Origin of the sequence: Paenibacillus vietnamensis (genome assembly GCF_020169515.1) — a bacterium.
GTDB classification, from domain to species: Bacteria; Bacillota; Bacilli; order Paenibacillales; family Paenibacillaceae; genus Pristimantibacillus; species Pristimantibacillus vietnamensis.
This window is the reverse complement of the sequence record NZ_JAHMHW010000010.1, coordinates 57672-115342: the sequence shown is the minus strand read 5'-3', so window position 1 is coordinate 115342 and position 57671 is coordinate 57672. Positions and strand designations below refer to the sequence as shown.

At 45.4% G+C, this 57671-nt stretch carries 37 protein-coding genes (2 of these 37 cut by a window edge); 31 read left to right on the top strand and 6 right to left on the bottom strand.

Going from position 1 to position 57671, the window contains the following annotated elements:
- The 29 genes from KP806_RS18465 to KP806_RS18325 form a co-directional block, all read left to right on the top strand.
- Positions 1–496, top strand: the 3' portion of a protein-coding gene (locus tag KP806_RS18465; protein WP_224725206.1) for a DUF1788 domain-containing protein. It extends 83 nt beyond the left edge of the window; only the last 496 of its 579 coding nucleotides appear in the window; the start codon falls outside the window, past its left edge; the stop codon is at positions 494–496.
- Between the two features lie 12 nt (positions 497–508).
- A complete protein-coding gene (gene brxC, locus KP806_RS18460) occupies positions 509–4123 on the top strand; it encodes a BREX system P-loop protein BrxC (RefSeq protein ID WP_224725205.1) in 3615 nt (1204 codons plus the stop codon).
- 14 nt (positions 4124–4137) lie between these two features.
- Positions 4138–7728, top strand: coding sequence for a BREX-1 system adenine-specific DNA-methyltransferase PglX (gene pglX / locus KP806_RS18455; protein WP_224725204.1), 3591 nt, complete (start codon positions 4138–4140; stop codon positions 7726–7728).
- Between the two features lie 24 nt (positions 7729–7752).
- Positions 7753–10275, top strand: coding sequence for a BREX-1 system phosphatase PglZ type A (gene pglZ / locus KP806_RS18450; protein ID WP_224725203.1), 2523 nt, complete (start codon positions 7753–7755; stop codon positions 10273–10275).
- Between the two features lie 12 nt (positions 10276–10287).
- The gene (gene brxL / locus KP806_RS18445; protein WP_224725202.1) at positions 10288–12345 is read left to right on the top strand and encodes a protease Lon-related BREX system protein BrxL; all 2058 of its coding nucleotides are present in this window, start codon (positions 10288–10290) and stop codon (positions 12343–12345) included.
- 81 nt (positions 12346–12426) lie between these two features.
- A complete protein-coding gene (locus KP806_RS18440) occupies positions 12427–13770 on the top strand; it encodes an AAA family ATPase (RefSeq protein WP_224725201.1) in 1344 nt (447 codons plus the stop codon).
- A complete protein-coding gene (locus KP806_RS18435; protein ID WP_224725200.1) occupies positions 13751–14248 on the top strand; it encodes a hypothetical protein in 498 nt (165 codons plus the stop codon). Before KP806_RS18440 ends, KP806_RS18435 begins: the two co-directional genes overlap by 20 nt.
- A gap of 449 nt (positions 14249–14697) precedes the next feature.
- Complete coding sequence (locus tag KP806_RS18430) at positions 14698–17166, top strand: DEAD/DEAH box helicase (RefSeq protein ID WP_224725199.1); 2469 nt, start codon at positions 14698–14700, stop codon at positions 17164–17166.
- A gap of 3 nt (positions 17167–17169) precedes the next feature.
- On the top strand, positions 17170–19923 hold the full coding sequence (locus tag KP806_RS18425) for a DEAD/DEAH box helicase (RefSeq protein ID WP_224725198.1): 2754 nt from the start codon (positions 17170–17172) through the stop codon (positions 19921–19923).
- Between the two features lie 48 nt (positions 19924–19971).
- On the top strand, positions 19972–21021 hold the full coding sequence (locus KP806_RS18420) for a restriction endonuclease-related protein (RefSeq protein WP_224725197.1): 1050 nt from the start codon (positions 19972–19974) through the stop codon (positions 21019–21021).
- Entirely contained in the window at positions 21021–24104 is a 3084-nt protein-coding gene (locus KP806_RS18415; RefSeq protein ID WP_224725196.1) for a pPIWI_RE_Z domain-containing protein, read from the top strand. The genes KP806_RS18420 and KP806_RS18415 overlap by 1 nt, the downstream gene beginning before the upstream one ends.
- Positions 24097–26568, top strand: coding sequence for a pPIWI_RE module domain-containing protein (locus KP806_RS18410; RefSeq protein ID WP_224725195.1), 2472 nt, complete (start codon positions 24097–24099; stop codon positions 26566–26568). The genes KP806_RS18415 and KP806_RS18410 overlap by 8 nt, the downstream gene beginning before the upstream one ends.
- Positions 26569–26909: 341 nt before the next feature.
- On the top strand, positions 26910–28778 hold the full coding sequence (locus KP806_RS18405; RefSeq protein WP_224725194.1) for a hypothetical protein: 1869 nt from the start codon (positions 26910–26912) through the stop codon (positions 28776–28778).
- Positions 28779–28795: 17 nt separating this feature from the next.
- Positions 28796–29575 (top strand): OmpA family protein, encoded by a 780-nt coding sequence (locus tag KP806_RS18400; RefSeq protein ID WP_224725193.1) that lies wholly within the window; start codon positions 28796–28798, stop codon positions 29573–29575.
- The gene (locus KP806_RS18395) at positions 29565–30821 is read left to right on the top strand and encodes an EH signature domain-containing protein (protein ID WP_224725192.1); all 1257 of its coding nucleotides are present in this window, start codon (positions 29565–29567) and stop codon (positions 30819–30821) included. Before KP806_RS18400 ends, KP806_RS18395 begins: the two co-directional genes overlap by 11 nt.
- A gap of 8 nt (positions 30822–30829) precedes the next feature.
- A complete protein-coding gene (locus KP806_RS18390) occupies positions 30830–33577 on the top strand; it encodes a DEAD/DEAH box helicase (protein WP_224725191.1) in 2748 nt (915 codons plus the stop codon).
- Between the two features lie 21 nt (positions 33578–33598).
- On the top strand, positions 33599–34582 hold the full coding sequence (locus KP806_RS18385) for a restriction endonuclease (RefSeq protein ID WP_224725190.1): 984 nt from the start codon (positions 33599–33601) through the stop codon (positions 34580–34582).
- Between the two features lie 191 nt (positions 34583–34773).
- Positions 34774–35454, top strand: coding sequence for a hypothetical protein (locus KP806_RS18380; RefSeq protein WP_224725189.1), 681 nt, complete (start codon positions 34774–34776; stop codon positions 35452–35454).
- 343 nt (positions 35455–35797) lie between these two features.
- On the top strand, positions 35798–36784 hold the full coding sequence (locus KP806_RS18375; RefSeq protein WP_224725188.1) for a hypothetical protein: 987 nt from the start codon (positions 35798–35800) through the stop codon (positions 36782–36784).
- 451 nt (positions 36785–37235) lie between these two features.
- Positions 37236–37433 (top strand): hypothetical protein, encoded by a 198-nt coding sequence (locus KP806_RS18370; RefSeq protein ID WP_224725187.1) that lies wholly within the window; start codon positions 37236–37238, stop codon positions 37431–37433.
- Between the two features lie 129 nt (positions 37434–37562).
- Complete coding sequence (locus tag KP806_RS18365; protein WP_224725186.1) at positions 37563–37958, top strand: DUF1259 domain-containing protein; 396 nt, start codon at positions 37563–37565, stop codon at positions 37956–37958.
- A gap of 143 nt (positions 37959–38101) precedes the next feature.
- A complete protein-coding gene (locus KP806_RS18360) occupies positions 38102–39034 on the top strand; it encodes an ADP-ribosylglycohydrolase family protein (RefSeq protein ID WP_224725185.1) in 933 nt (310 codons plus the stop codon).
- 316 nt (positions 39035–39350) lie between these two features.
- A complete protein-coding gene (locus tag KP806_RS18355) occupies positions 39351–41246 on the top strand; it encodes a PAS domain-containing hybrid sensor histidine kinase/response regulator (RefSeq protein WP_224725184.1) in 1896 nt (631 codons plus the stop codon).
- 36 nt (positions 41247–41282) lie between these two features.
- Positions 41283–41846, top strand: a complete 564-nt coding sequence (locus tag KP806_RS18350; RefSeq protein WP_224725183.1) for a GNAT family N-acetyltransferase — start codon at positions 41283–41285, stop codon at positions 41844–41846.
- Positions 41847–42122: 276 nt separating this feature from the next.
- Positions 42123–43868, top strand: a complete 1746-nt coding sequence (locus KP806_RS18345) for a sensor histidine kinase (protein WP_224725182.1) — start codon at positions 42123–42125, stop codon at positions 43866–43868.
- Positions 43865–44980 (top strand): response regulator transcription factor, encoded by a 1116-nt coding sequence (locus tag KP806_RS18340; RefSeq protein WP_224725181.1) that lies wholly within the window; start codon positions 43865–43867, stop codon positions 44978–44980. The genes KP806_RS18345 and KP806_RS18340 overlap by 4 nt, the downstream gene beginning before the upstream one ends.
- 159 nt (positions 44981–45139) lie before the next feature.
- Complete coding sequence (locus tag KP806_RS18335; RefSeq protein ID WP_224725180.1) at positions 45140–46861, top strand: extracellular solute-binding protein; 1722 nt, start codon at positions 45140–45142, stop codon at positions 46859–46861.
- Positions 46862–46937: 76 nt separating this feature from the next.
- The gene (locus KP806_RS18330; protein ID WP_224725179.1) at positions 46938–47828 is read left to right on the top strand and encodes an ABC transporter permease; all 891 of its coding nucleotides are present in this window, start codon (positions 46938–46940) and stop codon (positions 47826–47828) included.
- Between the two features lie 36 nt (positions 47829–47864).
- Positions 47865–48749: a carbohydrate ABC transporter permease gene (locus tag KP806_RS18325; RefSeq protein ID WP_224725178.1), complete on the top strand. Its 885-nt coding sequence runs from the start codon at positions 47865–47867 to the stop codon at positions 48747–48749.
- 105 nt (positions 48750–48854) lie between these two features.
- On the opposite strand, the gene KP806_RS18320 is transcribed toward KP806_RS18325, so the two are convergent.
- A complete protein-coding gene (locus tag KP806_RS18320; RefSeq protein WP_224725177.1) occupies positions 48855–49151 on the bottom strand; it encodes a YjzC family protein in 297 nt (98 codons plus the stop codon).
- A gap of 216 nt (positions 49152–49367) precedes the next feature.
- On the opposite strand from KP806_RS18320, the gene KP806_RS18315 reads away from it, so the two are divergent.
- Together KP806_RS18315 and KP806_RS18310 are read left to right on the top strand one after the other, a co-directional pair.
- Positions 49368–49556: a hypothetical protein gene (locus KP806_RS18315; RefSeq protein WP_224725176.1), complete on the top strand. Its 189-nt coding sequence runs from the start codon at positions 49368–49370 to the stop codon at positions 49554–49556.
- Between the two features lie 274 nt (positions 49557–49830).
- The gene (locus KP806_RS18310; RefSeq protein WP_224725175.1) at positions 49831–51084 is read left to right on the top strand and encodes an ATP-binding protein; all 1254 of its coding nucleotides are present in this window, start codon (positions 49831–49833) and stop codon (positions 51082–51084) included.
- Between the two features lie 577 nt (positions 51085–51661).
- Here the strand turns inward: KP806_RS18310 and KP806_RS18305 are convergent.
- The 5 genes from KP806_RS18305 to KP806_RS18285 all read right to left on the bottom strand — a co-directional run.
- A complete protein-coding gene (locus KP806_RS18305) occupies positions 51662–52546 on the bottom strand; it encodes an ABC transporter permease (RefSeq protein ID WP_224725174.1) in 885 nt (294 codons plus the stop codon).
- Positions 52543–53511, bottom strand: a complete 969-nt coding sequence (locus KP806_RS18300) for an ABC transporter ATP-binding protein (RefSeq protein ID WP_224725173.1) — start codon at positions 53509–53511, stop codon at positions 52543–52545. The genes KP806_RS18305 and KP806_RS18300 overlap by 4 nt, the downstream gene beginning before the upstream one ends.
- The gene (locus KP806_RS18295) at positions 53508–54599 is read right to left on the bottom strand and encodes a hypothetical protein (protein WP_224725172.1); all 1092 of its coding nucleotides are present in this window, start codon (positions 54597–54599) and stop codon (positions 53508–53510) included. The genes KP806_RS18300 and KP806_RS18295 overlap by 4 nt, the downstream gene beginning before the upstream one ends.
- A gap of 40 nt (positions 54600–54639) precedes the next feature.
- On the bottom strand, positions 54640–55158 hold the full coding sequence (locus KP806_RS18290; RefSeq protein WP_224725171.1) for a sigma-70 family RNA polymerase sigma factor: 519 nt from the start codon (positions 55156–55158) through the stop codon (positions 54640–54642).
- Between the two features lie 639 nt (positions 55159–55797).
- Positions 55798–57671, bottom strand: the end of a protein-coding gene (locus KP806_RS18285; protein ID WP_224725170.1) for a glycerophosphodiester phosphodiesterase family protein. The gene runs 2299 nt beyond the window's last position; the window shows 1874 of its 4173 coding nt (coding positions 2300–4173); the start codon falls outside the window, past its right edge; its stop codon occupies positions 55798–55800.

Here is a 57671-nt window from a genome sequence, read left to right as displayed (position 1 = left end):
TGAAGTTGGTTATTATGTATTTGATTATCCAGCGGAGAAAGAACTTATTGTTAGAGAACGAATCGAATACATGAAAGCAAAGAATTTGAAGTCGACAGATGGCTTTGAACTAATAGTTTTTGATCTTTATAATATCATAATTGATATCCTTGAGCAGGAAGGTTTTATGGAGCAGTGCTTCAGATTCGAGAAGAAAAAGGGCATGGAACGGATTGTAAAGTCAGTCGGAAATCTCTTGCAAATTAACGATGATACAAGTCTAATTGTTCAATATATTCAGGAGCGGACACCACAAGATGCCGTAGTGCTGTTGACTGGAATAGGAAAATGCTACCCGCTGCTTAGGTCGCATAAGGTATTGAACAATCTGCATCAAGCGATTGACCGCGTGCCGGTAGTAATGTTCTTTCCAGGTAAGTATGACGGACAGGAACTGATTCTGTTTTCTGAAATTAAAGACGATAACTATTACAGAGCATTTAAGCTCGTTGATTAAGGAGCGCGCATAATGAACATCAAGGAAATATTTTCTAGGCCCATTGACCGAGATATTAAAGGCGTAATTAAAGTAGGGCAAGGTGATGAAGTAAATATCAAGCAAGAACTTGAAGAGTATGTTGTGACAAAAGAGCTGCAAAAGCACTTTGCCGACTTCTTCTCCAGTTACAAGAAAGGGATCAACGACCATACCGATAAAATGGGTGTTTGGATTTCAGGTTTCTTTGGCAGTGGTAAATCTCACTTCCTAAAAATTCTTTCCTACCTGCTGGACAACAAAGAAGTGCACGGTAAGAGAGCGCTTGACTATTTCATAGAAGATAACAAAATCGTCGATCCAATGGTACTCGCTGACATGAAACTGGTCGCAAGTGTGCCGACTGATGTTGTTCTTTTCAATATCGATTCAAAAAGTGAAATGACAGGCAAGCATTCCAAGGATGCCATTGTCTCTGTCTTTTTAAAAGTGTTTAACGAAATGCAGGGATTTTGTGGTTCCATTCCCTTCCTTGCCGATCTGGAAAGACGGTTTGTTGAAGTAAATCGTTATGTCGAGTTTAAAAACTTATTTGAAGAGAACTTCGGTAAGTCATGGGAGTCCTCCAGACACAAATTTGATTTTATTCAAGATAGCATTGTAGAAGTACTGGATGAAATGGGCTTTATGAGCGAGGCTGCTGCACGTAACTGGTGTGAACGAGCGACTGAACCTTACACTATTAGCATTGAAAATTTCGCGCGGCTGGTGAAAGAATACCTTGACCGTAAGGGGAGCAATCACCACGTCGTATTCTTGGTGGATGAAATTGGCCAATACATAGGTGACGACTCGAAGCTGATGCTTAATTTGCAAACGGTAACCGAGGATTTAGGTACAGCTTGTCATGGTAAGGTATGGATTGTCGTGACCAGCCAGCAAGACATTGATTCCATTACTAAGACGAAGGGGAATGACTTCTCCAAGATACAAGGGCGTTTCGATACACGCCTGTCTCTATCCTCAGCAAATGTGGATGAGGTCATTAAACAGAGAATTCTGGACAAAAATACAACAGCTGAGCAGACACTTAGATTACTCTATGAGCAGAAAGCCACCATTATCAAAAACTTGATAGTGTTCAATGATGGTGTAGAAAAGAAATTATATGCTGATGAGCGGGACTTTGCCGCCGTGTATCCCTTTGTGCCCTATCAATTCAACTTGCTAGGAAGTGTCCTGACTTCCATCAGAACACACGGCGCATCAGGGAAGCACTTGTCTGAGGGCGAGCGATCCATGATTTCACTGTTTAAGGAATCTGCAGTCAAGCTGATGGAACAGACCGCTGGAACATTAATTCCTTTTAATGTATTCTATGATGCATTACACCAGTTCCTGGATCACAGTCATAAGGGAGTAATCAGCCGCGCGATAGATAACAGTTATATAAACCCGGATAAGCTAGAGGACTGTTTTGCCGTAAACGTCTTGAAAACCCTTTTCATGATTAAATATGTGAAAGAGATTACAGCAAACATTGATAATATTACTAGTCTGATGATTTCTGATATCGACACCGACAGAATTGAATTGAAAAAGCAGGTAGAAGAAGTCCTGAAAATTCTTGCTCGTCAGATGCTGATTCAGAAGAACGGAGATATCTATGTGTTCCTAACGGATGAAGAGCAGGAAATTAATCGTGAAATTGATAATCAGAATGTGGAGATGGCAGAGGTCGTCGGCAAGGTTTCGGAGCTAATCTTTGAAGATATATTTAGTGATAAAAAATATCGTTACACGTCGTTTAACGGCAGATATAGTTTTGCTTTTAATCAATTTGTGGATGAACGACCTTATAAATCGAACCAGAATCATGATATCGGCATAAGAGTGCTTACTCCAAATTCCGATTATGGTACCGATGAAACGACGCTTCGTATGCTATCTGGTCAGGGACGAGAAATTCTTGTCGTACTGCCGAATGATTCAGCCTTCTTGGATGAAATCAGAAGTGCACTGCAAATCGAGAAGTATCTACGCCTTACGACGTCCAGTACGCTGACTAAGTTTGAACAGATTAAAGATGCCAAGCGTGTGGAGATGCGTGAAAGAAATGGTAACGCTAAGATTTTCCTGATTGACTCCTTGAAAAATGCAGATATCTATGTGAATGGCGATAAAGCACAGATCGGCTCTAAAGAGGTGACGGCTAGAATCAATGACGCGCTAGGACGCCTTGTATCCACTGTATATCATAAACTTCCATATATTGATGCTGCTATGGGCGAGGCTAATATTCGGGCCATGTTTAAGACTTCTAACCAGCTTACCCTTTCTTTAGAAGGCGGCACTGAATCGAATATTCATGCGTTAAATGATATGCTCAGCTATATTACCGGAAATACCTCTATGCACATGAAGACTTCGATGAAGAGTCTTATGGATCGCTTCATGAAGGCTCCCTATGGATTCGTGGAAGATGATGTTGAATGGCTAGTAGCCAAATTGTTCAAGAACGGTGATATTTCATTCACCCTAAACGGAACAAGCGTTACTTTGCTTAATAAATCAGATGAAGAAATCATCAACTATATTACCAAGAGAGAATTCGTAGAGAAGCTACTGACCGAACGGCGTGAGAAGGCCAATGACAATCAGAAAAAGGCAGTCCGCGAAGTTATGAAGGAATTGTTCGGCATTTCCAGCGTTAATGAAGATGACGATGCGATGATGCGTAGCTTCCAGAGCTACAGCAAGAACATTCTGAATGAGTTAGAAAAGTTTGAAATCATGTACCAGAGCAAGTCGCTTCCAGGCAAGAAGGTTGTAGCCTCCGGTAAAAATTTGCTTCGTGCACTTATTCAGATTCAGTCCCCGGTAGAATTCTTCAAGAAGATTCATGCTGATCGGGATGATTATTTTGATTTTGCTGAAGATTATGAACCTGTTAAGTTGTTTTTTACCGGAGAACAGAAGACTGTCTTTGAAAAAGCTCTAAAACTGATGGGTATTTATGAAGATAGTAAAACCTTTATCGTCGATGAACAAGTAGAAAGTATCGTAAATGAAATTAAGTCGATACTGAGAAAAGAAACGCCATACGGAGATATTCCTAAGTTACCTGAACGATTGGATCAATTTACAGAGTTGTATACAAAGCTCTTGGAAGAGATGGTAACCCCAGTGATTGATGTCATATCGGATGCCCGTAAAAGAGTATTCGATGTTCTGGATACCAAGGGGTACAAGGAACAGTTCACCGACCGCGTCCTTCAGCTATTTGCGGAAATATTGGAAAAGGCGAGGACATGTAACAATGTAGCCACTTTACAAAATATTAAAGTGGAAGCAGATGCTCTGAAAGTGAGGCTGCTTAATGATATCTCCAAGAAGGATGAGCAGATTGCCAGCGATAAAGTGAAGGAGGAAAGCGAGAAATACAATAAGGATGAAGTTGAGAGTCAACCTATTCCCGAGCCTCAACCAAAGATCAAGAAAAAGAAGAACATTAGCATAAAGACCGTCAATCTTGCTGCTTCCTGGCAGATTGAGTCGGCGCAGGACGTTGACAAGTATATGGCCGCTCTAAGGGAACGGATACTGAAAGAGTTGGATGAAGACACCATCATCAATATTGAGTTCTAGAGGAGACGCTGCAGATGAATAAGATAGCTATTAAAAACTTTGCCGTGTGGGCGAGAAACAAGCTCATTGCAGAGATCGTATACAAAGCAGGGCTATTGGGCATTACAGACAAGGGAATAAAAGCTCCTTTGCCGCAGTCAACAAAGAATGTTCAATTCTTTGATATAGGTGCTAGGGAACCTTATTCAATCACTGATATGGAAATCGAACAACGTAGAAATTTAACAGAGGTTATTCAGAAAAAAGAGAAGCAGACTGATTATACAACAGCCTACAAAAGCGTGGTTGAAGAGGTTGCATATACCTGGTTTAACCGCCTTATAGCTGTGCGCTTTATGGAAGTGAATGATTATTTACCGTCCAGAATCAGGGTTCTGTCTTCTGAGAGCAGCGGCAAGATTGAACCTGACTTGGTGACTTCCCCCTTTGACGCTGATCTGGACTATGAGTCTTATGAAAAAGATCAGATCATACAGCTGAAAAATGACAATAAGCTAAATGAGCTATTCCGTATGCTCTTTATCAAACAGTGTAATGTTCTGAATGCTATTCTGCCGGAGTTGTTTGAGAAGACCAATGATTATACAGAACTGCTGATGAATGTGTCTTTTACAGACAAAGATGGTGTCGTCTATCATCTTGTGCATGATATCCCAGAAGAGGACTTCAATGTGGAAAAAGAAGGTCAGGTCGAGATCATCGGCTGGCTTTATCAGTATTATAATACCGAGCCGAAAGACGAAACCTTTGCCTTGCTGAAAAAGAATGTCAAGATTACCAAGGAACGTATTCCCGCGGCTACTCAGCTATTTACACCGGACTGGTTAGTACGTTATATGGTAGAGAATAGCCTTGGCCGACTTTGGATTGAAAGGCACCCGAATGATGACTTGAAATCCGGATGGAAGTATTATCTTAACGAAGCTGAACAAGAGCCACAAGTTCAGACGCAGCTTAATGCGATTCGAGAAGAGTATAAGACAATCAAGCCGGAAGATATCAAGGTGATCGACCCTTGCATGGGCAGCGGCCATATTCTGGTGTACGCTTTTGATGTCCTGATGCAAATTTATGAGAGCTATGGTTATAGTCAGCGTGATGCTGCCAAGAGCATTCTTGAAAACAATCTATATGGTTTGGACATAGACAACCGTGCCTACCAATTGGCTTATTTTGCTATAATGATGAAAGCAAGACAGTACAACCGTCGCATCTTAGACCACAAAACATACTGTAATGTTTATTCAATCCATGAGAGCAATGGAATAAACAGTGGACAGTTGAAATATTTCGGTCAAGACATGATCGAACAGCAACGGAATATTGCATTAAGCCAGATGGAATATCTGCTGGATATAATGTGGGATGCTAAGGAGTATGGCTCTATCTTGAATATTGAAAACCTAAACTGGGACCTTCTTTCTCAATTTACCAACAACGCTGACAATAAAGGTCAGATGACTCTGGAAACTATTGATTTGGACATTACCCAAAAGCAGTTATGTCAACTGGTAAAGATAGCTACTTGCATGGCACGGAAATATGATGTCGTAGTAACCAATCCACCGTATATGGGCAGTAGTGGTATGGGAGCTAAGTTGTCAGATTTTGTGAAGAAGAATTATCCTGACAGCAAGAGTGATTTATTCGCAGTACTCATGGAACGATGTGGGCAAATGACTAAGAAATATTATTATCAGGCGATGATTACCCAACACGCTTGGATGTTTCTGTCTAGCTTTGAAAAATTGCGTCAGAGATTATTACAGCTTGATACCTTGAATATGGCGCATTTAGGTGCAAGAGCATTTGAGGAGATTGCAGGTGAGGTGGTGCAGACTACCGCATTTGTGTTGCGTAATAGTCACGTAAATGACTATAAAGGAACTTATGCCCGTTTGGTTGATTACGGTAGCCAGCATGAAAAAGAAAAAGCTTTTATTAAAAAACAAGATTTGTACACAACAGCACAGGAAAGCTTCTCAAAAATCCCTGGAAAGCCAATTGCATATTGGGCAAGTGAAAAAGTCATTTCAATATTTAGTTCAAGTAATAATATTCGTGATTATGGGGAGCCCAGACATGGTATGTCAACTGGTAATAATGACAAATGTCTTAAATTATGGTTTGAAGTGAATTTTAATAAAATTTCATTTAATAGCGGAAATAAAAAGGACTTTGATCAATCAGGTTGTAAATTTATACCTTATAATAAAGGTGGAACTTTTCGTAAATGGTATGGGAATAACGACTATGTGATTGCTTACGATAAACCCTCATTAATATATATGACAAATCTACCAGGGTATCGTTCATCAAGTGTGGAGTACTTTTTTCGACCATCAATAAATTGGTCAGACGTTAGTACGTCTTATTTTGGTGCGAGGTATTCATTTCAGGGATTTGCCTTTGACGGTCGTGGAGCATCAATGTTCTGCAAAGATGAAAATGAAAGATATTTGTTAGCAGTCCTTTGTAGTAAGTTCGCAAATAACATATTAAAGGTTCTAAACCCAACGTTGACATTCAACATTGAAAATGTTGCATCTATACCTGTAATCATAGACAACAATTATATTGATCAAGTCGAGAAAATTGTTCAACAAAACATTATTATTTCAAAAACTGATTGGGATTCTTATGAGTTTAGTTGGGATTTTCTTGGGCATCCTTTTATAATATATAAATCAGGTAGCAACCATCTTGCTGATATATTTATTTTATGGGAACAATTCGCTTCAAATCAGTTTAATCAGTTGAAAAATAATGAAGTAGAATTGAATCGGATCTTAATTAATATTTACGATTTGCAACATGAACTTACACCAGACGTCGAGGATAAAGATATTACAATTCGCAAAGCAGATCTCGGTCGTGATGTGCGCTCTTTCATATCTTATGTTGTAGGTTGTATATTTGGCCGCTATAGTCTTGATGTAAAAGGTCTTGCTTATGCCGGTGACAATTGGGAAAGAAGCAAATACATCACATTCATACCAGATAAAAATAATATCATACCAATAACGGATGAAGAATATTTTGAGGATGATCTGGTCGGTTTGTTCTGTATATATCTGAAAGAGTCTTTTGGTGAAGATGCTCTGGAAGAAAATCTAGACTTTATCGCCAAAGCTCTTGGTAACAAAGGTAATTCATCTAGAGAGGTCATCCGCAATTATTTCTTAAAGGACTTCTTTAAAGATCACTGCAAGCTTTATCAGAAACGCCCGATCTATTGGCTATTTGATAGCGGGAAGGCAGATGGTTTTAAAGGACTTGTCTATATGCACCGCTATAATGAGGATACAATCGGCAACTTGCGAATTGACTACCTTCACCAAATGCAGCGTGTCTATGATGGCGAAATTGCACGGATGCAGGAAACCATTAACAATAGCAATAATGCGCGAGAAGTGGCTACGGCAACTAAGCGGAAAGAAAAGCTGACTAAACAGCTGAAAGAAACGAAGGAATACGACGAGAAGATTGCTCATCTGGCCCTCGCACGTATTTCCATCGATCTGGACGACGGAGTGAAAGTCAATTATGATAAAGTTCAGACTGGTACAGACGGCATAAAGCTGGATGTTCTGGCGAAGATTTGATGAGCCATGAAAGGGGCTAGTCGAATGGCTGAATTGAATTTGAAACAGATTGCCGACAAGCTCAATGCTGAGTTCAGCGACAATACCCGTAAGCTGGTATTCTGGTATGACGATAAGGCTGAGTTTGCGGATGATATTGCTATACTGGAATTGTCTAATGCCAAAGTGTACCATTTGGAGTCCGACAATCAGTTTTACACTAAATACTTTCTGGAGCGGCTGGATCGGACGAATAATTATTTAATCTATGCACCGTTTCCCAAGCCGCCAGTGCGGGATAATCATCTGGCCGATACCATCAAGTACTCCAAAGAATTTTTTGCGGATCGAGCATCACTTCTTACGGTTGATCTTGGAATTGATGAGAAGTATAAGCCAGTCATCCAGAAATACATCAAATTCTTTGGGGCGAAAGATAGAACCCAGCGATTCTATGATCTGGAGATTGAGAATTTCACCAGAGAGACCATCGAAATTGCTCTTATGAGCGTACTCTGCAAGACACGAACAGCTTCCCTCGAGGAAGTTGTTCGTGTTGTTTTAACAGATGATGGGATGGAGGATAATAAGTTTCTGTCGGAGTTTGATAAGTATGATCTCCTTCACGCCTTCTGGAGGCTTTGCGAAAAGCAATTTGGCTATACGGATGTGAAGCCGACTCTTGAGAAGCTTGTTGTCACCTTATTCGTGACCTACACGGAGCGATATATGGATGCTGAGCTTCCTAAGTCGTGGAATAGTTTCACTTCTTATAAGTCTGGCAATATTATTGCCTTCCTGGACAATTTGATGAACAGCTTGCTTTACCGCAACCGATATAACGAGCTGTCTGATTATGTGGCTGTGGGATTGAATGCAACTGACGCATTGGAAGCTATAGGGGCTGAGGCATTACTGCGCTGCGATACATTTGCTTTGATTGACCGGATGATCATTCACTGGATCATAGAGCGGCTGCTGGCTGAGGATACCGGTACTAAGCTAAGTGGGATGACGATTCCGATGATTTGTCGAGAACGAAGTAATATGCATTTTGGAGAGATCTTCAAGATGCAATATCAACTTCTGGAACATGCTTATTATTTAATTATGGAAGGTAGCTATAACTGTCCGGATGATTTAACAGGTATTGTCAATCAATATCGTGAGTCTGACTACCTGATTGATACACATTACCGGTATTTCTATTACTACTTCGACAAGCTCAAGGACAGTACAGTTTTTGAGCGACTTCAAGATCTAATCGAGAACATCTATACCAATGAATACTTAGATAAGATCATTACCAAATGGAACGCTGCATTGATTCATGATGAAGCCATGACTGCGCTGCCATTGCAGCGGAATTTCTATTCTCGGTATATATGCAATCGAAAGGAGCGCGTAGTCGTCATCATATCTGATGCCATTCGTTATGAGACAGGCCACACTCTTTGGGCGAAATTGCAGGATGATGAGAAGTGCACTGCAAAACTTGAAGCTATGCTTAGTGTGCTCCCGTCGTATACAAGGCTTGGTATGGCAGCGCTCCTTCCGCATAAAGCTCTGGAAATGACGGATGATTATCGTATTCTGGTTGATGGTACAACTTGTGATGATTTGAATCAGCGTGAGGCAGTGTTGCAGCGCTTTAATGCGAATAGCCGCTGTATTCAATTTGATGATATCAAGTCGATGAAAAGAGATGCGATTCGTCAAGTATTCACCGGTATGGATGTCATCTATATTTATCACAATCAAATTGATGCTCGCGGCGATAAACCCAATACAGAAAATGAAGTTTTCAACGCTTGCGAAGAAGCGGTCAATGAAATCCATGATCTCATTAAGCAATTGACGGATCATGTAAGTGCTACACATTACATCGTCACTGCCGATCATGGTTTTATCTATAAACGGGACAAGTTGCAAGAAAGCGATAAGATCGTTAATGTATCTGAGAAAGGCTCGTTTGTTAACCGCCGCTTTATTGTGTCCGAACAAGCACTTCAGAGAGATGGTATTGGTTCTGTAACCATGAGCAGAATTCTAGGCAATGAAGATAACAAAGTGGTATCTTTCCCGGTTAGCTCTAATGTATTCAAGGTTGCAGGCGGCGGTCAGAACTATGTACATGGCGGCTCATCCCCGCAGGAAATGATTGTTCCTGTGTTGGATGTTAAGACAGCGAAGGGTCACAAAGATATCCGTACTGTTCAAATTACTCTAATTAGTATGGTCCATAAAATCACCAACCTGATTACTACGCTGGATTTCATTCAGAACGAGCCAATCAGCGATATAGTTAAGGGATCTAGCTATAAGATTTTCTTCATATCCGAAGAAAATGAAAAAATATCGAATGAGAATATATATGTTGCAGATAAAAAAGATGTAGAGCCGCAAAAACGAATCTTCCGTTTGCGCTTTAACTTTAAGAACAAGCAATACGATAAATCGAAAAGGTATTATTTAGTGGCATACGATGAAAAAAATGACTTAGAGATCCTACGTCATGATGTGATAATCGATATAGCCTTTGCCAATGATTTCGGATTTAATGTGTAGGACGGTGATCATATGGGCGATCAGCAGGGAACGGAAAGCCGATCTGAGTTGGTTGACAAATTGAAAAATTATTTCATGGGTAAGATTGTTAGAAAAGACCTGACCAAGAAGATCAAGGAGGGGGCTAACGTTCCAGTCTATGTGCTGGAATATCTGCTTGGGATGTACTGCTCTTCCATGGATGAAGAAGAGATTGAGGCCGGGGTGATGAATGTAAAGCAAATTCTGGCCGAAAATTATGTGCGCCCGGATGAAGCGCAGAAGATCATCTCCAAGCTTCGTGAGAGGGGCAGCTATACGGTCATTGATAGGTTGTCAGTTAAGCTAAATTTAAAAGATGATATATATGAAGCTGAATTCTCCAATCTGGGGATTAAGGGTGTACCCATTGCGGAGAGGTATGTTACCGAATATGAACGTTTACTTAGCGGTGGTATTTGGTGCATCGTTCAGATGGAATATTTTTATGATGAGGCAGATAAAAACCGGAGTCCCTTTATCATACGTAAGCTGACACCTATTCAGATGCCAAGTCTTGATATCGAAGAGGTTAAGGCTGCCAGAGCACATTTCAGCGATGAAGAATGGATTGATCTTGTTCTGAGAAGTACGGGGATGGAGCCATCTCAGTTTAATAAACGGGTGAAATGGCTGCATCTGGCCAGATTGATTCCGATGATCGAGAATAATTATAATCTCTGTGAACTGGGGCCAAGAGGAACAGGTAAATCTCATATTTATAAGGAGATTAGTCCTAATAGTATTCTGGTTTCTGGAGGTCAAACTACAGTTGCGAACCTTTTCTATAATATGGCAAACAAGACTGTTGGGCTGGTCGGCATGTGGGATTGTGTAGCCTTTGATGAAGTAGCGGGAATCAGGTTTAAGGATCATGATGGTGTTCAGATTATGAAGGACTATATGGCATCTGGTTCATTCGCAAGAGGCAAAGAAGAAAAGAACGCTTATGCGTCTATGACCTTTGTTGGGAATATTAATCAAAGTGTAGACGTTGTATTGAAGACTTCTCATCTGTTCGATCCGTTTCCTGATGTAATGGCGAATGATTCAGCTTTTCTGGATCGTATGCATTGCTATATTCCTGGTTGGGAAATTCCTAAGTATCGACCTGAGTATTTTACCAATGACTATGGGTTTATCACAGACTACTTCTCGGAGATCATGCGCGAGTTAAGAAAGATTTCTTATGGCGATGCTTATGATAAATACTACAAACTGGGTAATAATCTGAATCAGCGTGATGTTATTGCAGTTAAGAAAACAGTGTCCGGACTTATTAAGCTGATTCATCCAGACGGAAAGTATACAAAAGACAGCGTAGAGGAGATTTTGAGGTTTGCTCTGGAAATGCGGCGTAGGGTGAAGGAGCAGCTGAAAAAGATTGGCGGCATGGAGTTCTATGATGTAAACTTTTCTTATATTGATCACGAATCCTTTAGTGAAGAGTATGTGTCTGTGCCAGAGCAAGGCGGTGGCAAGTTGATTCCGGAAGGTATGGGCAAGCCTGGCCACATTTATACGATAGCACATGGAAAGTCGGGCATGATCGGTGTTTATAAGCTGGAAATGCAGATGACCACAGGAACCGGTAAGTTTGAAAGAACCGGGATAGGTTCGGATCGTGAAGCGAAGGAAGCTGTGGATACAGCGTACCGATATCTGAAAGCGAATGGCAGAAATATTAGTGGATCCATTAGCACGACCACTAAGGACTATCTCATGCACGTCCAGGATTTGAATGGAATTGGTATGACTAAGTATCTGACCTTGCCGGCAGTAGTGGCAATTTGTTCGGTGGCTCTCAATAAACCTACACTTAGCACTGTTGTCGTGCTTGGAGATTTGAGTATTGGTGGCACAATCATGAAGGTTGAGGAGCTTGCGAATACGCTGCAGGTTTGTTTGGATAGCGGCGCAAAGAAAGTTTTAATCCCGATTACATCTGCTGTTGACCTTGGAACGGTTCCGTCTGAATTGATCGGATGCTTTAATATTATTTTCTACCAGAGTGCTGAAGATGCTGTGTTTAAGGCTTTGGGGGTAGAATGAATTATTCAGCGTCGGGTAAAGTTTACATGCATTAACGTAGGATATAATGTATTAATATATAAGAAACGGGGTGAACACCACATGTTAAAAGCTCTGCGTTTGGTCAGATTTAAAGCGTTTCAGGATTCAAAGTGGATAGATTTCAAAGATATTACACTTCTCTTTGGTCTGAATTCATCCGGCAAAACGAGTATACTCAATTCATTGCTGTTATTGAAGCAAAGTTTGCAGAATCCGGCACTTGAAGTGCCTGTAACCTTCTCCTTCCTCGCGGACAAGAGAGGTGTCGATTTGGGCAATTATGAAGAGGTTGCCTACAATCACGTAGCTAATCACGATCAGCCTATTGAACTTCATTGTAAGCTTGATCTTTCGTCCAGCATCGGGAAAAAAGTGAAAAATTTAAATACGAGTGAGATCAGCTTTATAATTCGTTTTGGCTTTAATAAGACAAAGGAAACGAATTTCATCTCAGGATTTTCAGTGATGGATTCAACATCAAAAAATTTATTGACATTGAAACGGAACCCGCGAAATTTGAATCTTGGAACCTACCAGTCAGACGTTTTTGATGAAATCACGAAGGCTAATATTAAGACAGAATGGTTTAATTTTCTGCCCGTGCTGAAAGACGAGAAATTTAAAGACCATCCTGTCAAGCTGTTAACCGATTCTATCCGTGAAACTTTGATAGATGTTTTTAAAAGCCTTTCTCATATAGGACCGTTAAGAAGTGAAGTGGAACGATTCTATCAATTTGCAGGCGAGAACCCCGTTGAAGTAGGAAGATATGGGGAAGACGCGCTAAAGATTTTGTATTTGGATCGAAAGGATAACTCGGATGATTTGACTATAAAAGTAAACCGCTGGCTTGAGAAGTACGGCTACCGATTTGAATGGAAATCGTATAATTTCGGTTTTCAACTAATTCTCAAGGATATTGCTTCTGATATCAAGGTTAATATTAAGGATGTCGGGTTCGGCATATCGCAGATTCTTCCGATTATCGTACAGGGTTACATCAATAAAAAACAAATTGTGCTCATTGAGCAGCCGGAAATCCATCTACATCCCAAAGCGCAAGCAGATCTTGCCGACATGTTGATTGAGATGCAGAGGGACACGGGTAAGATCTTTATTGTAGAGACTCATAGTGAGCATTTGCTGCTTCGTCTGAGAAGAAGAATTGCGGAAACGACATTAAATGAAGAAAACAGCGACGAATGTATTACAAATAACGAAGTCGCCGTTCATTTTATTGAGAAGACAAAGAGCGAAAGCGTTGTACATCAACTGAACATAAACGAAAAAGGAGAGTTTACTCATATCCCTGACGCATTTCATGCGTTCTTCTCCGATGATTTCGCGGAAAGTCTAAAGCTGAGCGAGGCGATTGCTAAAATCAATGGAAAATCAAAACCATAATTCAGGGTCATTGACGATCATTGTTGTAGATACGAATATTTTGGTCAAGGGGTTTATCGAGAAGGATCTGATGACGTTGTTGACGTTTCTAAATACATTCTACAATCGAAAATCTCAGGTGCTGCCAGTAGACTATTCGGATGTTGTAATGAAAGAGTATCGCGATAATATGAAAGATGACCCGCTCTTTCAAAAATGGTTTGTTCATATGCAAACGAATAATCAAATTCAATATGTGGACGGAAACCTTGACCAGAAGGTTCGAAAGAGACTATTGGAATTGGGCTTCCACGAGGAGACCGATCAAACCTTTGTAGCGGTTACTCTTAACTCGGGAGGAGTAATCGTTACGGAAGATAGCGATTATGGAAAAGGAAAAGAAGAGAAAGCGGCAGAAAAACAAAAGGTCTTAAATTATTTGACAGAAGAGTTGGGCTTACAAGTCTATGATGTGAATGAAATTTGTTCGATGATTTAGAATGCTTTTCAAACATTATTTTCAAATATAATTTAATGTCCTCATAAAGGCGACCATCTCCGTTGGTCGTCTTTCTTTTTATCTTGCAACAAGGTCTTTCGACCTATGCTTTCGAAATTATAAATATATAAAATTTTACCTGCGAACATACATTCCATGACAGCCTATTGTCTTATCACTATGGTTTAATAATATTAATTAATATTATTAAACGAGGGGGAGTTAGCGTGGCGTTTCTGAAATGTTCGGCATGTTCAAGCATGCTAAAAGCCGTTCAAATATCTCATAGAATTAGGGGGATAGGGGAGCAGCGAAATCTGGAGTACAAACCAAGCGGTATCAAGTGTTCGGATTGGTCGCCTATTAGCGAAGCATATCTGAATCATACAGAGGGAACGTATTGCCCAGATTGCCAAGCTGAGGTTCCGTTAGATAAAGAGGAAGCGCCATTGTGCGAGGATACCCGGATCCCGGGTGTGACTAGCAGCGAGTTTTCGGCACAGGAATTGCTTGAGAAGCTGAAGACGCTCGCCGCCGAAGAGAATGCGGAGGTTCATATCCATACGCTGCCCGCGAAAGAAGCTGTATTCGCCGATATTCCGGCATTCATTCCGCAGCCGGTAAAGGATGCAATTAACCAAATGGGAATCAAGCAGTTGTACATTCATCAAGCGCAAGCGGCTGAAGCTGTTCAAGAAGGAGCGAATGTCGTGCTGGTCACGTCCACTTCCTCCGGGAAAACCATGTCTTACAATTTGCCGATTCTAAGTCATCTCTATCATCATTCCGAGGATCGAGCCCTGTATCTGTTCCCGACAAAAGCGTTGGCGAACGATCAGTTGGATCAAATCAAACGATTTAGTGTTAAACAATCTTCAGAGACAGGCTCGCTTGACGACTGGTTCGAGACGCATCTTGAGCTGGGTGAACGATTCATCCATGTTGGCCGATTGGATGGCGATACGGAGAACGGTCCGCGGCAGCGGATCATGGCGAATGCTCAAGTGTGGATGTCCAATCCGGATATGCTTCACTACTCCATCCTCGGACAGGTACAGAAGCAGAAGTATGCGACCGGGCAGCATATTCGTAGCTTCCTTCGCAGCCTGCGATTCATCGTACTCGACGAAATGCATATGTATCGAGGCACCTTCGGCAGCCACGTGGCTCTGGTCATGCGACGATTGATCAAAGTGTGTCGGGAGCTTGGAAACACACAGCCTATTCAGGTTATTGCCAGCTCGGCTACGATTGATAACCCAGTAAAACTTGCCGAAGAGCTCACTGGCCTGGGCAGTTTTCGACTGATTGATACAGATGGATCTGCTCATAAGCATAAGGAAATTATATTGTGGAATCCTGGTTTATCCGACGGAGAGCTTGCCCGCCGCGCGCCGTCTACGGATGCGATTACGATTGCCAAACAAGCGATGACGGTGAATCAGAAGGTGATCAAAAGCATTATTTTTCAACCTTCCCGCAGTCAGACGATGGTGTTCACTCGCTATATCAAGGATGTCTTGAGGCAGCCGCTGCGGTTGGCCAAGGATCGAGTAGAAGGAGAGAAGCTCGCAGCGTTTTACACGGGCATTTTACCGAACGAGACTCGCAAACGGATTATTGAACGACTCAAATCCCATGATATCCACGTCATCATTAGCACGAATGCCTTGGAGGTCGGAATCGATGTCGGGGATTTAAGTCTGGCGCTGCTTGTTGGCTATCCGGGCTCGAAAGCAGCCTTTTCCCAGCAGATTGGTCGTGTCGGCCGAAAAGGAGAGGGCGTCGCTATTCTGATCTGGCAGGACGATCCGCTGCAGCAATATTACATGCGCAATCCGAATGAATTTATTAACAAAGCACCGGAGGTTGTGAGAATTAATCCAACCAATCTTAAGCTGCTTAATCTTCATCTTCCTTTGCTTATGGATGAGATCGGCCGGCGTTTAACGGAAGAAGATTTACAAGGCATGTTTCCTGATATGCACGAAGAGGTCATTCGTTCGGTACTGCAGGTATCTGCAGCCGCCGTAACCGAGGATAAAGGCGCAGCCGATCAAAGATTCAGTCTCCGTTCGGTGTCCGGCAAGAGCTACAGCGTGACGATTCGGGGGCAAAACCAGTCGGTTGTTGACGGCTTGGATGAGTGGAGCGCTTTTCGCGATTTTCACGAAGGAGCCATTTATTGGACTCCCGGTGATCGGACCTACAAGGTGGATTCCATCAATCGCAGAAAGGGAGAAATCACTCTACTGCCGGTCTCAGAGCTGACCTACCACACCCAGTCTACATATCGGGATATCATTGATATTCTTCAGACAACACGAGTGCAGGAGCTACATGAAAGCAAGTTGTTGTATGGAGAGCTGGAGATTAGACGGAATGTGTTTGGCTATAAGAAAATTTATTTTGGGCAAAAGAGCGACTCCGAGCAAGTACAGCTGGAACATCCCTATACGACCAGCTTTGCGCCGGAAGGAACTTGGCTGGCCATTTCGGATACGATTTGGAGCCGCTTGAAGGGCGAAACGGCAGAGTGGGCTGACGAGATCAGAACCGCTGAGCTACTTGCCGAGGCGTCTCTGCATGCCGCGCAGCATGCGATGACATCGGTCATTCCGGATATGATCATTTGCGATGCGAATGATTTTACGGGATTTTCGGCAAGCGCAATGACCGCATTCGCAGGCCGGCCGGTTATCGGATTTTATGGAGAGAACGGATCTGGCCTTGGAACGATTGAAGCGATTTACGATCATCATGCCAAAGTCATGTGCAAAGCGCTGCATCTCATCGAGAGCTGCCCATGCAACGAAGGCTGTCCGAGCTGTGTGCAGTTGCCGGGGAAAGGCAATGTGGATCTGTTCAAGCCGGGAGCCAAAGTACTGTTGAAGCTGCTAATAGAAGGGAACGAATAAGGGATGCCAATCATCTGTTCTACCTGCGGAGGGAATAAACCATACGGGGATTTTCTGCAAATCAGCTATAAAGCCGACCCGCAAGGGTACTGCAGAGAGGTGCGCCAACGGGCAAATGGGATTCGCATTTCTGAGTGGAGTGTATGGAGCAGCGAAACGGAGCGGCTAAGCGGCCGTCCCGCCGGTATATATTGCATGCATGATGACAGCCCTGTTTTGGATGAGATTCTGATGTCTGAGGAAGCCGAACTTTTGACGGACAGAAGGTTTCCCGTACAGCAATCATTTTCTGCTGAGGAGCTATCGGTGGAACTGTCGAAGCTGAGTGAACGCGTTCGAAGCGAAGTATATGTGCATGAGATTGCTGCCGAGCAAGGCGCTTATGCCGAGAATCTCACGATGGCTGATTGGATGAAAAACAAGCTTCGTGCAATGGGCATTGAGCAGCTGTACGCTCATCAAGGAGAGGCAATTCAAGCAGTTCGGCAAGGGCGGAATGTCGTCATCTCCACGAAAACGGCATCGGGGAAGTCGCTGGCTTATAACGTACCTATTATCGAAAAGCTTGTTTCCGATTCGGACGCTTGTGCACTCTATCTATCGCCATTTAAGGCGTTGGCACTGAATCAATTTACATATCTGAAAAGATGGGTGGACCCGGATCAAGCCGACGCCGTTAGTATGGATGGTTTCTCTAAATTTTGTATTAATGGAAAAGAGTTAGCTGCCGGCATTCTTCAAGGACAGCGAAATGTTCCAAATCACATGAGAAGGGACCAAGCTTCGAGCTTGGTTTTCGCCCAAGGCCGTTATTGGATGACGAATGTTCACTATTTGCATTTGATTCTGCAGAACGCGCGCACCGGGCAAGGAAAAGGCCCTCAGCTGCTGCGTTTTCTGAAAAATCTTCGATTTGTCGTGATCGACGAGTTGCATCAATATTCGGGTCTATTAGGATCAAAGGTGTCGCTTGTCATTCGCAGACTAAGGATGTTATGTGAGAGACTGGGCAATCGAAATGTGCAATTCATCGCTTGTTCGGCTACGATTGCCAATCCTAAGTATTTGGCGGAAGAGCTGACGGGTAAGCGCGGCATACAAGGTTTTTATGAGGTGATCGGTAGTCAAGCGCCTGTGCGAAGAAAGGAAGTTCTAATTTGGAACCCCGGACTTGCTGAGCAGGAAAAGAAAAGGGCCGCCGTATCGGACCTTTATGAGATTCTGCGAACTATATACGCCAATGGGCGTTGGCCTAGGAGTATTATTTTTACAAGCAATCGACAGCAAGCACAACTCCTTAGCCGAGACCTGAATATGATTATAAGAGCTCATCTACAGGAAAATAGAGATATGGATAGCGATGATCGTCAGGATTTGTTTCTGCCCTATCATTCCTATTTGCCGCAGGAGACGAAGGAACGGACGATTCAGCAGCTGGAGCAAGGTGAAATCCTAGGCATTGTGACTACGAATGCGTTGGAAGTAGGAATTGACATTACATGTCTGGATGTGTGCATCATGCTCGGTTACCCGGGTTCCCAAGCTTCCTTCTGGCAGCAGGCGGGGCGGGCGGGTCGAAGCAGAGACGGCGTAGTCATTATGCTCATGCAGGAGGAGCCGTTGCAGCAATATTTTGCCCGAAATCCACTTGTGTTTTTTCAGCAATCCCCAGAATCCGCAGCGATTCACATTAGCAACCCGCGGCTGTTGCAGGAGCATCTAGCGTATGCAGCGCATGAGCAAGGTGGGGCGATTAACAACGCGGTCAATTATGTGCGATCCTCTGCATTGCGCAAAGTGGCAGAAGCAGATGAGAGGCTATGGCAGCAATCGGACGGTAATCTGATCTACCAAGGGGAAGCCCCTATATATCAGGCTTTGATGACGATGGGGGAAACATATACGGTTGTGGTCAAGAATGGTTGGAATGAGGAGATTCTGTTTCAAAACGTTGACGCTCGTTCCTTGATCAGGGATTATCATGTGGACGCCATATTTCTTGGATCTGATAACCGCACATTCTATAAGGTGAGATGGGTCAATAACAAGCAAAGAAAAGTGGGTGCCGAGCCCGTGCGCTCGGATTATCATACACGCGGCATTATTCGCGACAGCATTGAGGTTGCTCAAGTGACGAAGACGGTCGGCGGAGGCGAACGGCTGAATATGTGCTTGGGGCATATCCTGGTTAAGAGAAGCACCTTCGGCTATAAAAAGGTGTATATGCACAGCTCCAAGCCTTCGGAAACGGTACAGTTAACGAATACGTATCCGGTTTCCTTTCAAACGGATGCTTTATGGCTAATGTGGGATGAACCGGGGAGGAGCGAGTTAAGGAGTCTGTTCAAGATGATGCAGGCGGATAATGGATCTTCGCTTGAGGAATTAATCGAAGGGAGCATTCATGCGGCAGAGCACGCTATTTCATCCGTTATTCCTGCCGTAGTAAAATGCAGTCGTTCTGATGTTCAGCATGTCTCCTTCTACTCCGGTTCCGCATTGTTTGGCATGCCTGGGCTGTTTATATATGACAGTCAGGCTGGCGGAGGTTCAGGAATTGTTGATATCGCGGCGGAGAAATTTCTGGTACTGCTGGAGAAGGCCAAGCAATTGATGAGCAGCTGCGTCTGTACGGAAGGCTGTCCGTCATGCATTCAGTTGTTTCAGTGCGAGCGGCAGAATGAGCCTTTGCACAAGGCGGGCGGGGTGGTTGTTTTGGAGTATCTTCTAAGGGAGTTAGGGACTTCGGCGGTATAAACTCACATCAGCTAAATCTAATTTTATGCAAAAGGTTGGTGAACACGTATGGCCGATCTAAGAGAGTGCTTGTATCACCTCATTGTTGGGCTGGAGCAATTGGATCAAACCAAACATGAAATTTCTGATTCATTGCATAAAGGACATTTGCTTTTGGCAAAGGCTTTGTTGTTGGAAGGTCAACCTGTACCAGTAGATATTCCATCTTTAATAGCTCTGTTACAAAAGCCAGTATGCGAATGGGGAGTCTCAGAAATAGAGGACTATCCGATGGATACTTCACTCTTAACGCAGTACCTTGGGGTATCATCCTCGGCAAAAGATTTCCTGATGATGTACGTTTCTCCTGAAGAAGCACAGGCCCAAGAAGTTCTGGCTATTCTACAATATTGCCGTAATGCTGATTCCCCGCTGGAAGAGAAGTATCGAATGATTCGGACATACATAATAACTAATCCAGTTGTCACGGCTATACAATTGATATCATTCGGTCAGTTGCTGCAGGATCCCAATTTAATTGATATGTTAAATAAATGTTATGAAGAGATAACTAGCGATTCCGATCGGTATCGGTGCTGCCCCCGGTGCGGCTGGACGTTGGAATATAAAAATAATCAATGGAGATGCGGGACAGAGGATTTATGCGGTACGCTCCATAATCGTGATCAATTAAATAAGTGGTCGACGATGAATAAGCTTTTCCGGTTGAGGCCAGGAGTTTATAGGTATACTATGCTTCCTGGTAGGGCTGAAGTTGGAGCCAGAGATTATTTGGTTAGTAAGGGATACGATGTAGCCCTGTTTCCTAATGTCGATCAATACGATTTAGAAATAAAACTATCAACTCGTACTGTTTATCTCGATATGAAAGATTTTAAAAATCCTTTAATTTTGGCCAGCTACTTTAATCGTATGGAGGTTCATCAATTAGCGAAATATCTAAAGGAGCATGTATACGTTGTAATTCCAAAGTACCGGAGTAAGCTCTATCCTGGTTATGCTCACATGGTAGTGAATTCCCTTAAGCCATATGCTCGAAATATCCGTATAGTCAATGAACGAGAGATACTCGGTCTATTGGAAGAGGAGGCTGGATGATGAGAGTTATGCACGTTGATTTTTTCGAGGATTTTCATTCACATCTTAAACCCTCCGCATTGAATAGATCAGATATTGAAACGATATTTACCGTTGAATTGTTTGTTACTGGGTGTCTCCTAATTGATGAAAAGATGCCAATTAGCGAGGGATGGAGTATCATGGTAGGTTACGATGCGCCTGTTCTCCCCCCGTATGCCAATAAGGAAGTAGCCCATCGAATGCGGGTATTATTTCGCTCTGTAGCATCAAGAAGGGTCTGGAATAACTTATATGTACAGTATCAACAGTTACCGTTAGATTATCGACTGTTCCAGGTTAACGATGATAACTGGATTCGTCAAACTCCCGTGCTATTTGCTAATCGAAACAGCTGGTTTGAGGGAATTTTAAAACGGCAGCCTGATTTTAAGAAGCGAGAGCTTCGTTTTGCTGAGGCAAAAGAATTCTATTACAACACATTTAATCAAGATCAGGAATCCATACAATATACGGGGACAATTCCAACTATCCCAAAGCAAATGCCGCAGTTTCCGCGTTATCGAGCTAAAAAGGAATTTCAACTTCGATTGGATAGCGGGTTTGTTAAGCCGCGCATTGATTTTAATGAAGCATCGGCAGGTTCAGAGTGGGCTGAAAGAAGCAGCGGCGGAATTCAGCTTCAATGTCTAACTGAGCCTGATAATCAAACAATGAAGTACCAAGGTACTCAGCATATAGCAGGTGGTTTAGGTACGGGTAAGTCTACGTTGATGCTGATGGAAACCGTTCGATTAGTGCAGGAAGGTGCCAAAATAGGTTTTATTGAAAATAGTGTGCCTCATGTCTTAAATCGAATCCGAGAATTAAGAGAGTTAGGTGTTACAGCTGTTCCTGTCATTGGGAAATCAAACAGGAAGAAACACCGAAACGATTTTTTATTGGCGAGACATCATATGGTGAACGATGTTTCAGATTGGGGGGACGATTCTCAGCTTGAATTAAAGCATGTATCTGACTTTTGCATAATACGTGCATTAACTGGAGATGAATCTCAAACGACTGATTATCCGTGCAAGAAGATAAAACAATCGAGTAAAGAACCATGTTTGTGTCCGTATGCTTCGCAGTGCGGTGTTTATCAGGACTACTCGAATTTAATAGATGCCCAAGTATGGGTAACGACTTCAGCCAGCATACTCAGAACTAAGTTGCCAGTTATGTTGGATCCGCAGGAACGTACGATTTACGAGGCAATGTATGACTTATTGGATATTATCTTCGTAGATGAAGCGGATGAAGTGCAAAAACAGTTTGACGATTTCTTTCTCTCAGAGGTCAATTTATTCGGTGATACAAAACATCTATTTGAGAAGGTTCTTCTAGAGTCTCTTCAGAAAACGGTTGGTCATTATGAAAGATTTGCAGGAGACATGGTGATACAGGAATGGATCGATATGCTTAATCGATTGGAGAGGACTATTCGCAAAGGTATTTATCGAAAGCTGCATAGATCCCCTGAATTTGCTCTTCATTTGCATCGTAAAATGATCCGCTTGTCTACAGAAGCTTATCGTATTAGTCGAGCTTTTAGTGATAATGATGAAGATCAAATTCGGATTCAAAGTGTATTGCATACTTTTGCGGAGAATCCTCTAGAACATGATCTTACTAATGAAGCAGAAGGGCTGCTGGAAGCCAATTCGGAGGAGGAAAGGAGAAGTAAATTAAATCGAATCGTAAGAAAACTTGGAGGTCTTTTGCAGCCTCTGGGTAGATATAAATTCCCAATCGATTGGTTGGAGTTCTACATTTATTTGGCATACGCGGATTTCGGAATTAAAACCTTTTTAGATATGTACTTGTTGGTACAGACCAAGATTGGTGCTTTAACAGATTTCGAAGGTGTATATTCGATCCGGCGAGATTTTACTCCTATTCTCAAAGAAGCGATGACCGGAGTAATGACGGGTTACATTTATGATGTTAAGCCTGGAACAAAAACAGGGAGATTTAAAGCAGTGCAATACACGGGAGTTGGCAGGTTGCTATTGCATGAATGGAATCATATCTATGAAAGTATTGATGGAAACAAAGGGCCGGCAGTCGTATTATTATCTGGAACAAGCGTGGCGCCTGGATCGGCCCATTATAACATTGAAGCGGCTCCGGGCTGGCTGTTGAAATCAAATCGAAAGCATCCTATTATTCATCAGGAATTTTATCCTGTCTACGTGAAAGGTTCAGACAAACCTATTACTGTTTCAGGAGAAGAAGAAGATAATCGAAGTCGTAATCTACGTTTATTGACTACTAAGCTGATCCCAAAAATTGAAAATGAATTATTGGAGTGGAAAGCAACCGGAACGCCGCGAAGAATTCTATTAATTGTTAATTCATACGATGATGTTGCTGATGTAGCAGGTATGTTGGCGACAATGCCGTCGTGGAGTAAAAGATTTAGGCAGTTAAGCAGAAATCCTGATTCTCTCAATGAAGCTGAGTATTCAAGAGCAGAACTGGAACGTTTTTCTCAAGAGACAGCGGATGTATTAATTGCACCATTGCAGGCGATAAGCCGAGGGTACAATATTTTGGATAAAAATAAGTCTTCGTTATTTGGATCCGTTTTCTTTATGGTTCGACCGTACCCTATCCCTCATGACATGACTTATTTAATTCAGCTTTTGCACGCTGGATTGTCAGGGATATCTGGAAGAATCGGGAAAGAGGGACATTCTTATCAAAAAGCATTAACATTAATCCGTAAAGATAGTAATGGCAAGCTCCATCGCTTATATAGTAAACCAGATTATTGGACAACGCTTAAACCTTATGAAAGAAAAATTATAGCCTGGTATACTTTTGTTCCCATCTGGCAAACGATAGGACGTTTATTACGCAACGGCACAAATGCAAGAGTGTTTTATTGCGATGGAAAATTCATGGCTCAGCCTATGAGGACTACGGACGGTGAATCGATGATGGACTACTGGCTAAAAATCATGGTGGAACATGAAAAAGATCCTGCATTTCAGAGTTTGTATGGTCCATTTATCACAAGCATTCAAAAGGCGTTAGAAACGGAGGAAGATGATGAGTAGATCAAAAAATACTAGGTTGCAGCTTTATGCCTTTGATACGGATCTATCAAAATGGGAAAATGAAATGATTTATCAGCTAGAAATGCCTTCAGTGTGGAAGGCATTCATTCTTCAATTTCAAAGGGATGAGATCAAAAGAGATAAGGGGTTAGCGATCAAGGTAAAGCCGCTGGGTATTAAACTGCAAAGTATTTTCCCGCATATCGTTTGGATCAACCATCAGTTTTATTTGGATAGTGCCAAGCCTTGGATTATAGCAACTAAACCAATTCCTGTTGATTTAATAATAGCCATAGCACAGGGGTGGTTTCTGCAAATTGCAAAAAACAATGCGATTCAATTAACGGCAGAAATCGATACCTCTTCTGTACAGTGGAAAGAAAAATCCATAGGAGAAGCATTGGAACGTGATAATCGATTGATCTATTCTCTCTTTCCGGCTGTTGTAGCACATCGTTTCTGTCAGACAGATAAAATTTTAAATCTGAATGTGAACGATACGCCGATTCCGTTGCAATTTTCACAAGTGTACGCATCGGGTCATGCGGAGTGTATGTCTAGGCCGATTACAATCAGTTCAGGGACATTTTCTTATGTCGTACGATTTCGTCTAAAAACGCGCGGCGGTGAAGGAGATCGTCATTTATTATTGGTGTCCTCTGGAATACGGCGTTTTGTAACGGAGCCTCAAGATACACGTTACATTAAAGGGGGAATTAACAGTACAATTCTGGTTTCATTGGATAACCCATTCTATAGGAGAGGAGAAGCTGATATTCGCTCATATGCCAGCTTATCCTTTCGGCGAGATGGTAATGAGGCGCCATATACACGGTGGTCCACAGGACTGGATCAATTGTTTTTTGATGTGCTATGGGGCAAATCTTTTCAATCGGAAGATATTCTGACTGATCCCGAGAATTATGGTGAAAATCAGAATCCCCATGTACTAATCGTACATAACACACGACTATTTGATCCCCTTTGGTTGGAGTCTGGAATTAGCATCGAAGAGAAAATGAGATTCTATGAAATGGTAAGGTATGAGCTTCAAGAATGGAGCTCACTAGATTCATTGTCATTGGTATCAAAACCAGTCCGATCCCAAAAGAAGCAGCTTAAAGTTGCCTACCCTCCAGCCTTGCTTTGTTCTCATGAGAAGGATCTTGTTCTCGAGGTTTGGGGACCTCAGCAGTTATTTGATGAAGTTATAGTGGCTTTAAGAGAGAAAAAATATAATGGGCTTCATATTGTTCACGAAGATGATTCTGGTCAATTCAAGCTTAATTCTCCTTCAGCTAACAATTTAATTATAAAGAAATGCGATCGTTTAGATTATGTTGACTCTTTGGAGCAGGAACAGCATGGTAACCTTGCTTATGAGCATCGAGCAAGAAAGATCGCTCAAAATCTGAAAAGGCCAATCGAATCAGAAGAAATTACACTGTCGCTAATTGAGATTCTACGTAAAGATAAATGGGACAAGGGAAAAGATCCGAAGCAAGCGGTTCGAGAAGGTTTTCGAAGGGCGGGAAGGCTAACACAATTTATATATTCTTCTGATTCAGAAAAGAAGTCTAAGCGAAATAAATCAGATGAATCGAATTACAAGCATCGAGTATTTAATGCAATATTGGATTTATTGGGAGATGCGGGAATTGTAGAATTAAAGACGGCCGCTACTCTTGGGGAGGAAAGACCTGTTCTTGCATATGACATTATTCAATTGGATAGAGGAATATATCCTGTTCTGACAAAGCTTGAATATGGAGCGTTGTATGTTAAAGGCAGGGGGATGGATGAATGGCGTTCATTACAACAAGTCGTATTTGAATGTGAAGCTTTTGATCCTATCCCCAAATTAAATGAACAAGGGAAATTAGAGGTAGCTAGATGGTTTGATGAACAACTACGGAAGGAAAGGTTACAAGGACGAGAGATCATAGTTCTTGTCGCGGCGGATTTACGTTCCAAAGGTCTAGTGGGAATGCAAAACGGGAAAATAAATTCGAATTACAATCCGCCGCTGTCTCCATGGATTGAATTAGACAATGGCATAACGTTTATAAGAATCAACTCGACGGATGAAGTACCAGCTTATGGATTTGAACCGATGTCATTCTCAACTGGCGTTTATTCCGACGGTACTAGCGGTCTTTATTATGGTGTTGGTGCAAAGGCTAAAACTCAAAAGGGATTGGCTAAAATCATGACCAAACTGTATAACCCAAGCGTCGCGTTCCAGCAGCCTCGTGTTGTGGAGTATATGCCATTGGGCGAAATGGAAGTTGAGGAACGGAATCGTTTGGCATGGATGGTCCATAGCTTAAGGGAATTATGTATCACATTTGAATCGACTTCGGCATTGCCGTATCCTCTAAAGATGATGGCTACGATCAAGAAATATTTAAAGCGGGAAGAGCGGGAGTGGCTTAATAACGAAGCGGAGTTTTTGGAATTTTAGGTATTTATTTTTGCCTTCGTAAAGTGTATATTCTATTAATGTGCTTAAGAATTAAAGGGAAATGGTCTTTATAATTCAATTTCTGATGTTTGCGATAAACTAGATGGTATAAAAGGCAATGGATTGTATGATTCGCTAAGTGATGTCTGTGATAAATTAAATGACATCTCGTCATCATTAAATACAATTGAGATAAATACGATGTAATAAAAAATCGCTTGTAGGTGCGCAGTCATGTGCACCTTTTTAATTATCTGACAAAAGTATAGGAAAAAGGAATTAGTTAATACTGCGTCGAAAGACAAGGAAGGGATAATTTTCATTACGGGGGAATGAATGGAATGGGTTTTGTGTCGTTCTTTACAACTTGGTATTTTTACGCTGCATATATTGCAGGAATGTTGGTATTTGGTGGTGTTCACTATTATAAAATCTATCCCAAATACAGTAAGGCTAAAGTTGCATCAGAGACTATTACAGCTCAAGTAGAAAAGTTAAAAAGTGTAGAAAGCTTGATAGATCGATTCAATAGCATGGATGATTGGATTAAGGAACAAGATAACGAATACATCGTGAAATCCGTGGAGCCTAGCTGGCGAACCTTTTATAAAAAGTTTATGGACTATCAGCGTAATGGTGTAAGTATTACTCCGGACGTGTACGATTACTTTCATGAGGAGAATTTTATTCAAAAGTATGGCAGGCGCAAACTTGCGGATTTAATTCCAGGACTATTTCTTGCAATGGGCATTTTTGGTACATTTCTTGGGATTGCATCAGGCGTATCGGGCTTAGATCCAAATGGAGATTCTGCGGCCATGAAAAGTGGTATAGGATTGCTCCTTAGCGGCATGACAGTTAAATTTATGTCTTCTATGGCAGGAATAGCTTCGTCAGGATTATGGCAGTATTTTGACAAAAAGAAGTTCCTTCCAATACTCCAAGACACTTTTCATAACATACGACAAAACATGGACGAAGCGTTTCCAACTCAGGAAGAGAGCACCGTTCTGTTTCGTATGCTCCAAAATCAAGAGAAGCACATGCAGGATTTCCAGGTTTTTATGTCCGAACAATTAATTCCGCAAATGATGACAGGTTTTACTGATGCACTTAGTCAGTCAATTCTTCCTCCTTTAGAGCAAACACAGGTGTTAATGGGGGAGTTGATTACGAACGCCAGTGCCAATCAAATGGATGGTGTAAAACAGCTCACCGCTGAAGTAATGAGCTCCTTAAATGAAATTACGGGCGAGCACATGAAAAACCTAGGTGAGGCACTTCAAGCGACCGTCGAATGGCAGAAGCGTGTTCATGAAGAGATGAGTGCATTGGTCGATTCGATGCAGCAGTCTGCCAAGCATCAATCTGAGATGGTGGAGAAAACGACTGTTCTAACAGAAGAAATCCATCATTATACGGAAAATATTACGGATTATCAAAAAGTGCTAGAAGGCACGGTTTCTCAGCTTAATGAAACTACTTCGAAGAATAGTGAGCTTCAAATTGCTGTGACGGATCTTCTTGATCGAATGATTGTAGAACGAAATGTATTCCATAATCATTTTGATGATCACATGGGTCGATTGCAATTAAATGTTGAAACAATCGTCTCCCAATCTAACCTACAAGCCGAAGTTCAATCTCATCTGGAACAGAACTTGCGTAGGATGACCGATATGTCAGAAAGCCAGCAATTGCTGGTATCAGCTCTCTCAGAACAGGCAACACTAGCAAAGCAATCAGGTATAGAGCTGGGTCAATTGGTTGTCCGATTTGAAAATAATGCTTCATTGTTTACTGAACTGCAGGCCGGGGTCAGCAACTTGCTGGAGCAAACGATAGACGAACGTACACGAGTGGACCAATTAGTTGAGCATATTCAAGAGGATCTTGTTGGGCAAGTAGAGTCGATGGACGAACGTGTTCAAATAATGACCACTGTGTGGGAAGAGAACAGCGATGTTATGACGAAAATGAACAAACAGCTAGGTACTTCTATGAATCAGTTCGCAGATGATATGCACCGCGGAGTTATGAGGACGTTTGAGCAATTTGACGAAGAGCTAACGAAATCCGTAAACCTATTGGCAAAAGGCGTAGATTCTATGCGTGAAGGATTAGTCGAATTGCCGGAGGTCATTCAGGAACTTAAGTTATCTGTTACGGAGATTAATAAGCAGGCCAAACGTGCCGCGTCTAATATGTAGAGAAAGGAAGATATGCGGTGGCACGAGGCTTTCGTAATTTAAAACGCCATTCAATAACTGCGCATGAGGAAGAGAAGGAGAGCTCCTGGATTTCATATACGGATCTTATGTCGGCACTGCTAATTATTTTTGCATTAGTTATCATGGTGACAATGTATGATACTCAGAATGCTTATGAGCAGCAGAAAGAAGCCATGGAGAAAACGGCAGAAGCCATAAAGCAGAAAGAGGATGCGATAAGTCAAAAGAATAAACTAATAGAGGACGTTATTGGCGTCAAGTCCAAAATTATTCAAGAGTTGGTTGCTGCTTTCAAAGACTCCAACCTGGATTTGCAAATTGATCAGCAGACGGGAGCCATTCGTTTTTCTGGTGGTGTGTTTTTTGATAAGAAAAGCAGTACAGTCTCTGCCAACGGAAATGAATACCTTATTCAATTTATTCCAAGATACATAGATATCTTATTATCTGATCAATTTCGCGATGAAATTGCCCAAATCATTGTGGAGGGGCATACGGATAGTGATGGAGGATATTTGTATAACCTGAAGCTCTCTCAAGATCGGGCATTGTCCGTTGTACAACAGGTATTTAATCCTTCATTTCCAAAATTCAAATATCAGGAGGAGTTAAAAACCGTTGTGACTGCAAACGGAAGGTCCTTCAGTGTTCCAATTTTAGACGATAAAGGTAAAATGGATCTTGATAAATCGAGGCGAGTTGAATTTAAGTTTCGTCTCAAGGACGAGCAATTATTGGAGAAGCTTCAGGGGCTGATGGTGAAAGATGGACAATAATACTTATATTTTTAACTTCACCTTTACTCCTAAAAAGTTGTCCGAGGCAAGAAAACAAGTGCAGAAGCGTTATGAAGATATCGACTTGCTTACCGCATCGCAGATTAGCGGAATGAGATTGCCAAAACTGTTGGAGTTAATTCGCCGGACACCAGAAGCTGAAATCGAAGCATTGGCACTACAGTTGAAAAAAACAGACATTATGGTTCTCCTTTATCAATTCCCGCATAATACGGAATCCAATGATACGCAGAAAAAAATAAACTTGCTGATCAGTCATCGCTATAATTCAATGATTGGAAATTATGTTTGGGGAATATTCCAGCACGACTATCAAAATATATTCGTTCATGATTTGCTTAGAAGATTTTTTGCTGTCGAGCGATTTGATTTTTTAAGTATAAATAATGATGCGATGATTAAGAGGTTGACAGATGCATTAACCAATAAATCTGGCGTTGCTCATGGATTAGTTCATCTATTTATGGATGGAAATATGAAGACAGAGCAATTATTAAAGACGATAAAAATTAAGTCGGAGTCGCCGATTGAAGATTTTATTATGTATCAGATGCTTCGTGAGTGCCTTAAAAAGGATGACGTGATTCGGCGTGATGGTGAGTCATTTATCTGCCAGTTGCTTGATCGCTATCCGATGCATCAATATCAGAATATAATTAAGATTTATCTTGAAGCCAGAGACCACGAACACTTTCATCCCAAAATATTGGAACAGGCTATTATCCGGCTGCATGACCCAAGAGAGAGAATGGCGGATTGGGCGTTTCTCTCTGAATCAGCCTTTAACGAAGTAAACAGATGGCTTCTTGAAATAGAATTAAAAAAATTCTTCGAAGGGGATACTAACCGCCGTTTTGAGTATTGGAAGAAATATTTTCACTACATTAGCAATGTCGTGCAACTAAAAGGCAGGAATGATCCTAAAGTTGCTTTTATTTATTTCAATGAGTTTGTTGTAGTTGAGTTTGGCGATATGGGTGCCTCTTACTTTTATCATAAGCGTGGATTTGATCGATTTATATTAAGTCAAACTACAGGTACTGAATTTGCTGGAAAAAGTACCAGAGTGAAAGAAAGTCTACTAAAAATTACAGATAAGATTAGAAATGGAGAGTCTTTATTTATTAATAGACTCCGTCATATAGGTCCGTATGAAACATGGACTGCAAAATTCACTCACCACATGCAAGAATATTTGGATGGCTACTATGATTATTCGGAGTGAGAAATAACATGAATTGGTTTAATCGCATATCTAGCAAGAACAAGCAATCTGCATATGTCCCGGTACAGTGGGTTTTCGAAAAACATGCGCAGGGTCTCATGATTCGAATTTTTCGTGGGCAAGAAAGCGAACAAATTTCGTTGCCTGTTAATATGACAGTTGCAGAGCTAAGACAGCAACCAGCGCTTGAGACGCTTGAACTAATCGAAACGATGTGGTTCGAGGAATGGTTAGTTGAAGTTGAACAAGGATATATGCTTCCTTACGAGAAGCTGATCGAGGCTCCTAAAGAGATTAGGGAGCTATTGGAGGTTACTGAACCTGTACAGCTCGATCTTATCTTAGGACATGAAGGAGCTGTAGGTTCATCGCATTTTCAATTTGTATTAAAAAAGCAATATGAGGGATGGGAGCATCTTGAAAGGACGGCGCAATCAAGTGGCCCATGGTTAAGACTTCCTGACCGTAATTGGCTTCTCATGCAACCGGAACAATACCATCTTCAACAATTAATCAACCAAGCGCCCGCCGCGATGGACAAAGAGCGCATTTTCCAGTACGTGGCAGAGATACGCTCTACTGCTAGACGGTTGAATATTCCAATGGATGCCTATCTAGAAAAGCAAGATTATAAATTTGCAGACGGCTTCGATATCACGATCAATTACAGCGGAGAACAGATTGATTTAAATCCACTCTATCTGTCTGGTGATGAAGTCCCAGCAGAGTTGTTAGAAAAGATGAGCGCTGGAAGTTTTGCGTATGCCAGCGATCCTAAGCACGGGAAAATATTCGTTTCTCCAGAGATTATAAAGAAGGCCAAAGAAATTCGAAATATAGATCCTATCAAGGGACAAGATATACCGCGCTTTGCCGAGAATCCAGAAGCTTATCTTCCTGATGTCGAAGGGCTTGATCTATCTCTTTTTGGAGAGCGTGTTAAAGCGTTAGGTATACGAGTGTACAAAGCACAGCCGTATGTGCATGCTTCGGATAAAGGGCGCGGCTGGTTTGAATTGGAGACAGGGATTTCCATAGTAGACGGTGAAGGTGAGATTCAACAATCCTATTCTTCCGAAGATTTTCAATCTTTATTAGGATCATCGGCTTCGGAAAATGAGTATTTCCAAGTGGATGGACAATGGATTAAAATCCCCTCCAATACCGGTTCCTTCTCAGAAGCTGCTGAACGGTTGCGACAAACGCTGGGTAACGAGTCTCGAATTGATGTAACTAAGCTCCCTTATGTTCTAGAAATATTCGAGAATATCGGACAATTGGAATTCAATCAGCCGATTTTAACTGCGCGGCAGGAAATGGTTGACCAGGGCGTGCTGGATAAAGTGCCTCCGGCTATATTCGAAGCAACCTTAAAACCCTTCCAGCAGGACGGATATGTTTGGATGAAATCACTGCATTATCGTAATCTTGGAGCTCTGCTTGCTGACGATATGGGCTTGGGAAAAACGATTCAGGTTGTTTCTTTGCTAGCATATCTTCATCAAATCGGAAAGTTGACTCCAACATTAGTCGTGGTGCCTAAGACGCTAATTGAAAACTGGGTCGGAGAAATCGAGAAGTTTGCCAAACCACTGGCAAAAGAGATTTATGTTCATGGGGGAAGTTCACGAGTAAAGGACCCGGAAGTATTGAAAAAGACCGGTATTACTCTTACCACCTATCAAACTTTGGTAAGAGATCAATTGGCATTCGGACAGATAGAATGGCAATCCATTATTTGCGATGAAGCGCAGGCGATTAAAAATCCATCAACTGCAGCGAGCAAAGTCATTAAAGCGATGAATACAAAGTTCAGGCTGGCACTTACCGGTACACCTGTTGAAAATGGATTAAGTGAATTATGGTCTATTTTGGATTATGTACAACCAGGTCTGTTAGGAAGCTTAAGCGACTTTAAGAAGGAGTTTATTGATAAGCTCGAAGCGGATGAGAGGGACCAGATTACCGAACAACGGTTGCTTGCTCGTATATCCATGGTTTATAAACGCAGGACAAAGTCCGAAGAATTGGCGGGACAGCTCCCTTCGAAAACTTCAATGGAAGTGCCTGTACTATTGGGTGAAGAGCAGAAACAGCTCTATTCCGAAGTTGTATCTCAAGTGAAAAATAAAAAAATGAGCGGCCTTCAAGCCATTCAGCTGCTGCGCGAACTGTGTTCTCACCCCGGATTAGTATTGGAGCAGTATAAGACGTTACCGGTTTATTCGGTACCGAAGCTGGATAAGACAATGCAGATCATAAAAGAGGTGCAGCAAAAAGGGGAAAAGGTACTCGTATTTACTGAATTGCGTCAAATGCAGGAACTCCTTAGAGATGCGATCCGCGAACAGTTCGATATTAACCCGGCAATTATTAACGGTATGACAGAACGTCGACAAAGCGTAGTTGACCAATTTAATAGAAAACCTGGTTTTGATGTTATGATTTTGTCTCCGAAAGCGGCAGGCACGGGGCTCACGATTACTTCAGCAAACCATGTAATTCACTATACACGTTGGTGGAATCCTGCTGTTGAGAATCAAGCAACCGATCGTGTGTACCGAATTGGACAGGAAAGACCCGTGCAAGTGTATTATCCAATCGTTACCGATCAAGACAATATACTCAAATCGGGAACGGTTGAACAGATCGTCCATCGAATTCTAAGCGAAAAACAGGAATTAGCTTCTTCTATTGTCGTATCCAGCCGTAAGCTGGATGTGGAGACTGAAGTGATGGCGAGTATTTTCGAATAGCCTAGAAAGGAGATCATGCATATGATGAAATGGTGGATGGTGCGAGCTGGAGATAACAATGAACTGATACCACAATGGCAAAGTAAACAAGTAGCTTCTATTGGATGGGCAGCAATAGGGAACCCTAGATCGTACCAAACTAAAGAAAAACTTGTTGAAAAAGCTCATATTGTATATTCGGATAATAAACCTGGTACAAGGCTTTCTTGGGCTAGTCAAGTCTGGCGCTTTTATAGTGAGATTGAAGTAAATGATAAAATAATTACATATTCCAAAGAAACAAGAGAATATCTGTTGGGCACGGTTACTAGAGCCCCTGAGTATCGTCCGGATTTAATTGATTCCTATTATCCTAATGTAATTTCTGTAGCCTGGGATCATAAAAGAATATCCCGCGATCTACTCTCACAGGGAGCAAAGAATTCTTTAGGGGGTATATTAACGGTCTTCCGTGTTGATGATTGGGGTCAAGAGTTACTAGGCTTATTGGCGGGGGCACCTGTCCAGCCAGAGATAGATCAGGTTGATGGAGCTAATGAATATGATACGGAATCGTTCATAGAGCAGGCGAGGACAATGATTGAGGACTTAGTTGATAAACTCGATCCTTGGCAAATGCAAGAATTAATTGCAGGCTTACTTCAAGCCATGGGATACCAAGTTACAGTGAGTCCAAAAGGTCCAGACGGCGGTGTGGATGTACTGGCACATCGTGATGCTTTTGGTTTTGAAAATCCAATAATCAAAGTGCAAGTAAAGCACAGGCATGCCGCAAGTGGAGGGCCTGAAGTACAACAATTGATTGGTGCAAATCCACATGGTGCTAGCTGCTTGTTCGTATCTACTGGAGGATTTACGGCCGCGGCAAGATCTTCGGCACAGCAAAATGGAGTCAAGTTGTTAGATTTAGCTGGAATAGTTCAGTTAATCAATGAATGGTACGATAAGATGCCTGTAGATAAGCAAGCTTTGATTCCGCTGAAGAGAATTTATGTACCTTCTTAAGTAGTGCAGATGGGTCATTCTTGGGCAAGAAGCTTTTCAATAGCATAAGAAGTATACGCATCATGTCAGACGGCTATTACTTGATAGTCGTCTTTGTTTTGTTATGAACGTGCGTTCCCTGACAGCGGCTGAACAGATCACTGTGCTATACTGAATTTATCCAATTCTTCTGAACAGGGGGAAGATAGTTGATGAGGAAATATAACCAAAAGGTAACTGCTGTTATGCATCGTGTTTATTGTGACTCATTAGGTTATGTTTTTGTACGAAAGAAAACAAAGATTACTTTTGGACCAGGAGAGCAAACTCATGGATTGGTTATTATGAGCAATCCTGGTTCTTTTTCCCCTGAGTCTTCTAATCACGTTTGGATGGATTTTTGTAATGGAACCGGAAGTGATGAGCTAGAAGTGGAAGGACATCCAGATGTAACCATGCAAAATATCATTCAAGCTCTGCAGTCCTCCGCAAGTGCGTCTGGATCCATGCTTAATGGAAGCATCGATATTTATAATTTGTCGGCAGTGGTCCAGCCAAAGGGAGATGACGCGGAAAAGTATCATCATCAAGCTGAACTGGCATTGTCGTGTATACAACAACAAGAGATTTTGAATGAGCATTGGATGAATGGTCAGTCTGAATTTAATAGTTTCCTTCAGGCAAGAAATGATCAATTTGTTATTATGGGTTTTGTTAAAAAATTATTTTTAAAGAAGCAGAGAAATATTCAGAATTGGTCCAGGTCGTTGCCGAATGTGCTATATGCCGAGGATAAATCAGGTTATTGGTCTCACCCTCGTAGATGGAGAACTGAACTTTGGTTACGGGAGCAGATTGAGATGAAATTGAATAATTACTTTTTAAATTTTTAAGGGATGCCACGTGTAATGATGAGGTTGTGACCTAGACGTTACCGTGAGGACGGAGCCTGCTTGCTTTTATCCTGGGTGGCAACGCATTACAAACGGTATATGGAATCTTTTTATGGATTAATTTGCTGGCAAAGTAAGGATCCCTCCTATGGTAAAAATTTACTTATGTGGAGTGCGGTCCACACTTTGTTGGGGTATATAGGCAATAAATTGGAAGGAACAAGAGGCAATCAGATCAAGTAGCGGCCCATGTATGGAAAAGATAGCATCCATATATCTTAAAATATTTATTGTCATAAGTCATATAATCACTAAATCATCAATACAAAGGGAGTTATTGTATATGGTGGAGGACTATGGTTATTTTCATTTTATTGTAGAAATTATATTGAATTTCTCCCCCCTTCAGATGACTATTGTATTATTAGGTATTATTACTGCGCTAATTCTTCTAATTCGAACATTTATCGGACTACAAAAGGTCATGCGAGTGATAAATCGGTTTTATCCAAGAAGACAGCACACTAGAGGAAAGCGTAAGGAAATGCGAGACGTACTTATAAGAATGAATGATTCTTTTACTAAACACTATAATTATATGAAATATAAGAGTAATAAGTTTCTTCAATTTAAGAAGCCCTTGGTTGTTATTGCAGAGGGATTTTATCATTACCAAGATAAACGAATACGTAAAAAGGCATTACAAAAGATTGACGAAGTTTTGCGGACTAAATACATCCTGAATCAAGCAGTGGACCACTACAACAGGCAAATCTCCATTGCTGAACAGACTATCCGAACGATGCATCAGGATAGTCAGCTATGGGGATACGAGAAGTCTTTTAAAAAACTATACCATAAAAGGATTAACTATCTTAAGAACATTATCTCACACTGTCAAAAAATTGTAAGTGAGCTCGAAGCTTCTTTGATGAAATGTAACAATGCAATTCAGGAATTAGAAAAGATGAAGAAACCGACTATCATAGATATTGCTTATAATATCGCTATAGCTCCTATACGGCATGTTGGGAATATTATTGATGGGATAATCGAAGGAAATGGTGTTAAAATTGCTAAAGGAGGCGCATTTTTAGGTCTTGGCTTTCTGGGTATTGGAGCAATAGCTGATGCAATTGACGCATTGGATGTGTTCGATGCTATGGAAATTCCTAGTGGCACGAATGTGGAGTTTGTTGACCCTCATCAGGTTGATGGCTACATGAGATCCGATGGAACGTATGTTGATACGTATTATCGGGATGGCGATGCAAATGCTCTAACACAACTTTCCAAAAGTGAAGGAGGAGGTTATTTTCGTCGTGGATAATTTTCAGCAGTTATAGGACCTTGACTCTGAAAAATCAAATCATTGAGAATCCAAATAACCACTGGAGAAATTCGGTGGTTTTTAATTTAAAGAATTTAATTCTCGGCCTAACGTTCGAGCATTTTTTAAATGCGCTGTGATATTAAGAGGAAATTTCATATGTATAGGGAATATGAAATCTCATGAACTCTGGTTGTCGGAGGAAAGGGTGGCATCAATTATCCTCAAAACAATTTAAACCTACATAAGGAATACGAAAATGTAATGAGCAATATTATTGTGCCAAGTCTACATGATCAACTGATTATTTGGGAAAAGATGTTGCAGGAACTGAAGTACAAATCAGCGAACGTTCAACAGAGCTTAGAAGAAAATATGTAAGAAAATTTCAAGATAAATATCTTTTAAGTTAAGAGGCATTTGAGAGAAAAAAATCAGCGAGGTTGGTTGCATGAGTACTCTTTTTATTATTACATTTTCTTTAGTGGCTGGATCTTTAATAATGCTTGTATTGAATTTAATATTTTATGGAAATAGTTATGCAACTGCAATACTAGCAGCAACAACAGCAATCAATTGTTACTTTTTAATGACGGCTTATAAGGTTGAAACTAAGGAAGCATTAAAGAAGATTTTTTGGAAGAAATAAGTATTCAGGTCGTTACGTACAAAAAATAGCGCCTATACGAAAGCACATCAGCATCGTATTAGACAACCATCCGTTTCAAACCTTCCCCTATCGTCATACCATAAATGAAAAAGGGGGAGGACAAGAAGGATGAAATGTAACGGCACGCTTTGCGAGAAGTTTTCGAGGATTATCGGGGGTCAGTCTGGCTTTGCTGGTGGGAAATGTGTCTCTACCATTAATCGAGATGAGATCAAATCAAAGATATTGGGTAAAAGATTTCGAGTGACCTCTTCCTTTTCGTTCGAATCATTAAACGTTAGTACGGGAAAAGCGCTTTGTTTAGGCAGGGCGGCTCTCTTGCAGAGAGAAGTCAATCCGTTTCTTACGGCCCTTCGTAAACAAGGAATTATAGTTTCGTCTGTTCATAACGAATGGCTATTTGATCGGCCACAGCTCATCTATATCAATATTGAAGCCGTGGATCGACCACTTGTTTTTGCGAAAAAGGTAAAACGAGCGTTAGATGCGATTTCGTTCCACTAAGGCAGCCTAACTTGGTGACAAAATATATGGAAACGAAAGACATTGTTAACCCTAGCAATGTCTTTTTTCTTTTCCTCCATGTACGAAGACTCTCGCGCTATCTCTAATCGGGATATATGATGGAATGAGGAGGTGCATCACTTATGAGTAAAACTGCAGCTTTGAGCCTGGACCGTTATCTGGGATGTTTGTTTGGTTTGGCGGCGGGAGATGCGCTGGGCACTACGGTTGAATTCAGTGCGCCGGGTACATTCGAGCCAATGAGTGATATGGTAGGCGGGGGAGTCTTCGGTCTGAAGGCCGGGGAGTGGACGGATGATACTTCAATGGCGCTCTGCTTGGCGGACAGCCTGCTGGCCGTGCGTGGATTTGATCCAGTGGATCAGATGACACGTTACCGGAGGTGGATGAGGGATTGCTATATGAGCAGCAATGGTGTCTGCTTTGATATCGGAAATGCTACAAGGGAAGCGATTCTCCATTTTGAACGCAGCGGCGAAGGTTATTGCGGCTCGGAAAGTCCGATGGCTGCGGGGAATGGGTCCATTATGAGGCTGGCGCCGGTGCCGATGTTTTGGGCGATGGATCCGGCAGCTGCTATCCGTTATGCGGCCATGAGCTCCAGAACGACGCACGCTGCGGAAGAGTGTGTAGATGCGTGCAGATTTTTTGCTGCGCTGATCGTGGGAGCATTGTCCGGCTGGTCAAAGGAGGAGCTGCTGGAGTGTGCTCCTTTTGCGGAATGGGTGAACGGGGAAGCTCTTGCGCCGCGCGTGGAAGAGATTCGGAATGGCTCCTACCGCAAGCTCGAACCACCCGACATCCAAGGTTCCGGTTATGTGATTAAGTCGCTTGAAGCGGCTTTGTGGGCTTTTTACAAGTCCAGCTCCTTCGAAGAAGGTGCACTTCTTGCCGTTAACCTGGGAGATGACGCGGATACGACGGGAGCGGTGTATGGGCAGCTGGCGGGAGCTTATTACGGAATCGACGGAATCCCCGCCCGATGGGTGAACAAGCTGGCTAAGCGGGATGTCATTCAGACACTTGCCGAAGGCTTGTACAGGAACAAGCAATAGAATGGCCCAAAGCGGCTTCCCATAAGGTCCAATGCGACCGGAGGGATAGCCGTTTTTTTGATAAAATGTTTCATTTCATCGCCGCGGCGCAGTATTTGACCTTTCAATTCTTTTCTGATCGGACGTTGGACGCCTAATTCTCAGTCGCCGTATCAGACGGGCATCAGGAGCTTTCCGTCACCCTCAACCAGCACGAAAACGGCTCGAACCCCTAGTGCAATCATTCCTTCAAAACCCGTTTCCCCAAATAGGGAAGCGGGTATTTCGTATATGGGGGATCAGCTTGTATAATATACACAGATAAGGAGGAAAGAGCATGCAGCAAAATGCGGGTTTTGACCACCAGGCTCTATTCAAGCATGTCTATAAGAAGGCGCCGATTGGAATCGCGATCATCTCGATGGAACGGCAGTGGATCAGCGTCAATCCGATGATGTGCGGAATCTTCGGTTATTCGGAAGAGGAAATGAAGACGCTACGTACGGATGAATTTATTTTTCCCTATGAGGTCGGCGCTTCTGTTTATGAAACCGAAAAACGGTATTTGCATAAAAACGGCAACACGATCTGGACTTCCTTGCACGTATCGCTCATGCACGATGAAACGGACGGCAGGCCGCTGTACTACATCGCGCAGGTGATCGACATTACGAAGAGCAAAGCCGCGGAGCTGAAGCTCCAGGAAAGCATAGAGCGTTACACTTCCTTGAAAAAATATAACCACGACGCCATCCTGTCTTTTGGCCTGGACGGCAATATTATAAACGGCAATCAGATGGTGGAGCAGCTGACGGACTACAAAATCCCTGAACTGATCGGGACAAGCCTGTCCAGAATTATCGGCAAGGATAATGTAACCGACATTCTGTCGGGCTGCAAGGATTTTGCCAAGATCGAGCAAAGCATCAATGTCATTTACCATAAAGACGGCCACCCGATCGAGGTGCTGGCGACGCTGGCCCCCATCCTCATTAACAATAAAAATGTAGGCTACTACCTGATCGCCAAAGACATGACCGAGCAGAAGAGGCTGATCATCGAGAAGGAAGCGGCCGAGAAGACGAATCAGGCGAAAAGCGAGTTTCTGGCGATGATGAGCCACGAGATCCGCACCCCGATGAACGGCGTGATCGGCATGACGGAATTGCTGGCGGACACGGATCTGGATACGGAGCAGACGGAATACGTTCATATCATCAAAAAAAGCGGAGACACGCTGCTTCGCATCATTAACGACATTTTGGATTTTTCGAAAATCGAAGCGGGCAGGGCGGAGCTGGTGGAAGAAGAATTTAATATGCGGGCCGTTTTGTCCGAAACGTTAAATGTGATTTTGCCGAAAGCGCTTGAAAAAAATCTGGAAATCACTACATCGGTTTATCCGAACGTTCCGAATGTGTTTCTGGGCGATTCGACGAAGCTCAAGCAGGTGCTGATGAACTTGCTCAACAACGCGATCAAATTCACGCCTAACGGGGCGGTCGCGATCTCTATCGAAAACGTCAAGCAGGAGCAGGACTGGATCCGTCTCCAATTTACGGTCCGGGATACGGGCGTCGGCGTGCCGAAGGAGAAGGTCGTTCATTTGTTCCAGCCGTTTTATCAGGCGGATCACTTTATGACGCGCAATACGGAAGGCACCGGCCTCGGACTCGCGATCTGCAAGCGACTGGTCCAGCTCATGGACGGCGAAATCTGGTACGAGTCGGGCGTGAATCAGCTGGGATCCTCTTTTGTGTTCACGGCTCAATTTCAGCTGCCTGCCGATGCGATGCAGGACGAGTTGGCACTTTTGGAAGAGAACGCCGCGGACAACCTTCCCAAAATTCTGATCGCGGAAGATAATGACGTGAACCAGCTGGTGCTGAAAAAAATGATCGAGAAGCTCGGTTACAAGGCGACGTTAGTCGAGAATGGACAAGAAGCGGTAGAAGCCGTGAAGCGTTATTCGTACGATATTATTTTTATGGATATCCAGATGCCTGTGATGGACGGAATGGAAGCGACACGGACGATTAAGGAGACGCTGCCGGACGGGCAGAGCCCTTTTATCGTGGCGGTTACGGCTCATGCAATCAAGGGCGACGACAAGAAGTTTCTGGATGCGGGGATGGATGAATATATCAGCAAGCCCATCGGCTTTGACGATGTATCGTCCGCGATTGAGAAGTTTCTGGAATGGAAAAAGGGGCAAGTAAGGAGCAGGGTGTAGCCAACTATTTTTTGAAAAATAGGGAGGAAACTCGCAATGCCATTGTCGACCCGCATGAACCCGATTGGAATGATTGAGCCGGATATTCACGTACACCAGGCGAAGACGGAGGACACGGAAGCGGTGCTGCAGCTGCTGGTCAGCACGGCCGAGTGGCTGAAGAGCAAAGGCTCCTCGCAGTGGAACGCTTTGCTGCGCGGCGAGGATTCGCACCGGACGCCGGAGGCGATTGGGCGCGGCGAGGTGTATCTTTTTAGGCGGGGCGGTGTGCTGGCGGGCATGGTCATGCTCATGCAGAAGGCAAGTCCGTGGGACCGGGAGCTATGGGGAGAGGAGGGGCATGAGTCCTCCATCTACCTGCATCGGCTGACCACGAACCGCGAAGTGGCGGGTCGGAATCTCGGGGAAGCGATCGTCCGCTGGGCGGAATCGGGTATCCGGTTTCCCGGGAAGGACCGGATTCGGCTGGACTGCGTCGCAGGCAACGAGAGGCTGAACGAGTTTTACCTCAAGTGCGGCTATACCTACTTAGGCAAGGCTCCAAACGGGATGGGGGAGTATAGCAAGTTTGAGAAGGTTATTGCGTCAGGTGGAGGGTGAACATGACGTTAGCGGGAATTCATGTAGAGCTAGTAGGTTAGTGAAGATGAAGAGCTTGAAGAAAGATATTCCAGATTAGAATTAAAGGTAAATATTTAATAAGAATATTTGGTTTGGCCGCTTCTACGGAAGCGGTCCTTTTTTATGTTCTCATCACGCAATGCCAATATTGGATAAATACCCAGTACCATTTAGGTCTAGTTTAACCCATTTCGACCCTATATAATGTATTCAAACATTATTCGACAGAAGCATGGGGAGGATGAATGCAGCGGCATGAATGCGATCAGAAGCAAAGCCTATTCCTATCTTCAAAACTTGCCCCTTAAACGGAGAATCGTCGCCCTGTTTATCGCAAGTTCGCTTATCCCGTTTATCGGGATCGGGCTGATTTCGTATTGGACGATCGATTCGATCTTGTTCAACAAAATCCAATTGGGCATTCAAAGCAATTTGAAGCAGGTCCAGCTTTCACTTGAGAACACGATGAACAACATGAGCCACGTGTCGCAGCAGCTGTCCTTCGACGGGACTGTAGGGAAGAAAGTGGACCAATATTTGCTGGGGGACGGGCCGTATGAGACTTGGAGCCTGACCGACGAAATCAAAAGCGAAGTGGGAGCGATTACATTCACCAACCCGAATATCGGCCTCACGATGTATTACGCCGCGAAGGACGGAACGTATCTGTTTGAAAATCTGAATGCGAACGAGCATTTTGATCCGGGCAAGCTCCCCGTGCTGGACGTGACGAACAAAATCACGTATCATGCCCCGCATACGAGCCAGGACGGATTGAACAACCATAACGTGCTGTCCGTCCTGAGAAAGGCCGGCATTCCGGATCGCGACGATATTTATATTTACATCGAGTCGGGCTTCAAGCTTACGCAGAACATACTGGAAACCGACCGGATCAGCAAAAGCTCGCACCATTTGCTGCTCAGCAGCGACGGAACGATCGCGTTCAGCGAGCTTCCGGGCATTTTTCCGGTGAAGGGCGTGTTCCCCGGGCAAAGCTCCGGATCCGATCAAGGCGCTTATCGCGATTATTATTGGTTCAAGAGCTCGAGCAGCCAGGGCTGGAGCATCGTATCCGTCATTCCGAAGGCGGAGTACAACAAGGAGAGGAACCGCTGGCTCGTCCAAATCGTCCTCTTCTCCCTCCTGGTGCTGGCCATCAGCCTCCTGCTCGCATGGCTGCTGTGGAAGATGGTGTACCGCCCGCTTACCAAGTTCCATAAGGAAATAAAAAGGGCAGGCCAGAGCGATTTCAATTCCGCGCTAGATAAGACGTACATTCCGGAATTCGATTACCTGCTGCGGGATTTCGGGGAAATGAAGCAGCAAATCGGTGAATTGTTCCTCGAAGTGGAGCAGAAGGAAAAGCGCAGGGCGGACCTTGAAATCGAGAAGCTGCGCTATCAGATTAACCCACATTTTCTGATGAATACGCTCGATACCGCGCATTGGCTGGCCGTGATGAACGGCCAGGACGAAATCGACCAGCTTGTCGTCTCCCTGAACAAATTGCTGTACTACAATCTAGGCAAGCTGGGTGAGCAGACGACCGTAAAGGAAGAGCTTGAAGCGCTGAGGGAATATTTGACGCTGCAGCAAATCCGCTACGATTTCGATTTTAATGTACGGGTGGAAGCCGATGAGCATGTGCTGGACTGGATCATTCCGAGGTTTATCCTGCAGCCGCTCGTGGAAAATGCGCTATATCACGGCTTGAACGACCAAGGGAGCATCCGCGTGGATGTGAAATACGACGGCTTTATCGAGCTGTCCGTCCATGACAACGGCGAAGGGATGACGGAAGAGACGATCCGGGAGCTGCTGCATAACGACCGTGTCGAGAAAAAGAAAGTCGGCATGGGGATCGGCATGAATTACGTGAAACGGATGGTTGAATTTTATTACGATGGGCAAGCAAGCATGCAAATCAAGAGTGAATTAGGCAAGGGAACAAGCGTCATATTAAGATTACCGGCATTGGAGGCGGAGAGAGACGTATGATTAAGGTGCTTGTAGTGGACGACGATAAGCTGGTGCGCAAAGGGCTTATATCGGCGATGCCTTGGGACGAATTTGGAATGCAGGTGGTCGGGGAAGCGAACAACGGCGAGAAGGCGCTGGAATTTCTGCAGGCGAATCCGGTCGATCTGCTGCTGACGGACCTTGCGATGCCGGTCATGTCGGGCATCGAATTGATGCGCAGCGCCCGCAAGCGGTTTCCGGAGCTGTATATCGTCGTCTTGACCCTCCACCAAGATTTTGAGTATGTCCAGGAAGCGCTGCGGCTTGGGGCGATCGATTATATCGCCAAGGTGCAGCTGGAGAAGGAACGGTTCGAGGAAGTGCTCGGAAGGGTGCACGCCAGAATTCAGGAAGAAAGGAAGAAGAGCACGGCCGGAGGTAACAAGCAGAACGACTTATTTTACGAGGATCAGCCGGTCGGAAGCCGGAGCGAGCGCTCTCCGGAAGACGCGGGCAAGGAATCCGACGCCGACGAGAACGCTCTGGCCGGCGCGAGGGAGCAGTGGCTGGCGCTGGAATGGATTCATGACGACGCGCTCTACGCGCAGCTCCGGGACGAGCTGAAGGCGATGCGGCTGCCCGTGTCCCGGCTCATTCCGTTCTTCTACGCCATCGATAGCGAATGGAAGCGCGTGTATGCGGCGGTGACGGACCGGCGCCTCGCGGAGCCGGGGCCGTTCGAAAGCTGGCGCGAAGCTGAGGGCTGGCTGCGGTCGGTCCGCGAGCTTACCGCGCAATTCGCGGGCAGCCAGCCTTATTCGCAGGAGGTCGTAGACTGCGTCATGAAGGCGGTCAAGATCGTTCAAGAAGAGCTGGACAATCAGCTTTTTGTGGTGGAGGTCGCGAAGCGGGTCAACATGAGCCGCAGTTATTTTAGCTTGTGTTTCAAAGAGATCACGGGGAAATCTTTCAACGAATATGTGCGGCAGATCCGCATCGAGAAAGCCAAGGATTATTTGACGCATACGAATAAATCGGTCCAATGGGTAGCGGAGCATACGGGCTACATGGACGAAAAGTATTTTAGCCGATTATTTCGCGAGTATACGGGCATGCTGCCAAGCGAATTTCGCCATAAGCCGCAGGGGTAGGCAAACGTCCGCCGCCAAGGGGGAGAGACGTCTAGCCGCGCGGAGAAACTTGCGCCACTGCTCTACCCATTCCTTGGAGCCAGCTCTAACGTAAGAACGCTTTCATTGATGCTATCCTATACATGTGGCTCACTTATTCGATCAAAGGGGAGATAGAAGATGAAAGCGACGAAAAATAGCTTGGCCTTATTGACGGCTGCGCTCCTGATTACATTGACCGCGTGCTCTTCCGGCAATCAGCCGCCTGCTAACGGCAATGCAAACGAGGGATCGGGCGCCGCTGCCGGGAACGGCGAGACTGCGGCGCCTGCGGAGACGGCCGATCCTTTCGGCAAATACGAGACCCCGGTTACGATCAACGTAGGACAGGCAATCGATCCGACGGACAAAAGCTTGCCGCAGGGCGATACGCCGGAGAACAATCAGTATACGCGGCATATTAAAGAGCAGCTGAATATCGATACAAAAATCATTTGGCAGACGGCTTCGGGCAAGGACTACGACCAGAAGGTCAACCTGTCGATCGCGAGCGACGATCTGCCGGACCTGGTCATCGTGAACGACGCGCAGCTTAGACAGATGGTGAAGGCCGGCCAGGTGGAGGATTTGACGGAAGCGTTCGAGAAATACGCGTCTCCGGCCATCAAAGGCATTATCGAGAAAACCGAAGGCCGCGCGCTTGACGCGGTCACGTTCGACGGCAAGATGATGGCGCTCCCTAGCGTAACCGCGCGGGGCGACGCCGTTCACACGATGTGGATCCGCAAGGATTGGCTCGACAAGCTCGGCCTCGAAGTGCCGAAGACGGTAGAAGAGCTGGAGAAGGTGGCCAAAGCGTTCGTCGAGAAGGATCCGGACGGCAACGGGCAGGCGGACACTATCGGCATTACCGGCCAGCAGGCAGGCGGCAAGCTGTACGCCAACTTCCTGGCTTCGAGCAATAACACCTTCGGCCTGGATCCGATTTTCTCCGCTTTCAATGCCTATCCCGGCTTCTGGCTGAAAGGCGAGGACGGCAAGCCGGTGTACGGCTCCATTCAGCCGCAGGTGAAGGAAGCGCTGGCCAAATTGCGGGACATGTACGCCAGCGGCGCGATCGACCGCGAGCTGAGCATTCGCAAGGACGCGGCCGAGCCGGTCGTCAGCGGCAAATCGGGCATTTTCTTCGGTCCGTTCTGGATGGGCTACTGGCCGCTGCCGGACGCGGTCAAGAACGACCCCAAAGCAAACTGGCAGTCCTTTGCGCTGCCGCTTGACAAGAACGGCGAATTCAGCCCGCACATGGCGACGCCTTCGACGCAGTTCCTTGCGGTCCGCAAGGGCTACGAGCATCCGGAAGCCGCTCTTAAACTCATGAACCTGCTCGTTCGGGACGAAGCGAAATTCGACGTAAGCGTCTCCTTGAACCACTATCCGGTACGGATCGTATACGCGCCGGTCGATGAAATCGAGTACTCGCTGAACGCGCTTAAGGAAGTGTTGGCCGGAACGAAGACGGCGGCCGACCTGGACATTCCGGGCTACAAGCTGCTGGCGGACGATGCGACGAAGATCGGCAAAGCGAAGCTTGAGCCGTTTGACAACAATGACATCCAATATTGGAATACCGAAGATATCGGCATCTGGAGCCGCATGTACTCGATCTTCGTCGGCGGCGCGCCGCTGCTGGAGCCGCGCAACGAAGTGTACAGCCTGGTTTATTCCCAGACCAAGACGATGGAAAGCCGCTGGGCGAACCTGGAGAAGCTGGAGACCGAAACGTTCCTGAAAATCATTATGGGCGCCGCACCGGTCGACTCCTTCGATCAGTTCGTCGAGGATTGGAAGAAGCAGGGCGGAGATAAGGTGACGCAAGAGGTCGAAGAGGAAACGAAAGGCTAAGCCAATCGGAGGAGGCGGCGGAACGGGATGCATGATTCCGCCGCCTCAACTCTACAGAGTAGGAGTGGGATTAATCATGAGAAACAGAAGCTTCGAGAAGCACTACTACCTTATGCTTCTGCCCGGCTTGATTTGGCTAGTCTTGATCAATATCGTCCCGATGAGCGGCATTGTGATGGCTTTTCAGGATTTTAACCCTGGCGCGGGCATTTGGAAATCGGACTGGATCGGTTTGGAAAACTTCGAATACATGTTTGTGCTGTCCGACAGCAAGACGGTTCTATTGAATACGATTTATATTGCGGTGCTGAAAATCATCGGCAACCTGATCGTGCCTCTCGTCTTCGCGCTGATGCTGAACGAGCTGCGCATGCAGATCGTCAAGCGCTGGGTGCAGACGATCGTTTATTTGCCGCATTTTTTGTCCTGGGTTATCTTGTCGGGAATTTTGCTTGACGTGTTTGCATTTCAAGGTCCGGTCAACTCCCTCTTGGGAACGTTCGGCATCGAGCCCGTCTTGTTTTTCGCGAGGGCGGACTTATTTCCTTATATTATCGTAGGAAGCGACGTGTGGAAGGAATTCGGCTTTAACACGATCATATATTTGGCGGCGCTGACTTCGATCAATCCGGCGCTGTACGAAGCGGCCGCGATCGACGGGGCGACGCGGATGAAGCGCTTGTGGCACGTCACGCTTCCCGGCATTACGACGACGATCGTCCTGCTCGCCGTCCTAAGCTTGGGGAACGTACTCAACGCGGGCTTCGATCAAATCTTCAACTTATACAATCCGCTCGTCTATTCGACCGGGGATATTATCGATACGTGGGTATACCGCGCGGGCCTTCTGAACCTTCAGTTCAGCCTGGCGACGGCGATGGGACTGTTGAAATCGGTGGTCAGCTTTATTTTAATCGTCGTTTCCTACCTGCTCGCCTCCAAGTTCGCGAATTACCGCATTTTTTAAAATAGCTTTTACGCTTGATCGAAAGGAGCATGGATCATGGTTAGGGAACAATCGTACGGCTCCAAGCTGTTTGATATCCTGCTGTTCGTCGTTCTGATCGGTATTGCGCTCGTATGCATCATGCCGATTTGGTATACGCTCGCCGTCTCGTTAAGCGACAAGGCCGCCGCCGCCGCGGGAATCGTTCGTTTATGGCCGGTCGGCTTCAACTGGAATTCGTATCAAACGATCATGACCGACTCGAAATTTTTTAATTCGTTCGGCATTTCCTTGCAGCGGGTGGTGCTCGGCTCCATTATCAATTTCGCGGTTACGGTGCTGATGGCTTACCCGCTGTCGAAGTCCGTGAGGGATTTTCGCCTGCGCAACGTCTTTATGTGGCTGCTCGTCTTCTGCATGCTCTTCAACGGCGGCTTGATTCCTTGGTATATGGTCATGAAAAATTACGGCTTGATGGACACGATCTGGGGGCTCGTGCTGTCGGGCGGCGTGCAGGTATTCCATGTCATTCTCGTCGTGAACTTCTTCCGGAATCTGCCGAAGGAGCTGGAGGAGGCGGCGCTCGTAGACGGAGCGGGCCCATGGTATATGCTCGTGAGGCTCTTCATTCCGCTGGCCGTTCCGGTGCTCGCGACGATCACGCTGTTCAGCATCGTGTACCACTGGAACGAATTTTTCCACGGTCTCGTGCTGATGTCGTCGGCCGAGAAATACCCGCTGCAAACCTATATTCAGCAGCTCGTCGTGGTCATCGATACGACCAGCATGACGGAGGACGAATATAAGAAGCTAAGCGAGCTGTCGAACCAGACGCTGAACGCGGCCAAAATTTTTATCGCCATGATTCCCGTGCTGGTCATTTATCCGTTCCTGCAGCGCTTCTTCATTCACGGCATCACTCTCGGTTCGGTCAAAGAATAGGGAAAACAGACATCATGATGGTGTCTGCCGGGCCATGAGTCCGCTGAACGATACGGAATAAACCGCCTGGCCCTAGGGCCAAGCGGTTTTTGCCTTGCCATATCGTCAAGCATGCTGCCAAGTCTTTTCTTTACCTGATTTCGAGCAGTTGGGGAAAATGTCGCCTCTTCTAAGCACGACCTTCTCCCCGTCGGTGTCCATGTAGGTTCCGGATGCGGTTACATTTTCGCCGGACCGGTGCTGATGATTGACGGTCCTCCAGGTTGTCTCCTCGCCCGTTCGCGGACACATCGGGAATTTCTCGCCCTGCCTGAGCTCCATCGTTTCCCCTTCCGCACAAACATAGCGGCCTGTTTCCATAACTTCCTCATTAGAATGATGCCTTTCAGTTGTCGTCCTCATCTGTCGCCATCCCTTCCTCTGATTGAATTAGTGAAACCTCGCTCACATTAATAGCTTTACCCGTTTTGGGCCGGAATGAATCGCCCAAAACGTCCACTCGACGATCAAGCCGGAAACTGGTATACTAGCCGGGATGCTCTCTTTAAAGCGATTTCAGTTATCGATGCTGCTGGGGGGCCAGTCCGATTTTGCTTGCAGGCAGGAGTGTTAGAAACGGTGAGAAAATATAATTTTATGCGCCCGTTGTTGCTGATCGTGTCGGCGCTGCTCGTGAAGAGTCTGGTTACGAATTTATGTATGGTATTCGGAATGGAGCCGGGACCGGCGGATAATATCGGTTTTATCGCGATGCTGATCACCGCGCTCATTATTTATTCCCGAATTGCCCGCAGCCGCCGCAAATAACAGGGGAAGCACCGACTCTCGCGAAGGAGGGTTGGTGTTTTTTTTCTTTAGGTATGAAGTTAATAATTTTATATTTAATACAATACAGAATGTAATAAGAATATTATAATAAAAAATGAGAATAAAGCAGTATTGATATTCCTGTAAAATGAAAGCTATCATGAACTTATGATGGCTTTTCATTTTGAGGTCTGCCAGACGGAGGAATGCAGCAAAGGCTTGAAAGCGATCCTTTATTATGTGATTCCAAACATTAGCCGACAGGAGCATCCGTGTGAACATCGCAAAGGAAATTATGGTGCAATTTCTTTTCGTTCTGTTGCCGTTTGTAGGCTTTAACGTCTACTACCGGGACAAAACACAAAATTACAGTAAAAATTTTATTACCGTAGCGTGTATGCTGTCTCTGTTCCTGGCGATGACTTTTTCTCTGGATTTAAAAGAGGGGTACTACTTTGATGCCCGCCATATCATCATGTTTTTTGGCATGATCTTCGGCGGCGTTCAGACGGGGATTATCCTTTTGCTCGAATTTATCGCATACCGTTTGTACATAGGCGGAGAGGGGAAATGGATCGGAATCTCCGTGTTGACCTGCACCTTTATTCTTTCCCGATTGTTTACCCCTATTTACAAGAGGGCGAACCGGAAGTGGCTGGTATCGCTGCTGGCGGGTGTCATGTTCTCGCTCCAATCGGGATTTATAATTTATTCTTTCGATCCAGCCTATGTACTAAGCAGTTTATATGACCATCTTGTTGTTATCCCTCTCTTTTATATGGCGGGTATTGGAATGCTCACCTTCTTATTCGATAAAGCGGTATCCGACAAGGAATTGTTTATTCGATATACGGAAAAAGAAAAAAATGAAGCGATGGGCCACGTTGCCGCCTCGCTTGCTCACGAAGTGCGTAACCCGATTACCGCAGTCAGCGGCTTCTTAAAGTTAATGAGAAGCGCCTCCTTGCCAAAGAATAAGATGGACGAATATATCGTCATTTGTCTGGAGGAGCTGAACCGGATGGAAGTGGTCATCTCCGACTACCTGGCCATCGGCAAACCTCATGACAAACAAAAGATACGCATCGATCTTCTGCACCTGCTCCAGAATACAATCGATGTTATGCTCCCGTACGGCAATATGCATAATGTTCAGATCGAGCTCACGAAGCCGCAGGAGCCGGTATGGATTATGGCCGATCCGGATGAGATGAAGCAGGTCATCGTGAATTTTGTGAAAAATGCGATAGAAGCCTGTTCGGAGGTGTCGGACGGGAAAGTCACGTTAAGCGTATCCCTCTACGGCGGGTATGTCAGGCTGAGCATCAAGGATAACGGGATCGGCATGAGCCGGGAGCAGCAGAAACGTCTGGGCACCATTTACTTCTCGACCAAATCCAACGGTACCGGCCTGGGGCTGACCTTTTCCTTTCAAGTCATACGCGCGCTGGGCGGCGCGGTATCCGTGCAAAGCGAACCGTACGGAGGCTCGAACTTTACCATTGATATTCCTCTTGCAGGAAATTAGTTGGTCAAAAAAGCAGGGGCTGTCCCGGGAGACAGCCCCTACTTTTTTTGGCTTGTCGGAGCGCCGGCAGAACCGTGTAAAGTTCCGCTGCGCTTTTTACCTCAGAAACCTGACATGAGAGTGGTGTCGGCAAGCTGTGATGCACATGTGCAGCAGAATTCGGACTAGTTGATGGGTTTGAGCGCTAAAAGGCTGATTCTGCTGTATAAACTGCAGTCTGGCAGAAGCGAAGCTAGTGAAAGAGGCCGTCAGATGTACAAAGTGCAGTCTGGCTATGAAGCAGTCGTATAGAGGGGGATGGCCGTCGCCAAAGGACTAGGACTGCAATAGCCGTTTACGCTCTGATGGACAAAAAAGACGCTAAGAGCACATAGGGTGCAATTTCCACATTCTAACGGTCATCCCGGCGCTTTAAAGTCATGCTTTTAAAGAAAACAAACCCGCCATCCGGCCTAAACGCCTCTCCTGACCGTTACCCGCCGACACTTTCCGCTTAGTCCTTCTAAGCGGCGTTTATGACCAATAGCAAGAAATGGCGGGCAGGGGGTATTCCCCGACACCGCCATTTCCTGCGAACTCAAAGATCCTTTTTGCGGAATGCTCGAACGCCTAGCAGCAAAGCGATCAGCAAGTAACCCAATGCATAAAGCAAAAAAGTAACGGACGGCACGCTGGCGATGGCAAACGGGCCGAGCGAATCGGCTTTTGCCAGATCGATAAACGGCATCATGTCCTGCAGCGAGAACATCTCCGCAAGCATGCGGCGCTGCAGCGCATCGGCGGGCATTACCATATCGAGCAGGCCTGCGATCATGTGCAACGTCTCCCCGGCTTTCCCGAACGCTCCCGCGCTGGTGATTTTGTTCAGCATGCCGCCAAGCCAGCCCGCACCGAACAGCATCGTCATGAGCACGCCATTGCCCATCGCGGACATATAGCAGGAGCCGAGCATGGCAAGCGAGACCAGCAGCGGGACGACGGAGGCGAAGAGCAGAAACGCTTTTGTGAGTGACCACCAGTTGCCCGGCACGCCGGAATGGTATTCGGTCACGCCTAAAATCGCAAGGTACAGAAAGAGGGCATAACCGACGCCGAGACTGACGAAGCCGATCCAGCGGCCGAGGTAAAAATGCTGACGCGTAACCGGACGCGGAATCATCGCCTGCATCACGCCTTGTTCAGCTTCGCCCGCAATGACGGAGACGGAGCTGAAGATCGCGAGAAAGGCGATCACGAAGGAAGCGAAGAAAAATCCGACGACCAGCGATACGGCGCCTTGCATAAACTCGTTGAGCAGCTCCTCCATGGAGCCCGGCTCGAAATTGCCATTGGTGAACTCCATTCCGATGGTCCTCGCCACAAACCAGAAAGCGAGCAAAAAAATCAGCGTCATAATCAGCGTCAGCAGGACGACGCGTTTGCGAAGCATTTCTTTCCAGGTCATCATGATGATCGTGCTCATTCGCGTTCCCCCCTTTGGTCCAAGCCCGAAAGGGTCTGCATGAACCATTCATCCAGCCGGTTTTTCATGCGCTGCACCTCGTACAAGGTTAAGCCCCGTTCCATAATCAGCGTATTCAGCCATCCGAGCTGTTCCTCTTCCGCCGCCTCGACTTCGATCCAGACCGCGCCGGCCGCGTCAGGATTTGGATCCGGGCAGGTGATCGGCAAAGCGGTCGTCTCGATCAGCTCTTCCAAATCCTCCGGCAGCATACCGCCTACACGCAGCGTCCAGCGCGACTTTTCCAGCAGCACATCCCGGACAGAGCCCTGAGTCAGGATGCGGCCGTTGTTCAACAAGGCGACGCGGTCGCATATCATCTCTACATCCTCAAGCAAGTGGGAGTTAAGGAATATCGTTTTGCCGGCCCCGCGCAGCTGCTGCAGCATGCCCCGCACCTCGTACCGGCCGATCGGGTCCATCGCGGAGGTCGGCTCGTCCAGGAAGAGCAGCTTCGGATCGTTCAAAAGAGCGCAAGCAAGTCCAAGCCGCTGCTGCATGCCTTTGGAATACTGCTTCACCCGGTCGCGCCCGCGCTTGCCGATGCCGACATCCATCAGCAGGCTGTCGATGCGTTTGCGCGCATAGGACTTATCGAGCTTGCACAGCTTTGCGTGCAGCCACAGCACTTCCTCGCCGGTAAGCCACTCCTGGTACCGGTACAGCTCGGGCAAGTAGCCGATTTGCCGGCGGGCTTCCAGCGAGCCGATCGGGGCGCCGAAGAGGGTGCCCGTTCCGGAGGTCGGGAAAATCAGCCCGACAAGCGATTTTACAAAAGTGCTCTTACCCGCGCCGTTAGGCCCGAGGAAGCCAAAAGCTTCCCCGGACCCGACGGTCAATGATATTTCGTGGCAGCCTCGGCCGCCGCTGTAATGCTTCGTTAACCGATCGGTCCGGATGACCGTTTCGCGTTCGGTCTCTGTCACGAACCGATCATCTCCTTCAGCATGGAAGTGAATGCTTCCCGGTCAGGGAACGTGCCGCTGAAGGTGAACAGCTGGCCGCCGTCCGCCCACACAGCGCCGTAATTTCCATCCGCCGTATTCAGGGCCGTCAACAGGACCTCGGTGCCGGCGATTTGAATTTTCTCATACCCTTCCGGCATGACAAGCGGCATTGGCGCGGAGCCGCTGTCCAGAATATTCGATTGTTTCAGCTCTTGCTTCAGCTCCGCCGGAATGAGCGGAAATTGAAGCACGGCTTCCAGCGCTTCCTCGACCGGTACGCCAGCTTCAATCGTGACGGACGGGGCCGGCCGCTGGGTAAAGGAATACGAGGTTTTCGTCTGGTTAGAATGCAGATCCAGGTTTACCGCATCCCCTATGGACAATGTAATTTGCTTGCCGTCAATCGACAGCGGAAGCAGTTTGTCGGCTCCCAGCTTGCGCATGGTGTCGTTAATTTCATCCACCTTCACCTTCATCGTGATCGTACGCGTCGGGGAAACGCCGATGCGGAGGTTCTGTCCCTCAGCCCGGAAAATTTCCGGGATCACGAGCTCGCGGCCCGCGTTCTCCTGCAATTCTTCAATGGTCGAATAGGTCGTATACTCGCCTTCCGAGTAGTGCGCGAACTCGCCGTATTGATTGATCGTACTCTCCGATACGCCCACCGAGTTGAACAGATTTTCCAAATCCTGCTCCTCTACGACCGTAAGCTGCTCCATACGGAATTGATTCTGCAGAGCAGCAAGCACTTTATTGCCGGCAGGGGTAGCCAGCGCCAAGCCAAGCACAAGGGCGGCGGCGGTTCCGGCGACCCAGCGCCTGCGCTCCTGAAGCCATTCCGTCCATGCCCGCTTCGCCTTTTTCTGCGAATCCGACGGAACAGACAGGCGAGGAGAAGCGTTCACGGTTTCCTTCTGAGCAAGCATTGGTTCCTGAAGCGGCTTGGCCGCGGATTCATTAACTTGCCTGTTCCGATCCACGAACGCCGTCCAGTTTGCGTTTTCGGGCTCCTGCTTTAAACGGTCTTGCATTTTCAGCCAAACCTCATTCAGCTTTTGCTTTTCCATAGGTTGGGACCTCCTTAGTATTCAATCGATCGGTGCGGGTCTATACCGACTCCGGCCGCGCTTCCGCCTGCCGTTTCAGCTTAAGCTGGGCCCGATGGATCCAGGTGCATACGAGCGGCAGACTGACCTTCATCTGATCGGCGATCTCGGCATAGCTGTAACCGGAATACCGCAGCATCAGCACTTGACGGTCGCGCTCGGGGAGCGCATCCAGCCATGCTTGAACTTCCTCGCGGTTCATGCGTCTTAGCATTTCATCATCTACAGCGAATTCGCTGTTGCCTTCCGTCTGCACCTGCCGGCCCTGCTTCTCGAGCAGCCGGCGTTCGCGCTGTTTGCGGTCGATGGCGTCGTAAGCGATGCGCGTCAGCACACGATGGAGCCAGGCGCCGACGGCTTCCGGCCGGTCGGGAGGGTTGCGGTACAGGCGAAGGAACACTTCCTGCGCCATATCTTCAGCGGCGGCTTCATCGCGCAGCAGCGCCGTTAATTTGCGATGGACAACCGGGTAATGGGTATAAAAAAGATTTCGAAACGTTTCGTCTTCGGTCGGATTCAAAAGAGGAGTCCTCCTTTCGTGCTGCAGCTATGTATAAGACGGACGATTTTCGTTTTTTATTGCGGGCGGAGCAAAATTATTTTTATGGCCAATATTTGTCTTAATTATAAGGGTAAAAAAGAAGAACCGACAGGATCGTCCTGACGGTTCTTACAATAACCATTTTCGATAATAAGGATAGCGGTTTGGAGAAATACTTTTTAGGAATGAACAGGAGGTGACCGATAAACATGAGCACAAAATCCAAACCCGATCACAAAACCCCAAAGCATTCGACGTCGCGATCTAACGACCCGAACGATCAAGGAAAACCGGCCGTACAAAAAACCGTTAAATAAACCGGGTTCAGACTGTGGTCTGATGATGTGACGGACATAAACGCCGCTTGGAATGGCGAAGCAGCAAGTGCCGGCGTCTAACGGACAGGAGAGTCTTTTGGAGCGGAATGAAACTATGCTTTCTTTACGAGCATGGCTTTAAAGCGCCGAGATGACCGTTGGAATGAAGGAATCGCACAAAATAGGGCCTAGGTGTCTTTTTTGTCCTTTACAAAGGACGACCGGTCGAATGTATGACCTTTTCGAGACAGCCCCTCAACAGTATGGAAGAACCGTCAGGATCGTCCTGACGGTTCTTTCCCTATTCTTGAACTTTAATTTCCACCGGCACCGTGTAGAGATCATACGGCTTCGCGGCATTCAGGCTTGCCGTATACCTCAGCAAGATATGAACCGTACCTTCCTTTAAGCCGGTTATTTTATTGCCTTCTGCTTGCACTTGTCCATTTCCGCCAATTATCACAATCTCAGGAGTTACTCTGCTCTCGCTGCCGATGTGGGTTTTCACAATCGCGGAAAGCTCCAAGGTTTCGTTCACCTTCAGCTTGTATTCCTGCTTCTCCGGTGTTAACGAGGCGGCCCAATTGGACGCCCACTGCGCATAATCCGTCGTTAGTCCATGCGTGCCCATGGCATAATAGTTCATGGTCTCGTTCAGGTCTCTGAACGTCCACGGCCAGAGGGTCAACCCGCGGTGCTTGGCCGCTTCCATAAATTTTGGCCCGACTCCGGGATAGCTTGTGTTGAACGTTGTGTTTAAGCTTTGAATGACCTTGAGCGTTTCGCGCAGCGACTTGTTCACGCTCGTTTCACTTGCGTATCCTCCGGTAAGGAAGCCCATAGACATCTCGGGCATCTGCTCGCCCAGCAGCTTTAACTGCTGATCGCTGAAAGAAATGACGACCACCTGGTCTTCGACGCCTTTTTCCTTAATGAGCTTGACTAACGCTTCGACGGTTTCCGGCTTGTAGCTTTTGATCTCTACAAAATGCAGGATGTCCTTATTTTTGAACTCGTCGAACACTTCCGCCAAGGTTGGAATTCCCGCGTTAGGATAAGTCTCCGGGAACTGCTTGTTTGCTTTGAAGGTCTTCAGCTGTTCCAGCGTGTAATCCTCCACATTTCCCGTTCCCGTCGTCGTACGGGTCAAGGTAGGATCATGCATAATAACCAGATGTCCGTCTTTGCTAATGTAGATATCGTTCTCGATCACATCGGCGCCTTTTTCAAACGCCAGCTTAAAGCCTTCCAGCGTATTTTCCGGCGCCAGGGAAGGGATTCCCCGATGACCGATAATGAGCGGCTTACGGATCAGCGTTGTTCCATGATGATAGATGCCGAGCGCGCTCACGGCCTTCTCCGAAGCGTCTGTCACGATCCCGTTCACGCCGGATGTAATGAGCCGGTGAAGCGCAAGCTGCTCATTTTCTTTTTTCTCCTCTTCCATGGCCCATACGGTAATAAGCCGCTCTTGCAGGTAAGCAACCTGTTTCGCTGTCGCCGCCTTCTGCGGAAGAAGGGCAATCTTGGCCAAGCTGCGGTTCGTCGTCCGGCGTAGCTCCATTAATTGTTCATCCGTTAACCGGTCGATATTTCCCTTCAAGCCGAAATCTACGATGCCTCGCACGATAGGGTAAGCTTCTCTTGCCATACGGACCAGGTCGCCCTTATCCGATATTACAAAAGCGTCTTCCAGACCGGCTGCTTTGAGGTATTCCACTAGCCGGGTCACGGTTTCTTCATCCTCTACATAAAAAGCGGGGATCATCCGATTATTCATGGATTTAAGCACTTCTTCAAGACTGCCGATGGCTGTCTGGCCATTGCCTTCCGTAACGAGCATATCTTGATTCACATGCAAAATCACCGTTGCAGGCAGAGAAGCCGCATTTTCGTCCGTCAGTTTGTTCCATTGCTCTTTGGATTCGATATTCGCAATGACAGACGGAGCAAGCGAAATGCCGGTTTGAGGCTCCGCCACGTTAACGAATCTGTCGGCCGGCAATGGAGGGAGCTGCTCCTGCAGGAGCGTGACCCGGATGTTGTCCACTTTCGCCTTGCTGCCGTTCGCTTGAAGGCCAATGGCTCCTTTGCTGTAGGCCGAAGCGGCGTCCGTATCGACAACGAGCTTGTCGTTAATCCACTGCTGCACCCTTTTTCCATGGGCCTTCACTG

Coding starts and splice junctions, on each gene's coding strand:
- brxC (WP_224725205.1), top strand. CDS start 509: ATGAACATCAAGGAAATATTTTCTAGGCCCATTGACCGAGATATTAAA.
- pglX (WP_224725204.1), top strand. CDS start 4,138: ATGAATAAGATAGCTATTAAAAACTTTGCCGTGTGGGCGAGAAACAAG.
- pglZ (WP_224725203.1), top strand. CDS start 7,753: ATGGCTGAATTGAATTTGAAACAGATTGCCGACAAGCTCAATGCTGAG.
- brxL (WP_224725202.1), top strand. CDS start 10,288: ATGGGCGATCAGCAGGGAACGGAAAGCCGATCTGAGTTGGTTGACAAA.
- KP806_RS18440 (WP_224725201.1), top strand. CDS start 12,427: ATGTTAAAAGCTCTGCGTTTGGTCAGATTTAAAGCGTTTCAGGATTCA.
- KP806_RS18435 (WP_224725200.1), top strand. CDS start 13,751: ATGGAAAATCAAAACCATAATTCAGGGTCATTGACGATCATTGTTGTA.
- KP806_RS18425 (WP_224725198.1), top strand. CDS start 17,170: ATGCCAATCATCTGTTCTACCTGCGGAGGGAATAAACCATACGGGGAT.
- KP806_RS18420 (WP_224725197.1), top strand. CDS start 19,972: ATGGCCGATCTAAGAGAGTGCTTGTATCACCTCATTGTTGGGCTGGAG.
- KP806_RS18415 (WP_224725196.1), top strand. CDS start 21,021: ATGAGAGTTATGCACGTTGATTTTTTCGAGGATTTTCATTCACATCTT.
- KP806_RS18410 (WP_224725195.1), top strand. CDS start 24,097: ATGAGTAGATCAAAAAATACTAGGTTGCAGCTTTATGCCTTTGATACG.
- KP806_RS18405 (WP_224725194.1), top strand. CDS start 26,910: ATGGGTTTTGTGTCGTTCTTTACAACTTGGTATTTTTACGCTGCATAT.
- KP806_RS18395 (WP_224725192.1), top strand. CDS start 29,565: ATGGACAATAATACTTATATTTTTAACTTCACCTTTACTCCTAAAAAG.
- KP806_RS18390 (WP_224725191.1), top strand. CDS start 30,830: ATGAATTGGTTTAATCGCATATCTAGCAAGAACAAGCAATCTGCATAT.
- KP806_RS18385 (WP_224725190.1), top strand. CDS start 33,599: ATGATGAAATGGTGGATGGTGCGAGCTGGAGATAACAATGAACTGATA.
- KP806_RS18380 (WP_224725189.1), top strand. CDS start 34,774: ATGAGGAAATATAACCAAAAGGTAACTGCTGTTATGCATCGTGTTTAT.
- KP806_RS18375 (WP_224725188.1), top strand. CDS start 35,798: ATGGTGGAGGACTATGGTTATTTTCATTTTATTGTAGAAATTATATTG.
- KP806_RS18370 (WP_224725187.1), top strand. CDS start 37,236: ATGAGTACTCTTTTTATTATTACATTTTCTTTAGTGGCTGGATCTTTA.
- KP806_RS18365 (WP_224725186.1), top strand. CDS start 37,563: ATGAAATGTAACGGCACGCTTTGCGAGAAGTTTTCGAGGATTATCGGG.
- KP806_RS18360 (WP_224725185.1), top strand. CDS start 38,102: ATGAGTAAAACTGCAGCTTTGAGCCTGGACCGTTATCTGGGATGTTTG.
- KP806_RS18355 (WP_224725184.1), top strand. CDS start 39,351: ATGCAGCAAAATGCGGGTTTTGACCACCAGGCTCTATTCAAGCATGTC.
- KP806_RS18350 (WP_224725183.1), top strand. CDS start 41,283: ATGCCATTGTCGACCCGCATGAACCCGATTGGAATGATTGAGCCGGAT.
- KP806_RS18345 (WP_224725182.1), top strand. CDS start 42,123: ATGAATGCGATCAGAAGCAAAGCCTATTCCTATCTTCAAAACTTGCCC.
- KP806_RS18340 (WP_224725181.1), top strand. CDS start 43,865: ATGATTAAGGTGCTTGTAGTGGACGACGATAAGCTGGTGCGCAAAGGG.
- KP806_RS18335 (WP_224725180.1), top strand. CDS start 45,140: ATGAAAGCGACGAAAAATAGCTTGGCCTTATTGACGGCTGCGCTCCTG.
- KP806_RS18330 (WP_224725179.1), top strand. CDS start 46,938: ATGAGAAACAGAAGCTTCGAGAAGCACTACTACCTTATGCTTCTGCCC.
- KP806_RS18325 (WP_224725178.1), top strand. CDS start 47,865: ATGGTTAGGGAACAATCGTACGGCTCCAAGCTGTTTGATATCCTGCTG.
- KP806_RS18320 (WP_224725177.1), bottom strand. CDS start 49,151: ATGAGGACGACAACTGAAAGGCATCATTCTAATGAGGAAGTTATGGAA.
- KP806_RS18305 (WP_224725174.1), bottom strand. CDS start 52,546: ATGAGCACGATCATCATGATGACCTGGAAAGAAATGCTTCGCAAACGC.
- KP806_RS18295 (WP_224725172.1), bottom strand. CDS start 54,599: ATGGAAAAGCAAAAGCTGAATGAGGTTTGGCTGAAAATGCAAGACCGT.